The organism is Myxococcus sp. CA056, from assembly GCF_013336715.1.
Lineage (GTDB): Bacteria > Myxococcota > Myxococcia > Myxococcales > Myxococcaceae > Myxococcus > Myxococcus llanfairpwllgwyngyllgogerychwyrndrobwllllantysiliogogogochensis.
On record NZ_JABUMT010000004.1, the window covers coordinates 515,563 to 572,421 of the forward strand.

The window sequence follows — 56,859 nt, forward strand, 5'->3', positions numbered from 1 at the left end:
GATGCGAGCGGTGACGAGCTGCAACAGGCCCGCGCCGGCCCCCGCGGCGAGGGCGCGCGTCACGGTGCGCTCAAAGGCTTCGCGGTGGTGCAACTGCAAAATGGTGGCGTTCATCGACACTCCGGACCCGGAGGAGGCCCAAGGGACTCCCCCTTTCACGTACGGGCGAATTAAAAGGTCTGCCGGATGAAAGCCCCCCCTGTCCCCGTGGTGATGCGCGCGCTGGTCCTCAAGGCCTATGACGGGCGGCCGGAATCCCTCCAGGTGGAGCGCCGCGCCGTTCCCCGACCTTCCGCGAAGCAGGTGCTGGTGCGCATGGCGGCGTCGCCGATCAACCCGGCGGACCTCCAGTTCGTGCGGGGCCAGTACGGGGTGCGCAACGCGCTGCCCACGGTGCCGGGCTTCGAGGGCAGTGGCACGGTGGTGGCCTCGGGAGGCCTGGCGGGGCAGTTGCTCGTGGGGCGTCGCGTCGCGTGTGTCGCGCCCGTGGGCGGAGATGGCCTGTGGGCGGAGTACGCGGCGGTGCCGTTGCAGCAGTGCATCCCCCTGCGCGCGCACATCACCTTCGAGCAGGGCGCCAGCCTCTTCGTGAATCCCTTCACCGCGTGGGTGCTGATGGAGCGCGCGCGCGAGGGCGCGCACGTGGCCCTGGCGCAGACGGGCGCGGCGAGCAGCGTGGGTCGGATGCTGGGCGCGCTGGCGCGGCGGCGAGGTGTGCCCATGGTGCACGTGGTGCGGCGCGCGGAGCAGGTGGAGCTGTTGCGCGGACTGGGCGCGGAGCACGTGCTGAGCAGCGACGAGCCGGAGTTCCAGGAGCGGCTGCGCCTCATGTGTCACCAGCTCAAGGTGTCACTCGCCTTCGACGCGGTGGCGGGGCGACTGACGGGCCAGTTGTTGGGTGCCTTGCCCGAGGGCGGTCGCGTGACGGTGTATGGCGCGCTGTCGGAGCAGGAGTGCCGCTTCGACCCGGGTGATGTCATCTTCGGGCGCAAGACGGTGGACGGCTTCGCGCTCTCGGAGTGGGCGCGCCGGGGCTTCGGCCGCGAGCAGCTCAAGGCGCTGATGGGGGTGCCGTCGCTGGTGGGTCGCGAGTTGGAGACGCCGGTGCGCGCGCGGCTGCCGCTGGAGTCGGCGGGGGATGCGGTGCGCATCGCCTCGGCGGACATGACGTCCGGCAAGGTGCTCTTCATGCCGGAGCAGGGGTCGATGGTGTGAAGGCCGCTCAGGCCTTGTCGCGGGAGATGGGGCCGAGCTTCGCCTTCGTCACCCGCAGGTAGTCAGCCGGCGCCAGCACCAGCTGCGTGCCGCGCACGCCCGCGGACACGGCCACCTCGTCGAACAGCTCCAGCGTCTCATCGACGTAGACGGGATAGTCCTTCTTCCCGCCGATGGCCGTGCAGCCGCCGCGCACATAGCCGGTGAGTGGCTGGAGTTCCTTCAGCGGCACGGTGTCCACCTTGCGGTCTCCGCTCAGTCGGGCCAGCGCCTTGAGGTCCAGCTCCGCGTTGCCGGGCACCACCGCCATCAGCACGCCGGTGCGGTCGCCCCGCGCGACGAGCGTCTTGAAGACCTGCTCCGGTGGCATGCCCACCTTGGCGGCCACCGACTCCGCGGAGAGGTCCTCCGGGTCCACCTCGTAGTCGCGCAGCGAGTACTTCACGCCCAATGAGTCGAGCAGCCGCGCGGCGTTCGTCTTCATGGCCTCAGACTCCGAGCACCGCGGCCGCCGCCTTCACCCGCGCGAGTGCGTCCTCGGGCGTGGTGCCCACCGCGGACAGGTGTCCCATCTTCCGGCCCTTGCGCGCGTCGCGCTTGCCATACAGGTGCAGGCGCACGCCGGGCAGCGCCAGCGCGTCCTCGAACCGGGGGCCGCCTTCGCGCAGCCACAAGTCCCCGAGCAGGTTGACGATGGCCGCGGGACGCACCACCTCCACCGAACCCAGGGGCAGGTTGCACGCCGCGCGCACCGCCTGCTCGAACTGCGAGGTGAGGCAGGCCACCTCCGTCGAGTGGAAGCTGTTGTGCGGACGCGGCGCCAGCTCGTTCACCAGCACGGTGCCGTCGCGCAGCAGGAACAGCTCCAGCACCAGCAGGCCCTCCACCTGGAGCGCCTCGGTGATGTCGCGGGCCAGCTCCGTGGCTCGTTCGGCGACGCCGGCCGGCAGCGGGCCGGGCAACAGCGACCACGCGAGGATGCGCTCCTCGTGGTGGTTGAACGCGGGCGGGTACACCGCCAGCTCGCCCTTCGGACTGCGCGCCACCAGCACGGACAGCTCCGACTGGAGGTCCAGCGCGGCCTCCACCACGACGGAGCGCTCACCCAGCTCGCGCCATGCGGCGGGAGCCTCGGCGGGCGTCTTGACTTCCACCTGACCGCGCCCGTCGTAGCCGCCCTCGCTCGACTTCACGAAGCACCGACCGCCCAGCGCCTGGATGGCCTGGGCCAGCTCGTCGGCCGAGTGCGCCTCACGCCACGGCCCCACGGGAAAGCCTCCCTTCGCGAGCCAGCCCTTCTGTCGGCCTCGGTGCTGGATGACGTGCAGCACGGACGCGCCCGGACGCATGGGCGTGTGGCGGGCCACCGCCTCCAGCGTGGCCAGCGGCACCTTCTCGATTTCGAGCGTCACGGTGTCGCAGCCCTTCGCCAGCTCCTCGGCGGCGGCGATGTCCGCGAAGGAAGCGGTGAGGCAGCGGTCGACGACGGAGCGCGCGGGGCACGTCGCGTCCGGGTCCAACGCCTGCACCTGGAAGCCGAGCGTGCGCGCGGCCAGCGCCATCATCCGCCCGAGCTGCCCCCCACCGAGGATGCCAATCGTCCCGCCGGGGAGCACCACGCGAGGGCTCATGACAGCTCCCGGTGGGCCATGACTTCGTCGGTGCGCGCCTTGCGCCAGGCGGCCAGCCGCTCGCGCACCTCCGGGTACTTCAGCGCGAGGATGGCCGCGGCGTGCAGGGCGGCGTTGGCCGCGCCCGGCTTGCCAATGGCCTGCGTCCCCACGGGCACACCCTTGGGCATCTGGACGATGGAGAGCAGCGCGTCGATGCCGTTGAGCAGCGTGGTGGGCATGGGCACGCCGATGACGGGCAGCAGCGTCTTCGCGGACACCATGCCCGGCAGGTGGGCGGCGCCACCGGCGGCGGCGATGATGAGCGACAGGCCCCGCGACTCGGCCGTGGACGCGTACTCCATCATCCAGTCCGGCGTGCGATGCGCGGAGACCACCCGCACCTCGTGGGGGATGCCCAGCTCCTTCAGCACGTCGATGCCCGGCTGCAGGTACTCGAGGTCACTCTTGCCGCCCATGATGACCCCGACCCAAGGGGTGTTTCCGCTCGCCATTCGGTCCACGCCTCCGTGCCTCCAGCCGAAGGCGGGAGGAACGCGGAGATAGGGCCGGGCGATTCCGACGGTCAACCTGGAAGTCACCCTTCGCGCCCGCGTGCACGGTGGGTGCGCTCGCTCGCTTCGACTCACTCCCCACTCAAGCCACGCATTCCCTGTGTGCTCGTCTGGCGCCTTTCAATCCAGTCATGTCAGATTATTCCGATGAAAATCCCCCTCCATCGTGTCGTCGTTCATCGAGCGTTCGCTCCAGGACTTCTCTGTGTCCTGGTGGGCCTGGGCTGTCAGGCAGGGGGCGACGACACCGCGCCGCCCGTGCGTGGACAGGCCGTGGTGGCTTCGCTGGACTCGCCATCCTCTCTGCCCACGAGCCACCATCAGATTGTCTTCAGCGCGAGCGGCCCCATTGACGGGATGCACTGCGTCGCCATCGACGAGCCCCAGGATTCGAATGGCTGGAGTGACAACTACCTGTGCTCGCCGACGGACCTCGGCTTCGTCTGGGTCCACGCCGACGAGTTGCCCCTGCCCCTCATGCGTTGCACTCCCGTGACGGAGCGCTCGGAGCCCGGGAGTTCGTGGGCCGAGAACTATCTGTGCATCCCTCACGAGTCTCCGCTCACCCTGACCTGGTCCAGCGCGGGGCCGTTGCTTGGCAAGGAGTGCGTCAGCTTCAACGAGCCCCAGGACCCTCACGGGTGGAGTGACAACTACCTCTGCCTGGAGGCGCCGCTGGTGATGCGCTTCAGCGCGTCGGGCCCCATTGAAGGGATGACCTGCACGCTGATGAACGAGCTGGCCGACCTCGCGGGAGGGTGGGGGGACAACCATCTCTGCACCAACAAGGACATCGGCCTGCGCTGGACCATGGACGGCACCTTGCCGGCCGGCGCCCGCTGCAACCCGATTGTCGAGAGCGCGGAGCCGGCGGAGACCACGTGGCACGACAACTTCCTGTGCGTGCCCGAGGAGGCGGAAGCGATGTTCGCCTTTTCGTCAGCGGGGCCGCTCCAGGGCCCGGACTGGCGCTGCACCCGGTTGCTGGAGACGGAGGACCCCCATACCTGGGACGACAACTACCTCTGCTACCGCGAGGTGCCGCTGGGGTTCCAGTTCTCCTCCGCTGGCCCCATCCAGGGCAAGGCGTGCACGGCCATCACGGAGACGACCGACGTGGCGGGCACGTGGAACGACAACTTCCTGTGCGCCGAGCGCGACGTGGGCCTGCGCTGGAGCGAGACCGGGGCGATTTCGGGCATGCGCTGCACGCGCATCCGCATGTCAGGGGAGACGGGGTGGGATGACAACTACCTCTGCGTGCCGCCGACCTCCGCCCTGAACTTCGTGTGGTCTCAGATGGGCCGCTACGCCAACAAGATCTCCGTGCCCTTCGCGGAGCCCGCGGATCCTCACGCCAACTGGATGGACGCGTACCTCTGCTACTAGCCGTCCCCTGAAATGAAACACCCCGCCTCCGCCCGGCGCTGTCGAGCACCGTGCGGGAGCGGGGTGGGGCGGCGGGCCCGAGTGAGGCGCGGGCCTCGAGGTCAGTAGGTGGAGCCCACCTTGCCGAAGCCGCGCAGCGCCTTCACCTTGGACTTCTTCGTGGCGGAGCGGACCTCCTCTTCGCTTCCGGCGCTCTCGTACTCGTCCAGCGTGGCCTGCTGCTCGGCCAGGTCCGAGGCCACCGCCGCCGGGCTCGCCACGGTGCTGGCCTCCTTGAACATCACCTGGTTCTGCTGGATGTAGCCCTTGGCCTCGTCGCGGCGGCCCTCGCGCAGGGCCTCGGCGGCCTTCTGGAGGTTCTGCGCGCTGCGCGCCCGCACCGCGTACACCGTGGCGTCCTTGTCCTGCCTCGCGACAACCTCTTCCTGCCGGTCCGTCACCACCGCGGACAGGGCGGCGCCGTTCTCCACGCCCACGTTGCGGATGAGGTCGGTGTAGTTGAGCGTCAGGTCCGTCACCCGCACCGTCTGGCCCACCGCGTCGCCCGTCGTCGACAGGCGCACGACGACGCGCTCCAACTGGCCGGCGGAGAAGTTCGGCAGCGAGACCATCACCTGGTTGCCGGACTGCCGCGCGTTGTAGCCCAGCACCTCGCCCAGCACCGTGCCCGAGGGCAGCGTGAAGGTCAGCGTCACGTCCCGCGCCACCGTGGTGGAGGCCTGCTGGAGGTCCTTCTGGAAGAGCGCGGCCAACTGGCCGGCGTCCTCCAGGTAGCCGTACGCACCGGCGCCGTACTCGGCGAAGCCCTGCATCAGGTCCTCGTTGAAGTCGGTGCCCACGCCAATGGCGCTCACCGTGATTCCCGTGGCGCGCAGCTCGCGCACCTGCCGCGTCAGGCCCTCGTCGTCGGTGATGCCCTCGGTGGGCTGGCCGTCGCTCAGGAGGATGAGCCGGTTGACGCCGAAGCCCTCCTGCGCGGTGGACAACTGGTAGCGGCCCGCGGACAGGCCCGCGGAGATGTTGGTGCCGCCGTCATCCCAGATGCCATCCACGTACTGGAGCATCCGCTCGCGCTGCGCGGGCGTGGCCGGCGCCGACGGAAGGCTCTTCACGTCCGAGCCGTAGTGGACGATGGCCAGCCGGTCCTCGTCCCGCAGCAGCCCCACCAGGTGCCGCGCGGCCTGCTTCGCCTGCGCCAGCTTGTAGCCGCTCATGGAGCCCGAGCGGTCGATGACCAGCGCCAGATTCACGGGGCGGCGCTTGGCGCCCGGGACCTCCGCGCCCGTCAGGTCCACCGTGGCGAAGACCTCCGAGCTGCCCGCGGGCACATACGGATGCGACAGGCGGCTCGTCATCGTCAGCGAGCCGGGCGTGCCTTGCACGGGGAGGGGAGGCGTCGGAGGCGGCGTCTTCACCTCGACGACGGGATCCGTCCTCGGGCGGGTCACCTGGGGCAGGCCCAGCACCAGGGCGGTGAGGGCCAGGCCACCGGCCAGGGACAGGAAGAGGACCGTTCGATTCATGAGGCAGGGCTCCTTGCGCGGACGACGCGGGCCCTGCCTTTACGAATCAAGCGCGGGAAAAGGTCTACCTCCCGCGCACGAAAGTGTCACCCACCCTGCGCGCTGATGTTCCCGGCGCAGAAGAAGGGCGAGTTGTTCTCGCCGAAGGTCCGTCGGTAGAAGTCCTCATCCGCGGAACGCAGCGCGTCGAGCGTGTCCTCGTCCAGCAGCAGCGAGCGGCAGGTCATCCGGCCCGGCAGGTCCGGATTCACGTCGGAGGTGTCCTTCACCTCGCACGCGTCGGAGCTGGCCCCGTCGATGCACGGCTTGCTGCAGTAACCCATCGCCGGCGCCGTCGGGTTCACCGCGCCATCCTCGGTGCGCGCGCGGGGGTAGTCCTGATCCCGCACACAGATGAGGTCCTCGCACTCGACGGAACCAAAGGAGATGAAGTCCTGGCGGTCCGCCACTTCACTCTCCAGCACCGGCATGGTCTTGGTCGGCGAGTTCTCCTCGGGCAGCGCCTTCCGGACCAGGGTGCACGGCTTGCCAATCTCGCTGCTGACCTTGCATCCCCCGAGCAACAGCGCGGTGGACACGAGGAAGGCGGCTCGCACGGACATCTTCATGAGACCTCGACAAGGGGGAGGGGGCACGGGGGGCCCACGACTAGCGCGCCCAGGGTAGCACAGCACCTCCGGGTGCCAACGCTCACACCCCGCGGTGTCCACTCTGGAATTGTTCAGGAATACCGGAGAGATACAGAGTAGACAGGCATGCGCTGGGCGGTTGCTGCTCGGGAATACGACCGATAGGATGGCGAAGCGAAGAGTCGCGCTGAACCCCCGGTGGAGTCTTTCCCCCCCTCCCCCACGGAGCCCCCGGTTTGAATCGCCACACGTTGCTGCTCGCGCTGTGCCTGGTGCCCGCCCTGGCACCTGCGCAGAGCCAGGAGGGCATGGGACTCGACCTCACGGAAGAGACCCAGCCCAAGTCCGAAGAATCACCCACGCCGCCACCGGCGGAGGAGGCCGCGCCCGCAGCGACCGCCACCCGACCCGTGGAGGAGGAGGCTCCTCCTCCCGAGGCCTTGCCGCCGCTGACCGACATCACCCAGGAAGACCGGGTGAAGAGCGTCCAGCGAAAGGTGTACCGGAAGCAGGGACGCTTCGAGCTGACGCCGCTCATCAGCGTCTCCGTCAATGATCCGTTCTATTCGAAGGTGGGTGTCTCCCTGCGGGGCGCCTACTACCTGGCGGACACCCTGGCCATCTCGGCGCGTGGCTCGCTGATGCAGGTGGTGCCGTCCGACGACGTGCGCACCGCCAAGCGCGCCTTCTACAGCAAGATCTACAACTCGGTGCCCGAGTGGTCCGCCATGGGCGACGTGGAGTGGAGCCCGCTGTACGGCAAGGTGGCCTTCCTCAACTCCATCCTGCACTTCGACGGCTATCTGCTGGCGGGCGCGGGCGTGGTGAAGACGGAGACCTCATCCTTGCCGGGCCGCGGGCTCAACCCCGCCGCGGACCTGGGCCTGGGCATGCGCTTCGTGGCCCAGGACTTCATCGCGGTGAACGTGGCGCTCATCAACACCTCCTATGTGGATCAGCCCCTGGGCAGCGCCAAGGGGGCCATCCAGAACGTCATGACCCTCAACGCCGGCATCTCGCTGTTCCTGCCCTTCCGTTCGACGGGGAGGGACGCGGAATGAAGCCCGTCTTCCGTTGGCTGTTGACCCTCTGTCTCGCCATGCCCGTGCTGGCGAACGCGCAGACCACCTCCGAGGAGGAGGAGGCCGGCGACGTGTCCGAGGTGGACAAGGACCGGCTCGGCCCCCTGCGTGAGCGGGTGCGGCCCGTGTCGGGCCACGTGTTCCTGAAGAAGGGGCGCTTCGAGTTCAGCCCGTCCGCGACGCTGTCGCTGCGCGACGCCTTCTTCACCAAGTACATCTTCGGTGGCGTGCTCACGTATCACCCCATGGAGACGCTCGGCATCAGCCTGCGGGCGGGCTACGCGGTGAACGCGGTCGCGGGCTCGGCGCAGATCTGCACCTTCTCCGACGGCACGGATGGCTCCACGCGCGGCTGTAAGTCGCCCGCGAAGAGTGAACTGGATGGTCAGGCTCCCGGGCAGCTCAAGCTGCTGGGCGGCGCGGACGTCCAGTGGGCGCCCATCTACGGCAAGCTGTCGCTCTTGGCCGAAAGCTTCATCCACTTCGACCTGTACGGCGTCGTGGGTGGCTCGGTCATCCAGTACCGGGGACCGGACCTGGATGACGCCACGGGCCTCTTGGCCAAGGACTACCTCACCCCCGGCGGCAACGTGGGCGTGGGGATGCGCTTCTTCTTCAACCGCTGGGTGACGCTGCGCACGGAGGTGCGCGACCTCATCTATGTGGAGAAGGGCCGCACCGACAACTATCTGCGCAACCAGCTGCTGTTCGAGCTGGGAGTGTCCTTCTTCTTCCCGTCGTCCAACCCTGGGTCATGATGCTGCGCTCCTTCAGGCTCATCCGCCTCGCCGTCCTCGGGCTCGCGCTCGTGTGGACGGCCCCTTCGTTCGCCCAGAACTTCGAGGGACTGGACCTGGGTGGTCAGTCCAAGTCCAAGAAGAAGAAGAAGGGTGCTTCAACCACCCGGTCCTCCAAGGCCTCCAAGTCGAAGAAGAAGCCGACGCGTGGCTCGCGGGGCAAGACGCCTCCCGCGCCCGTGGAAGACGACGCTCCGGCGGAGGCCACCGGTCCCATCGAGGCCACCCCGGCCGCGGTGACCAGCCCCACCGCTCCCTCCGAGGCGACGCCCGCTCCGGCGCCCACGCCCACCCCGCCCGCGGCTCCCGCGAACAGCGGCGGCTTCGGGCTGGACCTGACGCAGGAGACGCCCAAGACGCCCGCGCCCACCATGTCCTTCGACGCGGTGGATGTCTCCGGCAAGACGGCGGACCGCCAGCGGCTGGACATCACCGTCAGCCTCTTCAAGAACGACGAGTACGAGAAGGCCGCCATGTCGGCCCACGAGCTCCTCGCGGACCCGAAGCTCGCGGGCCTGCACACGGAGGCGCGCTACGTGCTGGCCAAGTCGCTCTACCGCATGGGCATGTACCACTCGTCGCTCGGTGAGTTCTCCAAGCTGCTCGCCCTGGGGCCCTCCACCAAGTTCTTCAAGACGAGCCTGGAGTGGCTGTTCTTCATCAGCCGCAAGACGAAGAACGAGACGGTCATCCTCGACGAGATTGCCCGTCACGCGAACCAGGAGTTCCCGGAGAAGTACCGCAACGAGTTCCGCTACCTGCTGGCGCGTTACCACTTCGTGCGCGGCCGCGCGCTGGACCAGGTGGGCCAGAACGCGGACGCGGACAAGAGCTTCGCGGAAGTGCAGCGGCTGACGTTGCTGATTCCCAAGACGGACGCGTTCTACCCGCGCGCGCGGTACCTGGACGGTCTGGCCTCGTTCCGCAACGGCAGCCGTCAGAAGGACGCGGCGGCCAAGCGTGGCAACGGGGAGATGCTGGCCTCGGTGGAGGCGATGAAGGAAGTGGTGCGCCTCACCCGCCCGGTGGCCGGCAAGTCCGCGGACCAGGTCAAGCTGGACAAGTCGCTGCGCGAGCTGGCGTTCATGCAGCTGGCCCGCACGCACTACGGCATGCAGCAGAACCGCTTCGCGCTGTTCTACCTGGGCAAGGTGGAGCGCGGGAACACGCAGTGGCTGGAGTCGCTCTTCGAGGCGAGCTGGGCCAACTACCGCGTGGGTCAGTTCGAGCAGGCGCTGGGCAACCTCATCACGCTCTCGTCGCCCTTCTTCCGCGAGGAGTACTTCCCGGAAGCGCTCATCCTCAAGGCGGTCATCTATTACGAGAACTGCCGCTACCGCGAGTCCAACATCATCCTCCAGGACTTCGAGCGCACGTACCTGCCGGTGCATGACCAGCTCGAGTCCCTGGTGAAGAAGAACATGGAAGCGGGCGAGTACTACTCGGTGCTCGCGGACGTGCAGAAGAAGAACAAGGACGGCCTGGAGAAGAACGAGACGGACGTCATCCTGGAGCGCATCCTCCGCCTGGCCCTCACGGACCAGGACCTGCGCAAGACGAACGACTCCATCCTCGAGCTGGAAGGGGAGATGGACGCGTTCGCCAGCCGGGGTGACACCTTCAAGTACTCCGAGCTCTCCAAGAGCCTGCTGGAGGAGCTGAAGGTCCACCGCACGGGCCTCATCTCCAAGGCGGGCATCATGGCCAAGGGCAAGCTGGAGACGGAGCTCGTCGCGCTCAAGCAGCTGCTCGCCAACGGCCTGCGCATCAAGTTCGAGACGACGACGAAGGAGAAGGAGTTCCTCGAGGACCAGCTCAAGGCGGGGGGCCGTACGTCCATCGTCAAGAAGTACAAGTTCTCGGTGGCCGTCTCCGACGACCAGCTCTACTGGCCGTACGAGGGTGAGTACTGGCGCGACGAGCTGGGCACGTACCAGTACACCCTGACCAAGGGCTGCATCGACCGCGACACGGCGAACCGGAACGTCCAGTCCGCCGAGGCGCTCTAGAAGAGAGCGTCAAATCGTCGCGGGGCGCGGAGTTGCCGCGCCTTTCAGACCGCCGGAGCGCTATCTTCCGCGCTCCGGCGGTTTTTCATTTCCAGCAAGGGAGCTACGGGTGAGCCGGACGGCGTCACTGCGCGTCGTCTTCGGAATCGTGTCGCTGGACCTCATCGGGTTCGGCATCCTGATTCCGCAGCTGGGCGTGTACGGAGTGAAGTTCGGAGCGTCGCCCTTCACGGTGGGGCTGCTCATCTCCGTCTATTCGCTGATGCAGCTGGTGGCGGCCCCCGTGCTCGGCCGGCTGAGTGACAGGTACGGCCGCCGGCCGGTGTTGCTGCTCAGTCAGGTGGGCTCGCTGTTGGGCTACGTGCTGTTCGCCCTGGCGCACTCGCTGCCGCTGCTCTTCCTGGCGCGCGTCATCGACGGCATCTCCGGCGGCAACATCGCCACCGCGCAGGCCGTCGTCGCGGACATCACCCGCCCGGAGGAGCGCGCGCGGGGCATGGGCGTCATCGGCGCGGCCTTCGGCCTGGGTTTCGTGCTGGGGCCCGCGCTGGGCGGTTTTCTGGGCGCATGGGGCGGCAACCTGGCCATTGGCCTGTTCGCGGCGGGGCTGGTGGCCGTCAATCTGGTCTGCACCTGGTTCTTCCTCCCGGAGTCCCGGGTGGAGGGGGGGCCGGAGGGCCATGTGCGCACCCTCAAGGGCGCCGTCCAGGCGCTGCGGTTGCCCGTCGTCGCGCGGTGCCTGGTGCTGATGCTGCTGTTCACCACCGCGTTCTCACAGATGGAGGGGACGTTCTCCGTCTACCTGCTCACGCGCTTTCTCTCCGTGGGGCCGGTGGCGCTGGAGGGGGGGCTGTTCCTCCACCCGGTGATGACGGACACGGCGGTGCTCCGCGAGGCGAGCCTGCGCGCGGGCTGGCTCTTCGCGGTGGTGGGCGTGCTCAGCGCGCTGGTGCAGGGTGGGGTGGTGCGCAGGCTGGTGGGAGGGGAGGGGGGCGGGGGCTCGGGGCGAGAGGCCCAGGTGGCCACGGCGGGCTTCGGGGTGACGGCGCTGGGCCTGGCGCTCCTCCCGGTGGCGCCCACGTACGGGTGGCTGTTTCCCGTCATGGGGCTGTTGGCGGTGGGCTCGGCCTTGACGAACCCCTGCCTGTCCGCGCTGGTATCACTGCATGCGCCCCCGCAACGACTCGGTGCGGCGCTGGGGGGCTTCCAGGCCGCGGGCTCGCTGGGGCGGATTCTGGGGCCGGCGCTGGGCGGGTGGCTCTTCACCCGCTTGGGGCCCGGGGTGCCGTACGGGACGGCGGCGGGAATGCTCGTGGTGGGGGCGTTGGTAGCGGCCAGCCTCGTGACTCAGGCGAGAATGGCAGGCGCGAGGGCCGGACAAAGGTCGTAAGATGGGGGCCATGGTGGTCAAACAGCCGCAGCCCGTGACGATTGCCTTCGACGTGATGGGGACGGACCATGGGCCAGCGGAGGTGGTGCGCGGAGCCGCGCAGCTCTCCCTGGACTCACCCCACATCCATGCGTTGCTGGTGGGGGACCGGACGCTCATCGACAACGCGCTCGCGGAGACGAAGCACAACGGCGAGCGCATCTCCGTCCAGCACGCGGCGGACTTCGTGGGCATGGACGAGAAACCCGGCGAGGCCCTGGCGCGCAAGCCCAACGCGTCGGTGGCGGTGGCCGCCAGGCTCGTCGCGGAGGGCGAGGCCCAGGCGCTGGTGTCCGCGGGCAACACGGGCGCGGGCGTGCTGGCGTGCGCGCGCCACTTCCAGCTCATCCCCGGCGTGCGCCGCGCGGCGCTGGCCACGGTGTATCCGACGCGCTCGGTGCGAGGCGCGAAGGAGGACCCGTTCTCCCTCATCCTCGACGTGGGGGCGACGGTGGAGGCCACGGCCGATGACCTGGTGACGTTCGCCGTCATGGGCTCGCAGTACGCGCGCATCATCTCCCGCAACGAGCGGCCCAAGGTGGCGCTGTTGTCCAACGGCGTCGAGCCGCAGAAGGGCCCGCCCCGGGTGGTGGAGGCGCACGCGCGGCTGTCGGAGATGAAGGACATCAACTTCATCGGCAACGTGGAGGGCATCGACATTCCCAAGGGCACCGCGGATGTCATCGTCACCGACGGCTTCACGGGCAACGTGTGCCTGAAGATGCTGGAGGGCGTGCACGAGACAGTCGTGGAGCTGGCCCAGTACGCCTACAAGGAGAGCCTGCGCTGGCGCGCGGGCCTGGCCATGCTGTCCAGCGGGATTCAGCGCATCAAGGACATCACCGACTGGAACCAGTACGGCGGTGCGCCCATCCTCGGGTTCGACCGCATCTTCATCAAGGCGCACGGGCGCTCGAAGGCGCGCGCCATCGCCAACGCGGGCAAGGTGGCCGCCAAGGTGGTGGCGAACAACCTGGGGAGCTCCATCCGGGAAGGTCTTCAGAAGTGAGTCTGCCGGACCGCATCGACCCGCGACCGCCGCGGCGCATCTACCGCTGGGATCTGGACAAGACGTACCTCCAGACGGACTTCGATTCGCTCAAGGACCTGCTGCGCACGGCCTTCCAGAAGGCGCACGAGAAGGTCGCCATCCCAGGCGCGAGCGCGCTCATCCGCGAGCTGTCGGAGAACGGCGACTCGCGGCTGTGCATCGTCTCCGGCAGCCCCAAGCAGATGCGCGCCGTGCTGGAGGAGAAGCTCAAGCTGGACGGCGTGCGCTGGGACGAGTTCGTCCTCAAGGACAACATCGGCAACCTCTTGCGCGGGCGCTTCCGCGCGCTGCGCGGGCAGGTGGGCTACAAGCTGCCGGCGATTCTGGAGAGCCGGGTGAAGGCGCCCGCGGAGGCCGAGGAGGTCCTCTTCGGTGACGACGCGGAGGCGGATGCGTTCATCTACTCGCTCTTCGCGGACCTGATTGCCGGCCGCGTGGACGAGCGCGTGTTGTCCCAGGTGCTGGAGGCGGGCGGTGTCTATCCGGACGACGCGGAGCGCGTGCGCGCGGCGTGGAAGCAGATTCCGGTGGCGGACCCGGTGCGGCGCATCTTCATCCACCTGGACAAGCTGACGCCGCCCGCGCACTTCACGGCGTACGGGCCTCGCGTCGTCCCCATCTTCAACTACTTCCAGGCCGCGCTGGTGCTGTTGGCGGACGGGCATCTGTCCGCGCCGCAGGTGCTGAAAATCGCGGTGGAGATGGTGCAGACGGCGGGGCACAACATCATCACCCTCTCCAACTCCTTCCAGGACCTGCTGCGCCGGGGCCTGCCGCTGCAGCAGGCGGCGGTGGCGCTGTCCCAGGCGCTGGAGGGGCCCAACAAGCTGCTCGCCGCGATGCGTCCGATGCCGGACATCCTCTCCGCGTTCAGCAAGCGGCTCGCGGCGCTGGGCACGCCGCCGCCCCCTCCGCCCGTGCAGGCGGTGGACTACGTCTCCCTCATCCACCACGCGCTTCCGCGAAACCACAAGGGCCGCACCAAGCCGTCTCCCTGAGCCCGCCAGGACAGGAACCGCGGCGCGCGCGCACCCCATGTGCGAGGGGTGCCCGAACTCAACGGGAGGGTGGCTGCCTGGTGTCCAGACGACCGACCAGGCGGGTGGGACGCGTCCGGGCCCGCCGGGGTGCTGCCCAGGCGGGCTGGTGCACGGTGCTTGGGCCGGTTCCAGAACGTTTCACGCGCTTCCAGTGTTGATACGGAACAGAGTCATCCGGGAGGGCGGGAGCCTGCCGCCGGCTGCCGGCCATGGGGTTGATACTCGTGGCGGACTCTTTTTCACCGCCTGGAGCGAGCCTGGAACAGGATGCCCTTCGACGCCTCCCCGAATGCACGGTCGAGCCCCTTGTTGCTGGAAAAGGGACGGGTGGGGTGGAAGCGCTCCACCTGTCCGGTGGACCCGCAGAAAGGGCGCTACTCCCTCCCAGGGCGGATGCGCTATAGACGGCTGCCCCTGAAGCGCCCCGTTTGGGGTGTCCATGGTGATGACGCGAGTTTTGACTGAAACGCCGCCTGCCGGCGGTCCGCTGCCACCTGCGCCCGATAAGACGCGCGCGAGGTTGCCTCATCCGAGGCGGCAGTGGGCTCCGAGCGCGGCGCTCAAGAGGTTTCCATGTCTTCCAATCTGGAGCTGACGACTGCCCCCTCGGAACAGGCGAGTGCCCCCGAGTCCGTGGCCGCCGAATCGGCCCTCCCCGAAGTTTCTTCCCACTCCGCTGTCTCCGCCGACGAAGCGCCCGAGCCCAGAAGCCAGATGAGCCCGCTCGAGGACGACGCCGACGACGAGTCCGATGACGACGACGAGGTCGACGCGCTCGACGGCGTCTTCGACGAGACGGGTCTGGCCGCCGCGGAGGTGCTCGCCGCCGCCGAGGCGCAGGACGCCGCCGAGGCCGCCGAGGACGAGGTGGAGCAGGTGCCCACCGTGCTCGAGCCGGAGCCCGAGCCGACTCCCTACGAGCGCGCGCTGCACGCCCCTCATGTCCGTTCCACGGGAGAGCCGGCGGAAATCGACCCGGACGAGCTGGACCCGGACGCCCTGAAGGTGGTTCTGCGGCTGCATCAGCACGGCCATCAGGCGTACCTGGTGGGCGGCTGCGTGCGCGATCTGCTGCTCGGCAAGAAGCCCAAGGACTTCGACGTCGCCACCAGTGCCCACCCGGGCGAGGTGCGCGCCATCTTCCGCAACTGCCGGCTCATCGGCCGTCGCTTCCGGCTGGCGCACGTCTACTTCAAGGGTGGGAAGATCATCGAGGTCTCCACCTTCCGGGCGAATCCGACGGAGCTGGAGGCCGCGGCGCCTTCCGCGCCGGAGGACGAGGGCGAGGCCGGGGGCGATGACCTGCTCATCACCCACGACAACGTCTTCGGCACCGCGCAGCAGGACGCGCGCCGCCGCGACTTCACCATCAACGGCCTGTTCTACGACGTGAGCGAGGGACGGGTCATCGACTACGTCCGCGGCCGTCGTGACTTGGACGAGCGGTTCATCCGCACCATCGGCGACCCGGAAGTGCGCATGCGCGAGGACCCGGTGCGAATCCTGCGCGCCGTGCGTTTCGCCGCGAAGCTGGACCTGGACATCGAGTCGCGCACGTACGCGGCCATGGAAGGCGCGGTGGAGGACCTGCCGCGCTGCGCTCCCGCGCGTCTGCTGGAGGAGACCTTCCGGCTCATCCGCGGCGGCGTGTCAGCACCGGCCCTGAAGCTGCTGGACGCGCTGGATGCGATGAAGTTCCTGCTGCCGCCGGTGAATGCGTACCTCAAGCAGCACGGCAAGGAAGGCGAGAAGACCTTCTACTCCTTCGCGCAGGCGCTGGACCGCCGGGTGGCCGCGGGTGAGCCGCTCGACGACGCCATCCTCCTGGCGGCGCTGCTGGTGCCCATCAGCCACTCGGGTCCGCCCGCCGAGCCGCAGGAGGGCGGTCGTCCTTCCGTGTCGCAGGTGGTGGAGGAGCTGCTCGCCGGCTTCGTCCAGTCGGCCCGGCTGCCCCGCCGCATCGCCGAGCGCTGCCGCATGCTGCTGCTCGCGCAGCGCACGCTGTCCGGCGAGCGCCGCCGCAAGAGCGCGGCCTTCCGGCGTCACCCTCTCTTCGGCGAGGCCCTCACCGTGTTCGAGATGACGGTGGAGGCGACCGGAGAGCACCGTGAGCAACTGGACGCGTGGAAGGCCGGTGAGGTGCCGCCTCCTCGCCCCGAGGCCTCCGACAGCGAGGGCTCCGAGCCCGGTGGCCAGCGCAAGCGTCGCCGCCGCCGCCGTCGTCGTCGTGCCGGGGGAGAGGGCTCCGCCTCGGCGGGTTCTTCATCCGGCTCCGGCGCCGGCGAGGCGTGAACCCGGCGCCCCCCGTGGAGGTGGAGGTCCCCCGGACACGTGTCTACGGGGGACTGGTGCTGGGCGTGGTGGCCGTGTCCTGGGCCGCGCCGCTCATCCGCTTCGCGGAGGCGCCTTCCCTGGCCATCTCCGCGTGGCGCCTCACCTTCGCCTCGGTGCCGCTGCTGGCGCTCGCGCTGGTGCGGGGCCGCTCGGAGCTGACGTCCCTGTCGGCGCGGACCTGGGGCTGGCTGGTGTTGTCCGGCCTGGCGCTGGCGCTGCACTTCGCGACCTGGATTGCGTCGCTCCAGTACACCACCGTGGCCAGCTCGGTGGCGCTCGTCACCACGCAGCCGGTGTGGGTGACGCTGTTCGCGTGGCTCGCCCTGGGGGAGCGCGTGGGCCCTCGTGGTATCGCGGCGCTCGTCCTGTGTCTCGCGGGCAGTGTCCTCATCGGCGCGCGGGACTTCGCGGCCGGAGGCACGGCGCTCTGGGGTGACCTGCTCGCGGTGGCCGGTGCCGTCATGGCGGGCGTGTACTTCGTCGTGGGCCGTCGCGTGCGCGAGTCGATGTCGCTGGGCACGTACGTGGGCATCGTCTACTCGGTCGCGGCGGTGGCGCTCATGGTGGCGCACGGCTTCGTCGACTCGCCGCTGACGGGCTTCACGCCGAGCACCTGGATGGTGCTGGTGGGACTGGCCCTGGTGCCGCAGCTCATCGGCCACTCGCTGCTCAACGCCTCCGTGCGTCACCTCTCCGCGCCCTTCGTGGCGGTGGCCTCGCTCGGTGAGCCCGTGCTCTCCACGCTGTGGGCCGTGCCGCTCCTGGGTGAGAAGCCCGACTGGGTGCAGCTCGTCGGTGGAGGACTGGCGCTGGTGGGCGTATTGGTCATGTCCCGGGACGAGGCCGCGCGTCAGCCGCCGCCGCCCGACATGGTTCCCGCCGCGGACTGAGCGCGCTCAGCGCTTGGGTTTGTCCTTGTCCACGGGGCGCTCGGAGCGGTGCTCGTCGCCACCCGGGGCGTCGCTGCCCGCGATGTCCGCGGTGGTGATGGCCTTGCTGCCGAAGCGCTCCGCGATTCTATCCAGCGCCGCGTTCAGCTTGGCCGTCCGGGGTGGCGCGGCGGGGAAGAGGCCGAGCTGGGGCGGCACCTCGTCGAGCTGCACGCTCACCCCGGTGAGGCGGACGGGCTTGCCCTCGTGTGAGCGCTCCAGCAGCTCCAGCGCGGTGCGATAGAGCGTCTGCCCGTCGTCCGTCGCCTCGCGCAGCGTGGTGCGGCGGGTGAGGAGCGTGAAGTCCGAAAGCTTCAGCTTGAGCTGCACCACGCGGCCCTTCACGCCCGCGCGTCGCAGGCGCCGGGCCACGCGCAGCGCCTGGGCATGCACGTGGGGCTTGAGGGTCTCCACGCCCGCGAGGTCCTCCTCGAAGGTGTCTTCGGCGCCCACGCTCTTGGCCGCGCGGTCCGGCACCACCTCGCGCATGTCGATGCCCTGCGACAGCTCCCACAGGTGCCGACCGCTGGTGCCCAGCCGCGCCTCCAGCCACTCCGGGTCCTTCGTCGCCACGTCGCCGATGGTCTTCAGCCCCGAGCGCTGGAGGGCCTCCTCCGTCTTCGGCCCCACGCCCCACAGGCGCGACACCGGCAGGCCCGCGAGGACCGCCACCGTCTCCTCCGCGCGGACCTCCCGCTGGCCGTTGGGCTTGGCCAGGTCCGAGGCGATCTTCGCCACGAACTTCACCGTGGCGATGCCCGCGGACGACGGCAGCTTCAGCTCGTCCGCGATGTCCTTGCGGATGCGCCGCGCGATATCCGCGGGCGAGCCGAACAGGCCCACCGAGGCCGTGACGTCCAGGAAGGCTTCATCCAGGGACAAGGGCTCGATGAGCGGGGTGTAGCGCTCGAAGATGGAGAAGACCTGCTCGCTGGCCTCCGCGTACGCGGGGAAGCGTGGCTTGACGATGATGGCATGGGGCGCGGCCTTCACCGCGCGCGCCATGGGCATGGCGCTGCGCACACCGAAGGGTCTCACTTCATAGGACGCGGCGACGACCACGCCTCGCTGGGCATGCCCGCCAACGATGACAGGTTTGCCCTTCAGGGCTGGGTTGTCCCGCTGCTCCACGGACGCATAGAAAGCGTCCATGTCCACGTGGATGATGGCTCGCATCGCACCAACCACTCTAGCGGCTCTGTCTGACGTTGCAGGGGCTCCAATTGGGCGTGGGCGCTACCGGCGCTCGCTGTCCAGCAAGCGCATCTGCTCGGGCCCATAGCGTCCACCGGAGACGGCCCCGAGCGAGTCGAGCGCGGCGACGTCCTCGCTCGTCAGGGGCCGATTCACGGCCCCCAGCGCGTCGTCGAGCTGCGCCACGTTCTTCACCCCGATGACCGGTACGAACCCGGGCTGTCGTGCGAGCACCCAGGCGATGGCGAGCTGTGCGGGCGACATCCGCCGCTCTTGCGCGAAGCGGTGGAGCGAACCCACCACGTCCTCGTTCTTCTCGCGATGCTCGCTGCTGAAGCGGGGCAGATGGGCGCGGAAGTCACCGGCGCCGGTGGGCTTGCTCCCCGTCAACAGGCCTCGGGAGAGGACGCCGTAGAGCGTCGCGCTGATGCCGAGCTCCCGGAGGGTAGGGAAGATGTTCGACTCGGGGCCCCGGCTCGCGAGGGAGTACTCGATTTGCAGGTCGGCGATGGGGTGGATGCGGTGCGCGCGGCGGAGGGTTTCTGCGCTGACCTCGGAGAGGCCGACATGGCGGACGTACCCCGCCTTCACCAGGTCTGACATCGCGCCGATGGTCTCCTCGATGGGGACGTTCGGGTCCAGCCGCGCGGGGCGGTAGATGTCGATGACGTCGACGCCCAGGCGCCTCAGCGAATACGTGGCGAAGTTCTTCACGGCGGCGGGGCGCAGGTCCATGCCGAGCCAGCTCCCATCCGGGCCCCGGAGCGCGCCGAACTTCACGGAGAGCTGGACCCGCTCGCGGCGCCCGGCGATGGCGCGTCCCACGAGCAGCTCGCTGTGGCCCATGCCATAGAAATCGCCCGTGTCGAGCAGCGTGACGCCGCGCTCAATGGCCGCGTGCACGGTGCGCAGGCTCTCATCGTCGTTGGTGGCGCCGTACATGCCGGACATGCCCATGCATCCCAGGCCGAGTGGGAAGACCTCGGGGCCCGTGGTGCCTGGCTTCACCGTGTGCCGCGTCTGCCTGGCTTCGTGCGTGCTCATCGCGTCTCCCTTTGTCGTGCCGACGCCACAAGAATTCGCGAATCGCCATCCTGGAATCCAATCAATAGGATGCATCCCGAACATGAACGCCATCTATGAGAAGTCGCTGGACCTCAACCTGCTGCGCGTCTTCGTCGTCGTGGCCGAGCTGGGCAGTGTCACCGCTGCTGCGGCGCGCCTCTATCTCACGCAGCCCGCGGTGAGCGCGGCGCTGAGGCGCCTGACGTCAGCGGTGGGCTCACCGCTGTTCGTCCGGGATGGGCGCGGACTCGTTTTGAGCGCGCGGGGGCGGCGACTGCTGGCCTCCGCGAGGCCACACCTGGAGGCCCTGGTGGAGGCCGCGCTGGCTCCCGCCGCGTTCGACCCACGGACGAGCGAGCGAACGGTGCGCCTTGGCCTCTCCGACGCGAGTGAGTCCTGGCTCCTGCCGCGCCTGCTCCACGTGCTCGCGAGTGAGGCCCCTCACCTGAAGCTCGTCGTGCTTCCGGTGCAGTTCCGCACCGTGGGAGGGTTGCTGAGCGCGTCGGCGGTGGACCTGGCGGTGACGGTGGCGGATGAGCTGCCTTCGGGCATGCGGCGACTGGAGCTGTTCACCGAGCACTTCACGTGTCTGCACGACGCGCGTCGGCTTCGCCTCGGGAAGACGCTCACACTGGAGCGCTACCTGGCGCAGGAGCACGTCATTGTCTCGTACAACGGAGACCTGCGCGGCGTGGTGGAAGATGTGCTCGGCCACCAGCGGCGGGTGAGGGTGTCGATTCCCACGTTCCATGGCCTGGGCGCCCTCCTGGAGAACAGCACGCTCGTCGCGACCGTGCCGGGGATGGTCGCTCGGGACGTGGTGGCGCTGCGCCCGTTCCTTCGTCCGTTGAAGCCGCCCTTCACGTTGAGAGGCGCTCCCATGGAGTTGCTCTGGCGGAGCGCGTCCGAGGACGACGAGGCCATCCGCTTCGTCCGCGAGCAGGTTGTCAGCGTGGTGCGGAGCCTGCGGCGCGCGTCGTGAGGGGTTTCTGGTATGACTCCGCGGCGCCTCATGTCTCCCTATCGCCTGGTCATCTTCGACTTCGACGGCACCTTGGCGGACTCCCTGCCGTGGTTCCGCTCCGTCTTCAACGACATGGCCGACCGCTTCGGCTTCTCACGGCTGACGCCGACGGAGTTCGAGGCGATGCGAGGCATGTCCGGACGCGAAATCATGGCGCACACGAAGGTGCCCATGTGGCGGCTGCCCGCCATCGTCAGCTACATGCGCAAGCAGAAGCTGTCCGCCGCCTCCTCCACTCCCTTGTTCCCGGGCGTGCCGGAGCTGCTCGCGGAGCTGAAGCACGCCGGCGTGACGGTGGCCATCATCAGCTCGGACAGCGAGGTGTCGGTGCGCTCGGTGCTGGGCCCCGTCGTCGAATCGGTGACGCACTTCGACTGTGGCGCCGCCATCTTCGGAAAGGCCGCGAAGTTCCGACGCATGCTCAAGCGCGCCGGGGTGACGACGGCCGAGGCCCTGTCGGTGGGCGACGAGATTCGCGATATCGAGGCGGCGCGAGAGGCTCGCATCCCCGCCGCCGCCGTGGGATGGGGCTACACGCTGGCGGACGCACTGGCGCGCCATGCTCCCGCGCACCTGTTCCACTCCGTGGCGGAGCTGAAGGCGGCGCTGCTGCCCTGAGCACCCAGGCGCCTCGGTGTGACGCGCCTGGGCGTCCGTCGACCGGGGCCTCGGGCGCGAATGGGAGGCCCTGGAGCCCGACCCATTCGCGGTGATTCCGAGTGCCCGTCGTGTCAGCTGCGCTGCGCGTAGTACTCGACGATGAACGGCTCGTTCACGTCGACGGGAATCTCTTCCCGCTCCGGGGTGCGCACGAAGCGCAGGCCCTCTCCGTCACCGAGCACCTGCACGTACGGCGGCACGGAGCGCCCCTTCATCCGCTCGAAGGACTCGCGGACGATGAGCAGCTTCAGGTGGGCGGGGAGGTAGCGAATCTCGCTGCCCGGCTTGACGCGGAAGCTGGGGATGTCCGTCGCGGCGCCATTCACCTGGAAGTACCCGTGGCGGACGAACTGGCGCGCCTGGCGGATGCTCGTGGCCAGCCCCGCGCGCAACACCAGCGCGTCCAGGCGGCTCTCCAGCAACTGCAACAACACCGTGCCCGTGTTGCCCGGCGAGCGACGCGCTTCCATGAACGCGCGGCGGCACTGCTTCTCCAGCAGGCCGTAGTACAGCTTCAGCTTCTGCTTCTCCCTTAGCCGCCGGGAGAAGTCGCTGTTGCCCATGCGCGCCGTGGCGCCGTGCTGGCCGGGCGGATAGGGACGCCGCAGCACCGGGTCCTTGTCCGGGTCCTTCGCGGTGATTCGCGAGAGCGGAATCCCCAGTCGCCGGCACATCTTGCCCCTCGGTCCCAGATCACGTGCCACGTCTCGTCCCTCCGTATCCGGCTCGATGCTGTTGAGCTCAGTTGATTTTGATAATCAGTATCAATATCAAGATCAGTACCGTGAATACGGGCCTCGGGTCAAGCCCCACCGTGCGAGTTGGGGGTGAGGGGCGCTCACGGACGGTGTCGTCCGGGCATCGCGGGTGAGGGGGACCCCGGGGTCCGCGAGGCCCGGAAGCAGGTCCACGCGTGCGCGGGTGGAGGACGCGACGAGGCGCGACTTCGGGCGTCGGCGCGGGCTGTCGCGGGGCATCAGGTGATGGCTTGCGAGATGCCAGCCGGGTGCAAACCCAGCCATGGTGCGTCAACCGACCAGGGGCATGTGAGTTGCTGGGGCGTGGGGTCCGAGCTGACAGCTTTCAGCCGACTCGAAGGACGCGCGGGCTCCCGGTTCTTTCCCTTGCACGAAGTGAGTGGTCAAATGAGACACCCGCGGCTTCTCGGAGCCTGGGAGATGAGAGGCGACGCTGGCAAATTATGACGCCGGTGCGTTGCATTCTGCGCCGACGGTCTTGTGCTGTGAGTCGTTGAGGGAGGGCAGTAGAGTCCTCGTTCTCCTTTCATCGGAGTCTCCCCCTCTATGACTGTCTTCAAGAATATTGCCTTTGCGTGTGCCGCCGTGTCTCTCGCCGCCTGTGGTGGTGGTGTTCCCGAGGGCACCGCTCCGCAGGAGACCTTGGACGAGCAGCAGGCCGCGCTGACGACCAGCTCCTTCGGGGGGTGTTCGTTCACCATCTCCTCGGCCGTGATTCCCGTGGAGCTTCCTCCTCGCTATGCCATCACCCTGACGCGCAATGCCTCGGGGACGTGTCCGTATCCCGCGGGCAGCGTGGAGTTGGGTCGCTCCTACAGCACGCCGCACATCGCCGTGCTGGGGACGGGCGTGGGGCTGGCGACGGCCTTCTCGACGAAGCATTCCCCGAGCGGTAGCGCCAACACGCAGTGCAGGGTCAGCCACATCGATCCGGCCACGCTCGCGAAGGTGCGGGACGATACCATCGTGGTGAACTTCGGCGCGGGCAATGTCCCTGTCTGCAACCTGGACAAGACCGATGCTGGCGCCACGCTGGTCGCCTACGGCACGAAGACGGGCCCGCTCCCGGGCGAGACGGGGAGCGGCAGCAACTACGTGGCCACGTATTACAACTACTTCACCAGCACCACGCCGCCTGTCTATTACGCCTACTGAGATGGCGCGCGGCCCGCGGAGTTACTCCTCCGCGGGCCGTCGGTTTCCTCTCAGCGGTCCGGTGTCCCGAGCACTCCGGCTCAGGGGCAGGTGCCGCTCTTGTCGAACACGGCCGTGAAGGAAGCGCCGTTGTTGTAGACCTGCGGCTTCTTCATCCGGTAGCCCTGCGCCGACTCTTTCCCGTGGAGCGTCGGGTACTGTGACATGGCGCCGTCCACGTAGACATGGGGCACGCAGCCGCTGGCGTTGTTGGCGGTGAACGCGAAGCGCGGTGGATTGTGTGTCGGGTCCGCGACGAGGTTCTCCACGTGCAGCCCCTGGCCCGGTAGGGCAGCCACTTCCGCCACCGCCCGCGCTTCCAACAGTCCATGCCGCATGCTCTGGCTGAAGTGGTAGGCTTCACGCGCCGTATCGACCTCAAGCCAGGAGATTGTCGATGAAGCCGAGCTTCATTGTCGGAGGACTGTGGGCCCTGTGCGTGCTGGTGGGCTGTGGTGGCGCGGAACAGGAGCCTTCCGAGCAGACGGTGTCGGAGCAGGCCGTGACGTGCCAGCAGGCCTGTCAGTCCGAGTACCTTGCCTGCATGCGGGAGAACGCCGGAAGCGGCCCGGGCAAGGCGCTGTGTGCCCAATCCCTTACGTGGTGTCGCGCGGCTTGTCCCCCGGCGCTTGGGGCCGAGGCGACGGTGTCCGAGAAGCCCGCTCACCTGCTGCCGCCATGCGCGTCGTATGAAAGCTTTATGTGCTCGGGGGCCTCCAGCGAGGTCGTCTGCTACCACGACAACGGGCAGTTGGGTGGCTGTACCTGCTCAGAAGAACTCATCTGGAGTTGCTACTGAGGGGCTCGCCTCTCTTCAGCCCGTGGGGCGGAGCACGCCACTGTCGTTGGCGTCCTCCTCCTCATGGAACCCGATGAAGCAGTTCGCGATGACCTGAAGCAGCTCGCGGTCCGCGAGAGGATGACAACGGGCGGCGAGCCAGCCGTCTTTCGTCCGGGCCACCCGGGCAAGAATCGGCTCGGGCGGGATGCGCCCGTGTCTCAAGCGCGTCATCGCGAAGGTGATGGGCGAGTAGCGCCGGGCCGGAGAGAAGCGGCGGGTCCTCTCGATGACAGTTCCCACGAGATGCGAGGCCCGGTGGGCGCGGCGCGCTCCGACTTTCTGTTTGGATTCGACTCCCACCCCTGGGAGTTCCCATGCGAACGTGTCGTGCAGCCGAGTCTGCCGTCGCCGGAGTCTTGCTCGTCGTCTCCACCTTGTTCCTGGGCTGCACGGGAGGGGAGGCTGACGAGCCTCCCGAGCCGCTCGACGGCGTCGTCCTGGCGCGACAGGGACAGGGGTTGGTGGACGGCAGCAACATCACCGAGTACGCCGCATCGTGTCGCGCGGAGTTGGGGCGGCTGACGGACGCCACGTTCAACTGCCGGGACGGGACGCTGCTGCACACCACCAACACGCCCGACGGCATGACCTGTGACAAGCCGGTGTGGCTGGACCTTGGCGGCAAGTACTGCGTCGACAATGCACGCCTCTTGAAGCTCAAGACGAGCAACCCGAACACGGAGGCGCGAGTCATCTGCCGCCGCTACAAGGCGGGGCTGGACACGTCGGAGAGCTTTCAGGATGTCGCCATCGTCGTCGCCAACAAGACGTCGGGGGCGACATGCTACTTCCAGGCCTTGAGCGGCAGCGGCGCGGACCTCAATGGCAAGAATGTGCCCAATCCGATGGCGGACCCCGCTTCCGCGGATGCGGCGGAGCGCGCCGCCGCCACGGCTGCCAGGGCGTTCTACATCAGCCCTCAACGGCTCCGGGACAACTCCAGCCTGCACTGCTCCAAGTGCCATGACAGTGACCCCTGGATGCACTCGCCCTACATCGACCAGGTGGCGGCGACCGCGGATGGGTTGCCCGCGGGATTCAAGAAGGGGAAGTACAAGCTCGTCGAGGAGGCCTATCTCACGAACGCAGGGCGTGGGTGGCCCAAGCCGGAGACGGTCACCACCGCTCAAGTGAAGGACGGTGATGGGAATGTCGGCAATCAGGAGTGCACCACCTGTCACCGCATCGGCACCAAGAACACGTGCGCGGACTGGTTCCCCAGGTCCGTCGACAAGGCCGCCATCCCTGGACGCAACGCGGCGAACGGCGTGTGGCCGAAGAGCCACTGGATGCCGGAAGTGCTTCCCGCCACGAAGGCCGAGTTCCATACGCTCTATGACAACCACATCAAGGCGATCGAGTGCTGCTGCACCACGCCGTGGAAGCTGGGCTGCACCACCTTCACCGACCTGACGGACCTGACCAAGAAGCGTCAAGGAACAGGCGCGGTGGATTTCAAGCCCGGTGCGCAGAAGTGTGTGGATGGCACGACGGGGGTGGTGGCGCTCGGCGTCAGCATCGCTCCCATTGTTGTCGCGGCGCGAGGCTCCGGAGAGAACTCCTGCAGCTCACCCCTCACGGCGCCGCTCTGTGCGAGCTTCACCATCGAGCGCACCGATTTGGAAGGCACCACCACCACGCTCACCGAAGGGCCCAACGGCGCCCCGTTGATGGCCTGCGCCAGTCATCCCCAGTCGCCCTATCCAGGGCCTCACGAGTCATTCCTCCCTCTGGAGCCAGGCGACCTGGTGACGCTCTCCACGCCGCAGCGGTATGCCTTCGCGGACAACCATGACCTGCTCGAGTTCGTGGGGTGGCAGGTTTCGGAAAACTGCCCCTGTGCGAATGGTGGCAGCACGACGTGTCAGTTCCGCACTCGCGGCAGCCGCCACTGGTACGGAACGGATCCCGAATTGCCAGAGGTGACGTACGAGGGCGACCCGGAGGGCTTTCATTGCCAGGCGCTCTACCAGCGCACGGAGGTCTGTCGAACTCCCGACGCGGGCGTGGATGCCGGCACGGACGCGGGCGTGGATGCCGGATACGACGGGGGCCCAGGTGACGCGGGTTGGGATGGCGGCGTGCTCGACGCGGGAATCGCTGACGCGAGTGTCGACGCGGGAGTGGCCGACGCGGGAATCACTGACGCGGGGGTGAAGCGCTGTGATGGCGGAGTGAGCGTCCGTGTTCCTGTCGGCGAGGGCGGCCCCACTCCCGTCGAGGACTGCGAGGTGACCGAGCAACCCGAGGAGCCCGAGGAGCCTTGAGCCAGGGCCTGTCTGAATGAGCCCACGGGCCGGTGCGCACGCCGCATGGCACCGGTCCGATGGTCCTTGGGGGGCCTCGTTGGACCTCGTCTGGAGTCCCCTACCGAGGGGACTGCGCCAGTCGCCCTGAACCGCGACGCCCTCCAGCGTCCCGTGATGCCTCACGGGGGCTGGAGGGTGTCACGTCCCATCAGTGCTGCCACTCCTTGCCCATGGGCAGCTCTCCGGCGCGCACGCCGGTCCTGCTCTGCGTGCTCGTGGTCTGCGTGCTCGAGAAGGTGACGGTGTAGAACCCGCCCGTCTCGGGCGTGCCCGCTCGAGGCGTGTAGACGGCGATGTCCGTCTTCCCATCGCCGTCGTAGTCGCCCGTGACGGGAACGTCGCTGACTCCTCCGAGGAACTTCACGTGGGACGTCCCGGTGGAGCTATGCAAGATGGTGAAGTAGCCGCCGCCGTCATTCGCGGGCCAGCGGGGCGTATAGAGCGCCCGGTCACTGGCGCCATCGCCGTCGTAGTCGCCAATGACAGGAATGTCTCCCACCTGTCCCATCGTGTCCCAATCCCAGAACCCTCCCGTTCCCTGTAGCACCCAGACAGAGAACCAGCCGCCCCAACCCGTACTGCTCTTGTACTTGTACAGGGCGAAGTCATCCCTGCCGTCTTCATCGAAGTCTCCGACGACGGGCACGTCGTCGGGTTCGCCAGCCTTGAAGAGGATGGGTTCGGGGTCTCCAGTCTGGCTCGAGATCCACTTGAACTGTCCATAGACGAGATTGGGAGGGGTCCCCTCGGGAGTCGGGAAGCGTTGGTACACGGCGATGTCAGTGATCCCATCGCCGTCGTAGTCCGCGGCAAGGGGGATGTCGCCAGGCCCGCCCAGGCCGAACCAGCTCCAGTGTTGTCCCTGGCTCCGCCACACCGAGAAGAACCCAGGCGTAGTGGCGCTCCAGGCAGGGGTGTAGACGGCGAAGTCCGTGAGGCCATCGCCATCATAGTCACCCGTGAGCGAGATGTCCCCGGGGAGCCCACCCGCGAGGCCCATCGGTCTTGGCAGGGAGCTGGTCTTCACCGTGAGCAGTCCCGTCTGGGGCATCGCGGGTGATTTCCAATACCAGGTGAAGTCCGACTTACCATCCCCATCGAAATCATCCTTCCGCTGATACATGGGCGTATCCGTGTAGACGTGTACTTCCCATGGACCAAAGGTGTCCTCCCATCCCCCTAGACTGGAGCTGTATGGAATGGGGCTGCGCTGCTCGAAGAGGCTGCGAGCGGGCAGCGTGCCATTCCATGTCTGCGGGTGAATGGTGGCGGTGATGGGGCTGGGCGTGGGATTGGCGACGATGACGACATGGTGTTGACCGATTTTGCGGTGCGTGCCTTCGAGTCCAGGAGTCAGCATCAAACCCCAAGCGCCGTCCGCGACCAGCGCGGGTTCCAGGATGCGAAGCTGAGAGGCGACCTTCTTGATGTCCCACCAGAGCTGGGAGTCCTGCTCGATGGCATCCGTCCCCCACCAGAAGATGCCACGCGCCCCATGGATGATGGAGGAGTAGGCCATGAAGCGAGTCTCGATGTAGTTGGGACGCCGTCCTGTCAGCGGGTTCTGCCAAGTGGAGCAGCACTCCCCTCCGCCCTGTCCCTGGAGCACCATCAGGATGGGGCCCTTGGCGACATAGGGCGACGCGGAGTCCTGATCATAGAGCACCTGCATGGCATCGAGGGTTTCTGCTGGACCCATGAGCGGGGCTTCCGGGAATGGCGGAGAGTAGCCTTCGAGCGTCACGTAGATGGGATACCTGTCGTGTCCCCACGCGTTCGCCCCGTCACTCCATTGCTCGTATGCGGCGGGGGAAAGGCCTGGCAGCAGGGGCCCCCCGGACGGAAAGCCACCCGCGTTGGGGGCGGCCACCTCCGTGTAATAGACCAGATGCGAGGGGTCCCTGGAATTGACGAACGCGCGGAAGCTCGTGGCCTCCGTCACGCTGGGAATGCGAGCACGCTGGCTCGTTGTCAGAACCAGGTTGACCCCTCCATCGGCAAACTGCGCGACCTGCCCTGAACCGACCTTGTTCCAGCCCATCTCGTCCTGGCTTTCGTAGCCGAGGAATGCAGGCTTGCCCTTCAGTGCCTGGATCTTGAGGTCCAGGTCGCTGCCGATATGGTGCTGGGCGTCCTTCTCTCGCACCCAGTGCAGTTCACTGAGTGCCCCTCCCCGATCGCTCCAATTCCAGGCGCTGCCCAGGGCATGGACCCCGTGCGACTCCATCTTGTCCAGGTCGGCGGGAGTCAGGTCATGGATGTCCACGATGACGGCATTGAATCCCGCGCGACCCAGTTCTCCGAGCCCGAGGTCAGTCTTGTCAAGGCTTGGGAGAAGATCCGCCAGACCCGCGTCCGCGTAATCTCGTTTGGGGTAGTCGTAGGTGCCAATCACAAAGAAGCGCTGGCCGTTTTGAATCCAGAAGGGCACTGGTGGTGGAGGCTCTGTCTCCGTGGGGTTGCAGATGGGCCGCGTGTCGCCGGGGAGGCAATTGGGGTCCGCGAAGGAGAGTTGGGGTACGACGAGGCCCAGGCCAGCGACACAGGCCGCCAGCACCAGTCTTCGTCGTCTTGAGGTTTCTCGAGGAGTGGGGGTCATGCGGCGTGTATACAATAGGACGATTGCCGGCAGGGCTTTCATTGTCAGGCGCTACCAGCGCACGGATGTCTGTCGAACCCCCGTCGAGGACCGCGCGGCGACCGAACAACCCGAGGAGCCCGAGGCACCTTGACCCGGGGTGGGTCTGAAGGCCCATACGGCTGGTGCGTTCGCTGCATGGCGCCCGTCCGATTGTCCTTGGGCCTCCATGGACTCCCAGCCCAAGGGGTTGCTCTGGGCTGATGCGATTCGTGGGGCTACATTGCACGCCTCATGGATTCCGCCCCCTCCAAGCCCTTTGGTCGCTATTCGTTGGTGTCAAGGCTTGGCAAGGGCGGCATGGCGGAGGCGTGGCGCGCGCGGCTGGTGGGGGAGGCGGGCGTGACGAAGCCCGTGCTCATCAAGAAGGTGCTGCCGGAGTACGCGCAGGATGAGCGCTTCATCCAGATGTTCATCAGCGAGGCTCGCATCTCCGCGTCGCTGTCCCACGGCAACATCGCCCAGGTCTTCGACTTCGGACGGACGGAGGGCGAGCACTTCCTGGCGATGGAACTGGTGGACGGGCCGCCGCTCCATCGCATCATCAAGCGCGCGCTCCAGCATGGCCTGAGTGCCGTGCCGGTGGCCCAGGCTGTCTTCATCGCGCTGGAGGTCTGTCGAGGGCTGCATTACGCGCACACGCGCGCGGACAGCCGGGGTGTCCCCCTGGGCATCGTCCATCGGGACGTCTCTCCGGAGAATGTCCTGGTCAGCTACGAGGGGCAGGTCAAGATCGTCGACTTCGGCATCGCCAAGGCGCGCGAACTGCGAGGGTTCAAGACCGAGCCCGGTGTGGTGAAGGGCAAGTACCTCTTCTTCTCGCCGGAGCAGGCGCGAGGCGAGGACGTCGACGCACGCACGGATGTGTGGGCGGCCGGTGTGGTGCTCTACCAGATGCTGTGCGGGCGTCTGCCGTTGCAGGGCCCCGAGTACGTGGTGATGCACCAGTTGCAGGAGGGGCGGTTCCCGTCACCGCGGACGCTGCGCCCGGAGCTGCCCGTGGAGCTGGATGCCATCGTCCAGAAGGCGCTGGCCGTGAAGAAGGAGGAGCGCTTCGAGTCCGCGCACGCCTTCGCCGAAGCGCTCTCCGGGTTTCTCTATGCGACGACGCCTCGGTTCTCGCCCATGTCGGTGGCGTGGCTCGTCCAGACGCTGTTCACCATGGAGTTGCGTGAAGAGGGACGCGAGCCCCAGGTGCCCACGCCCTTTCGGGAGGAGCTGGCTCGCGCCGCGGAGACTCGCACTGTCGCCACGATGAACGAGGTTCCCGTGGTGACGCAGGTCTCCACCCACCGGTGGACCTCGTATCGACAAGGCCTGGGCGCGGGGCTTGGAGCCGCGCTCCTGTTCTCGGCGGCGCTGGGTGTGGTGACGTGGACGCTGAGCGGGAAGTCGAGCCCCGAGGTGTCGGCCCCCGCCCCGAAAGCGGAGCAGGCTTCCACGACCCCATTGTCGCCCACGACAGGGGCCCCGGTGCCTTCAGACGAGCCGGCGGAGGTCCAGGTTCCGGCAGTCCCGTTGTCTCCCGAGAAGACCCCCGAGGTCGCAAGTCCGACGTCTCTGCCCGAGAGGGACGCGGGCACAGCGGCCGTCGCACCCGCTCGCGAAGACAAGTCCCCGACTGTCGCATTCGCCATCCCCGTTGATGCTCCGAAGTCAGGGAGCGTGACATCCGCTCCGCGTCCTCCTCCTGTCGTGTCCGCCGCGGGCGTCAAGGCGCTGTCGCCCGAAGACGAGTTCGCCGCGCTGATGAAGGCAGGGCGGTCCGCGGAGCAGGCAGGTCGTACCAAGGCCGCGATGGTCAGCTATCGCAAAGCCCTCGTGCTCAAGGCCGGCTCGCATGAAGCCCGGAAGGAGCTGGGGCTCCTGCTGGTGAGCGGCTTCGAGTCGGAGAAGTCCTTGCGAGAGGGCGTGGTCCTGCTCCAGCACGTCGTTCGCGCGGATGGGGGCGATGCTCGCGCCTGGTTGTCGCTGGGGATGGCCTACCAGTCCCTGGGAGACAGCAACCAGGCCGCGGAGGCCTTCAAGAAGTACCTCCTGCTGGTGCCCACGGGCGGCGCATCCAATGCGGCTCGGGCGATGCTCAAGTCCCTGGGGAAGTGAGCAGCCCCTTCAGCTCGCCGGACTCTCGTCCTCGCGCTCGCCGCGAGGCAGGGGCAAGCCCAGCCGCTCCAGCTCCGCGCGCAGCTCCGGGGGCAGGGGACTCGTTACATGCATCGGCTTCTTCGTCTCCGGATGCGCCAACCCGAGCGCCCGTGCATGCAGGAAGAAGCGCCCCAGCCCTGGCGCCTCGCGCCCGCCGTAGAGCGTGTCGCCGACGATGGGCGCGCCAATGCCCGCCATGTGCGCGCGCACCTGATGCAACACGCCCGTGAGGATGCGCACCTCCACCAGGCTGTACTCGCCCACGCGCGCCAGCACGCGGAAGCGCGACACCGCCTCGCGCGCGTCCTCGGCACCGTGTGGCGCGGGCTCCACCCGGTCCGGGTGACGCGGGTGATGGCGCAGCGGCAGCTCGATGTCGCCCTCGTCCACCAGGGGCCCCGTCACCAGCGCGAGGTAGCGCTTGTCCACCGCGCGCTCACCGAAGGCCGCGCGGACGGCATCCCACGCGGTGCGCGAGCGCGCGGCCACCACCACGCCCGACGTCTCCACGTCCAACCGGTGGCACAGCCCGCCTTCGCGCGGGTCCACCGACGCCTGCGCGCACTCGGGGTAGCGCGCCACCAGCGCGTTGGCCACCGTGCCCGTCTCTCCCGACTGGAGCGGATGCGAGGGCCGGCCCGCGGGCTTGTCCACGAACACCAGCGCGGCGTCCTCGTGCAGCACGACGAGGGGGAACTCCTCGTCGGGCACCGCCTCGCGCGTCTCCTCCTCCACCACCACGGAGATCTGCTGCCCGGCCGTGAGCGTGAGGCCCTTCTTCGCCGCCCGGTGGTTCACCTTCACCGCGCCCGCATCGAAGAGTCGCTTGAGGCGCGCGCGCGACAGGCCCAGCGCCTCGCCCACGAAGAGGTCCACCCGCTGGCCCGCCTTATCGGCGTCCACGGTGAAGGTGTGCAGCTTGGAGGGATTCACTCGGAAAGAGCCTCGTAGACTTCCTCGGCCGTCTGGAACCGGTCGTCCGGCTCCTTGCGGATGAGGCGGTGGGCCACGCGTGCGAACTGCGGGTCCCCATGAAGGTTCAGCGCCAGCACCGGCGGAGGCTCCGTCTCCAGCACCTGCCGCCACAGCTCGTGCGGCGTCTTCGCATCGAAGGGAGGCCGCCCGCTGAGCAGCTCATAGAGGATGACGCCCAGACTGTACAGGTCCGAGCGTCCATCCAACGGCTCCCCGAGAATCTGCTCGGGCGCCATGTAGCGGTACGTGCCCACCAGCTTGCCCGCCTCGGTAATCGCCACGTCGTCCGCGAGGAACTTGGCCAGCCCGAAGTCCATCAGCCGCACCTGCCGGTCCTCGTCCACCATGACGTTGGACGGCTTCAAGTCCCGGTGCACCAGCCCGTGCCCGTGGATGTAGGCCAGCGCCTCGCACAGCTGGAGCATGGTGTCCTTCAGCCGCCCCATGCGCTCGGGACGGTTGAGGTCCTCCTCGCGCGGCGCCCGGCCGTCGTCCACCGGCTTGCGAGCCGCGGGCGGAGGCATGTCGAAGCCCTCCATCGAGTCGTCCGAGCCCGAGCCGGAGCCCAGCTCGTCCTCGCCTTCCGCCGCGCCGTAGGCGTCCAGGTCCTCGCTGGGAGGCTCCTCGTTGAAGGCGTCCATGCTGAACAGCCCCTCCGCCGCGGGGCGGGCGTCACCCGCCGCGTCCGCGTTGGAGATGCTGTCGCTGCCAGGGCCGAAGTCCTCGTCCGCGGTGCGCCGCACCGTCAACAGGCCGCGCGGCGTGGTGCCGCTGATGGGCGACAGCAGGTCGTCCCCTCGGATGTCCAGGTAGTGGCGCAGCGTGAGCCCCTCGATGAGCTCCATGGCCAGGTAGGGCCAGCCCTGATGGACCCCCGCCTCGAAGACCTTCACCACGTTGGGATGGGACAGGTCCGCCAGCGTCTCGAATTCACGCGCGAGTCGTCGCGCCGCCCGTTCGTCCAGCGCGGGGCCGGCCGACAGCAGCTTGAGCGCGACTTCGTCGTTGCTGCGGCGGTCCAGGGCCCGGTACACGGTGCCGGCCCCGCCGCTGCCGAGCGTCTCCAGGACGCGGTAGGGACCGATGACCTTCGGGGGCATGCGTGCGCGGATCCTACGGACGGCGTCGCGTCACGGTCAAACTTGATGATGCCTGGTTGCACGGTCCTGGGCAGAACACTCGGGCAGGCATTTCACTTTTCCAGGGAAACCTGGGAGAACCCTTCATCAAATGCAAGTCGGGAAGTATCAACTCGTCCGGAAGCTTGCCTCGGGGGGCATGGCGGAGGTCTTCCTCGCCAAGGCCGCGGGCCCCATGGGCTTCGAGAAGACGCTCGTCCTGAAGCGGATCCTCCCGCACCTGGCGGAGGACCCGGCGTTCGTGGAGATGTTCCTGGGAGAGGCGCGGCTGGCCGCGCAGTTGGAGCACCCGAACATCGTCCAGATTTTCGACTTCGGCGAGGCGGACGGCAGCTACTTCCTGGCGATGGAGTTCATCGACGGGCCCACGCTGCGGCGGCTGGTGAAGCGCGCGGCGGAGCAGCCCCTGCCGCCGATGATGTGCGCGAAGCTGGTGTCGCTCGCGGCGGAGGGCCTGTCCTTCGCGCACGACTTCTGTGATCCGGCGACTGGAGAGCCCCTGGGGCTCATCCACCGCGACGTGAGTCCGGACAACATCCTGGTGTCGCGGCAGGGCGCGGTGAAGGTGGTGGACTTCGGCGTGGCGAAGGTGGCGGGGCAGGGGCACCGCACGCAGACGGGCGTGGTGAAGGGGAAGGTGGCGTACATGCCACCGGAGCAGCTCCGGACGAAGCCGCTGGACCGGCGGGTGGACGTGTACGCGCTGGGGGTGGTGCTGTACGAGCTCCTGACGGGCAAGCGTCCCTTCGACGCGACGACCGAGGCGAGCACGATGCAGGCCATCCTGTTCGAGCCGTTCATCCCCGTGGTGGAGCGCCGGCCGGATGTGCCGGTGGCGCTGCAGAAGATTCTGGACCTGGCGCTCGCGAAGGAGCGGGACACCCGCTACGCGGACTGCCGTGCGCTCCAGGCGGACCTGGAGCGCTACCTGCTGTCGTCGGGCGAGTCCGTGGGGGCGTACCAGCTCGCGCAGTTCGTGGCGAAGCTGGTGGCGGAGGGAATGTCGGGGCCGGTGGTGGCCTCGCCCGCGGCGATGGGAGGTGCGACGCCCGCGAAGCCCGGGAGCACGCCGAAGTCCATGGCGGCGCCTCCAGAGGCGAAGGGGCCTCCGCCTCCGCCCGTGGACTCGACGTCGCCCACGACGCCCATGCCGCTGTCGGTGCGGGGGATGATTGCGGAGGGACGTCCGCAGCCCGTCTCGAATGAGGGCGGCAAGGGCTCGGACGCTCCGGAACGCGCGGCGAAGGCGGCGGGGGCTCGACGCAAGCCGGCCTCCCGTCCGATGCTGCCGGCGCAGGGTGGGGTGGCCTCCGAGGCTCGAAGCGCGGGTGAGGGATGGAACGCTTCGGGCATCGCCGCGGTGACAGCGCCCGCGGGGCCGTCGGGGGAGTCCGAGCGGGATGCGGAGGAGCGCGTCCCGACGAATGGCGGCGGGGCGGACGAGGACGCCATCTCCACGGGCGCGCAGGTGCGTGCCCCCAAGGCGAGCAAGGCCTCGACGGGACTCCTCGCCGTGCTCGTGGGTGGAGCGGTGCTCGTGCTCGGCGGCGTGGCGGTGGTGGCCACTCGGGGCGAGCAACCCATTGTCGTGGTGCCTCCTCCGCTTCCCTTGGGGAAGAGGCCGGAGGCGAAGCGTCCGTCGACGGTGGAGTCGCCCAAGCCTTCCACCGCGCAGGAGCGGGTCGCGGGCGGGGATGCCCCGGCGGCGGGACGGGAGCCGCAAGTGGCGGTGATGAAGGCGGAGCCTCCGCCCACCGCGCCGGTACCGTCACCGAAGGGGGTGACCGCGACGCCCGTGGAGAAAGCGCCGCCGGCTGTCGTGTCCGCTGCTGGCGGCACTTCCGCCGCGCCAGTACCCGTGTTGCCCGAGGTGAAACCTGTCGCGAAGGCCGCGCCGCCACCGCGCCCGCGCGCGAAGGTGGTGGCCACGGGCATGTTGGAGTTCCGCATCCGCCCCTATGCGAAGGTGGTGCTGAATGGGAAGGACCTGGGGCAGACGCCGATAGACCCCATCGCGGCGCCCGAAGGCAAGAACACCATCAAGCTCATCAATCATGAACTGGGCAAGGAAGTGACGCAGACGTTCGTGGTGAAGGCGGGGCAGAACAACACCTTCAAGTACAACTTCCACGCGGACTAGACGCATCTTGACCGTGAGGTGGGCGGGGCCTGACGCACCGCTCTTCCCGTGTCCCCGCCTGTGCCGGCGATGTCACCCGGCGGGGGTGGGGGCCCTGGAAAGTGGCCTGGGGCGGATGCGCATTGTCGGAATGAAATTGTAGGCTTTGCGCCCATGCACCTTGCAGAGAAATGGCTTTACGGGCTGGTTGGCGGCAGCGGGGCTTTGCTGCTCGTGTTCTTCATCCGCGCGATTGAGCTTGAAAGTCGCGGCGTCAGTGGCGGCCCGGATTTGGAGCTGTTGGCCTTCCCCGCCGCCTCGATGATTCCCGCCTCCGGGCTGCTCTGGCTGTTCTTCGGGCACAAGCTGGAGAATCACAAGCTGTGGATCATCGTGTCCACGCCGCTCCTGTTCGTGCTCACGGTGGTGGCCGCGGGCGTTCTCGTGCCTGTCTCCTACTGACCAGGCCGAGCCGAGCGCCCGGGCTCATTCACAACCCGGGGCGCACTCAAGGCCATGCGGGCCAGTGGAGGATGCGGCCACTGGTGCCCACGACCCAGAGGTCGTCAGGGCCGGTGCCCGTGATGTCATTGAGGCGGATGCCTCCCGTGGAATGGACCTGCTGCCAGGTCTGCCCATTGTAACGGTAGACGTGTCCGCTCTTGCAGGTCGCATAGGCGGACCCCGCGCCAAAGGCGATGACCGAGGTCAGGTCGTGCGTGGTGGGAAAGGACAGCCGGGTCCACTGACCCAGGTGCCACCGCAGGACGGTGCCTGTGTCTCCCACCGCGAAGGCCAGCCTGGCGTTCGCCACCCAGACACCCCGGAGCGTGTCGAGGTCGGGTGCGACGTCCTCGACGGCCTCGGTATCCCACTCGCCGGAACTTCGGTTGTAGCGATAGATACGCGCGTCCGTCGCGGGGCCTCCCACGATGAAGACGGTGTCCGCCGTCGCTCCATGCACGTCGTAGACATAGTGAAAGTTGTTGTTGATGGGGTTGTAGGTCGGTGTTCCGGTGCCGTTCCAGGTGAAGGCCGCGCCCTCGTCCGAGGCCAGGCTGTCGGTCGCTCCATAGAGCGTGAGCACGTTGTTGTTCCGCACTCCCACCATGCCGTGGACCCACAGGTTGTCGTTCTGGACCTGGACGCAATTCGACGCCGAGGAGTCCTGGCGGGCCTTCCTCCCGTCGACGGAGCCGAGCCACGCGCGACCGGTGGTCGGGTCCGCCCAGACGCTGGTCCACGCGGCGTCCGTCATGCCGCAGCCAAAGTCCGAGAGGACCGTGAACGTCACCTGCCCGGGGGTCAGCCTTGCTCGAAAGTTCTCGTCGCCGCCCACCCAGACCCCGCCGCGAGTCCAGGAGGAGGCGGAGATCCATGTCTGGCTGGTGGAGGCCACCGTCTGCCCGGCCCAGGTGGGAGTGAGTCCTCCCGGGCACTGGGTCGGGCCTTCCTTCTGACCGTCGCAGTCGTTGTCCAGGTCGTCACACAGCTCCGGCGCGCCAGGATGGGTGAGGGGGTTCCCATCGTCGCAGTCGCCGGTGTTGCTGACGTAGTCGCCCGCGGGGTGCACGCAGGAGCGGATGGCTCCGGAGGTCTGGCCAGAGCCGTCGCCATCCTCGTCCAGGTACCAGGCCGGGACGGACTGCGTGGCCCCGCAGACGAGAGTGGTGCCACTTGTGTCGCATTGGAGTTGTCCCGTGCACTGCGTCGCAGAATCCGTGCACGTCGAGCCGAGCCCGGGGAAACCCTCGTCGAGGATTGCATCGCAGTCGTTGTCGACTCCGTCGCAGCGCTCCAGCGCGCCCGGATAGATGCTGGCGTTCGTGTCATCACAGTCATCCGGGGGGGCGGTGACGTAGCCGGCTGGCACCACGTCACAGAAGGTCGTCGGGGTGACTCCCTTCTGTCCATGTCCATCTCGGTCCTGGTCCAGGTAGGCCAACCGCGCGGAGGGACTGTCGCAGTAGAGGCGTTGGTCCGTCACGTCGCAGCGGTAGACACCCTGGCACCCCGCGCTGAGCGTGCACTGACCTCCCAGGTTGAAGTGCGCCTCATCGTTGATTCCGTCGCAGTTGTCGTCCTGCGCGTTGCACCGCTCCTCCGCGCCGGGGTTGATGTCACTCTGGTCATCCTGGCAATCCGTTCCGCCGTTGACGCGACTGACATAGCCATCCCGATCCGCGTCCTGGGCCTCGATGCGGAGCGTGGCGGGGACCCCCCTGTTGTTGGCCACCGTGACGCTCGCGAGGTTGATCCCCACCGCGACTCCCTCGCAGCTCTGCTCGAAGGCTCTTGCCTCCACTTCCACGGTGGGTCCCCAACCTTTGGGTGGAGAGACGACGACTCGAAGATTGAAGCCGGGCCCCGCGCCGATCAGGACGTCCCGGAAGGTTTGTGAGACTTCCTTCCCGCTGCCCGCGTCCCGGGCACGGACGAGCACGCAGCGAGGGCTGAATTCCACGAGGGCTACCGTGAGGTGGATGCTTCGACATGCGGTGCCACCGCCGAGCACCGCATTGGCCGGTTGACCGTCGAAAGCGGTCTCGAGGTCAAGATGGCCGTCGCAGTCCGGATACAGCTCATCCAGGTCTGGCACTGTGCAGGCCGTGGCGAACAGCAGGCACAAGAGGGCAGGGCGCATCATGGATGCACCTCCTCGTTCTCGGACTCGGAGCCGGTGAAGTAGGTGATGACCGCCCCCGCGACCGAGGTGACCGCGACGCCGAACAGGACATTCGCGGCGAGTGCCTGTCCCCGGGCCGAGTCCAGATGCCCTCGCTGTGCGTCGACCTGCGTGGCCTCGCGGGCATTCTGGATGTTCCCCCGGGAGCGAAGTCCGAAGTAGCTCCCGACTCCGCCCGCCGCGAGCCCGGCCCCCGCGAGGACCATCGAGATGGGGCGGAGCCTGGACAGCGCTCCGTTCGGAGGCGCCATTCGCAACTCCGCGGCCTCCTCCTCCGGGTGGACTGGAACCAGTGCGACCTCGGGGACTTCCTGGATGGGACGCTCCAGGTTGTCCGAGTGGGGGACCTTCGGCTCCGGCATGGCGGTGGCACCGGTGCTGCCCGCGTTCGTGGGCGCATTCCGCGCAAGGTCCCGCGACACCTCCCGGCGCACGTTCTCGAAGTCCCGTTGCACCTTGGGGGACACCTTCACGGGAAGCGACGCCAGGGGACGCAGCGTCAATCCCTGCCGGAAGGCGACGAGGGACTTCTGTCGCTGGCCGAGGTCCGCCAGCACCAGGCCTTCGTAGAGCAACGCATCGGCTCGCTCATCCTCGGTCCTCGCCAGGGCCTTGGCATCCGAGAGCGCGAGCAATGCCTGTTCGTACTCCAGTTCCTCGTACAGTCGTGCCGCGTCACGCAGGCGCTCCTGAAAGGCATCAGGCGCTGTCGCAATCCGCGTCGCCCGCGAGACGACCGGCTGCGCCGAGGCCGCTCCCGCGAGGGCCAGGGTGAGGCTCATCAATGGTGGGAGGACCCTGATGAATCTCTGGAATGCGGACTTATCCATGCATGGCCACGCTAGCATGACTTCCGGCGAGAGGGCCGGGTCGACGCAAGGCCTTACGAAGGCCGCGGGCGGGGTATTGCATTCGCGTCTGTCGATGTGCGCGGGTGCGCCGCGAGAAGCCCTGTCGCCAGGGCAATCATTCGGGTTCGCAGTGACGCGGGCTCCACCACCTCGAAGCCACCGCCCACCTAAGCCACTCGAAGGACGCATCGCCCTGGTCGCGGGAGCCACGCGGGGCGCGGGCAGGGGCATCGCGACCCGGCTCGGCGAGGCCGGCGCCACCGTGTACTGCACGGGCCGCGGCGTACGCGGCCGTCCCGCCTCTGGCTCCAAGCGCCCGGAGGTCCTCGAGGAGACCGCGGAGCAGGTCACCGCGCTGGGGGGCCACGGTATCGCCGTCCGGTGCGACCACACCGTCACGGAGGAGGTCGCCGCCCTCTGCGCGCGCATCCAGAAGGAGCAGGGGCGGCTCGACATCCTGGTGAATGACATCTGGGGCTGCGACGCCATCTCCGAGCTCGGCGTGCCCTTCTGGAAGCAGTCTCCCGAGCACGCGCGCACCGTGTTGGAGCGCGCCGTGCTCACCCACATCCTCACCAGCCGCCACGCCGTTCCGCTCATGCTTGGGCAGGAGCGGGGCCTCGTCGTCGAAATCACCGACGGAGACCATTTCGGCTACCGCGGCAGCGTCATCTACGACGTCGCGAAGATGAGCGTCATCCGGCTCGCGTTCGCCATGTCGCGAGACTTGCGTCGCACCCGCGTCACCGCGCTCGCCGTGACGCCCGGCTTCCTGCGCTCCGAGGAGATGCTGGAGGGCTTCGGCGTCACCGAGGCGAACTGGCGCGACGGCGCGAAAGTGGAGCCGGACTTCATCGCCTCCGAGTCACCGTCCTACGTCGGCCGCGCCGTCGCCGCGCTCACCCAGGATGCCGAGCACGCCCTGGGGTCGGAAGCCGACCAGTCCCAGGATGTTCATGAAGATCCGCGGTCCCACCGCGCAGTCTCCTGTCGCGGTGCCCTGGCTCGCCAGTATCCCGTTGGTGGAGCCGAACCAGGCGACCATTGCAGGTTGCGCTCTGGCTCGCGACAGGCTCCGTCTCTCAGGGCCTGAACGTGGCGTGCTGCTTCAGCCACTGGGAGGCCCGCTCTGCGTCCGCCTTTCGGTCCACGCCGTTCCAGTAGTCGCGGGCCTGGGTGGCCAGCTCGATGGCGCGCGCCCTGTCTCCGTGGGAGTCCCAGAGCGCGCGTGCCAGCGGGAATTGAACCCGCGCCCTCTCGTTGATCAAGGTCAGCTTCAGGGCGCCCTCGAGGAACGGCACGGCCTCGGCGGGCTTGCCCTCGGCCAGAGAGAGCCGGCCCATCCCCAGCAGGGGCCACAGGCGCCCCAGATCGTCCGGCGCCAGTACCTTGTCCTGAAAGGCCATGGCGCGCGTGAACTTCTCCCGCGCCTCCGCGTGGCGACCCAGCTCCACCAGCGCCTCGCCTTGGTCAGTGAGCGCCCAGGCGACGAGCGGGCTCTCGGGGCCCAGCAGCTTCAGGTTCAGCTCCAGCGCGCGCGCGTAGGCCTCGAGCGCCTCCTCGGCCCTCCCCATGTCGCGGAGCACGTGGCCTCGCGCGCCGATCGAGTCGGCCACGGACGGATGCTCGGAGCCCAGCACCTTCTGCTTCAGCGCCAGGGCGCGCGCCTGGGCCTCGAGCGCCTCCTCGAACCGGCCCATCTCCTGGAGCGTGGTGCCGAGGTCTCTGAGGGACTCGGCCACCCGTGGGTGCTCCGGGCCCAACACCTTCTTCCGCAGCTCCAGCGAGAGGGTATGGGCCTCGAGCGCCTCGTCCACCCGGCCCATGCTCTGGAACAGCAGGCCCAGGTTGTGGAGCGTGGAGGCCACCTCCCAGTGCTCGGGGCCCCACACCTTCTTCCTCAGCGCCAGGGCGTGCTCGAACGCCTGCCGTGCCTGCTCGTGCTTGCCAACGGCCATGAGGATGGTGCCCTCGCTGTTGGAGGCAAAGGCGCGGATGCGGTCATCGTCCGCCAGCTCCACCATGCTCTGCGCCATGGGCACCATCTGCAGCGCGTCGTGCGGCCGCCTCAGGCGGTTGCCCGTCACCCAGACCAGGGAGTTCGAGGCCTGGGCCAGCGTGTAGCTGTCCCTGCCACGGGCCGCCACCTCCATGGACTCGCGCAGGCCCTCCACGGTGGCTCGGTAGTCGCCTGCCCCTTCTCTCATCCATGCCACGAGGTAGAGGGTCTGAGCCTCCAGCGGAGCGTGGCCTGCCGCCTTCACCTGGGGGAGCAGGGAGTCCGCCAGCGCGAGCCCCTCCTGGACGCGGTGGGTATCCAGCAGCACCCGCAAGGAGTCGACCTGCTGCTGGAGCGCCTCCACCTTCCCGCGCACCACCGGGTCCTCGGGCGGCGGCACCGCGGCGGTGAGCGCCTTGGCGTCCTCGCAGTACTCCAGCGGCGGCAGGGCCTGCACCGCCTCCACCGCCTTGCTCACCAGGGGGGTGTCTGGACTCTGGGACAACAGCTCGGTGAGCGCGCGCAGTTGGCCGCGCCTGCGCTCCAGGCAGGACTCCTCCAGCACCAGCAGCCCCGAGTTCTTCGGGCGCCCCTCCTGGCTCGCGCTCAGGCACAGCGCGGTGCGCTGCCTCACCCAGGCTCCCGCATAGGCCTCCAGCCCCTGCACCACCCGCTCGGCGGTGGCCCGAGCGTAGGGTGCCCCCGTGGCGACCAGCCCCTGCTCCAGCCGGGCCCTGACCGCCGCATCCCAGACTCCGCTCAGCCGCAACTCCATGCGACCGCACACCTGCTCCTGCGGGCGAGCCCACACCCACAAGGCCAGCCCCGCCGCCGCCACCGCGCCGACCAGGGCCCAGCGCGAGGGCCTCGCCCGCCGCTTCTTCTCCGGGTCGTCCGCCAGCGCGTGCAGCAGCGCCTTCATGGAGGAGGGACGCTTCGCCGGATCGGTGCTCAGCCCCTGGAGGAGCGTGCGCGCCACCCACGCGGGGACCTGGGAGTCCTCCGGCGGCTCCACCCTGCCCGCGCGCTGAGCCGCGCGCAGTTCCGCCACGGTGTTGCCCTGGAAGGGGAGCTGGCCGTACAGCCCCTCATAGAGGGACACGCAGAAGGCATACAGGTCGCTGCGCGCGTCTCCCCGTTGGCCTCGGAACTGCTCGTCCGCCATGTAGCTCGGCGTCCCCATCCACTGGCTCGAGCGCGTGGTCAGCGGCGCGAGCGCCACGGCCGGCGGCGCGGGGAGGCGTTGCGCGGGGACCTCGCGCGGCTCGTCCACCGAGGCGGACTCGAGCCAGGCCAGGCCGAAGTCCGTCACCCGTGCCCGCCCGTCCTGGCCCACCAGCACATTGTCCGGCTTGAAGTCATGGTGGATGAGGCCCGCTTCGTGGGCGGCGGCCAGCCCCTGTCCTGCTGCCAGGTACTGCGCCAGCACCTCGGCCCACGGGCGCCCCTGCTGCCAACGGCGCAGCGTCTGCCCCTCCACATACTCCATGGCGATGAAGAGCGCGCCGTCCTCCAGGGTGCCCGCGTCGTACACCGCCACCACCTGGGGGTGGCTCAGGCGGGCCATCGCCTGCGCCTCGCGCACGAACCGGGCCTGCTCCTCGTCGCGGCGGCTCTCTCCCGCGCTCCAGGGGCGCAGCAGCTTGAGCGCCACGCGCCGATCCAACCGCGCATCATACACGCTCAGGACCACCCCCATGCTGCCCTGGCCCAGCGTGCCCAGCACCGTATAGCGACCCAGCAGCGTGAAGCCGGGCTCGAGGGGGGGAGCCTTCGTGGGCTCCCCTTCATAGGGCCAGGTGGTGGGCCCCCCGTCTTCGAGCCTGGGCAGCGACTCCCCGTCGCGGGAAGGGACCTCCTCGGCATGCCCGCCGCGAGAGGCCTTCTCCCAATGCTCGTTCCTCATGGCCGCCTCTCCCCGTACATGCTGCACTCTCCAGCCCCGTCGGCGGCGTGGCGCGGATACTACTGTATCCAGGCGCAGGGACCGATGACGCGCGCGGCTGCTCGGGTGGTACCCGTTGTTACCAGGGCGCGACTTTGACACGCGGGAGACCGGTGCCTGGAGCCCGCTTCGCGGGGGCTTACCCACGCGTCCGCCGCGCTCAGGGCCGCTGGAGTGTCGAGGCGCTGGAAACGGGTGTGATCACGCTGAGGGCCCTCCCTGGGCACACGCGTTATCAGTGACAACAATCGTTACCAGGGCTCAGGAAGAAGCCAACCCCAGGATATCAAAGGGCTCTGCGGAGATAGAGCCGTCCCAGCGAGGGTGGCGCGCTGCGTGCACAAGGGCCGCGCGCCGTAACCGTTCACTGGAGAGGCTCACCATGATGAGTGCAGTATCCAAGGCCCTGGCGCTCCTGGCGCTCACTGCGTCCACCTTCGCGTCCGCGCAGGATTACCAAGACACCACGCCGTATGTCGTCGACTCGGCGAAGTACCCGTACACCCTCTATCCGTCCAACACCCAGCTGGACGACAAGACTCCGTGGGAGACGCCGATCCTCCCGTTCAACCCGAGCAGCACCTACACGCCGCCCGAGCAGGACGCCGTCGTCCAGGGCGAGTCGGAGCTGCTCAACGCGCCCGTCTATCTCGACATGAATGACGGCATGAGGCACCTGCAGTACGGCCAGAAAACCATTCCGGAGGCCACCACGCAGAACGTGCCGCTGCCGACGGAGACGGTGCCGACGCAGGACCTGGCCGGGCTGAGCTCCGCGGGGCTGGGGGCGGCGCTCACCGGGCCCATCACCAAGAGCTACCAGCGCACCGAGCTGTTCGGTAACAACATCTTCGGCGCTGGCTACAACGTCAGCGCGGCCATCACCGCGACGCCCGCCACCAGCACCACGGCGAAGAAGCAGGAGGCGCTCACCGAGGGCCGGGTCCACGGCACCGCCTTCAACATCCAGAAGGAGCTGGTGCGCGGTCGCGCCACCGTTTGCGGGCAGCAGGGCGGCTGCAACAGCGGCAGCGCGGCGCTGTACGCCATGAGCGCGATGATCTGGAGCACCAGCCTCTCCGGCAACTTCGCGACGACCCCGATCAACTGGAGCCGGTCCTTCTTCTCCGTGTCCAAGACGTTCATGGTCGGCCCTGTCCCGCTCACCGTGAAGGCCTCGCTGACGGGCGGCGTGACGATGCGCGTGAATGGCCAGGTGAACCCCCTGCTCGCCGCGATCACCGGCACCGTGGGCGGCTTCGCCAACGTGGTGGCCTCCGCGGCGGTGAACGTCGCCATCGCCAGCTTTGGCGTGACCGGCTCCCTGCAGCTGATCAACGCCACGGTGGCGCCCCTGGCCAGCCTCGACTGGGGCCTCTGCATGGCTTCATGGCAGCTCAAGGCGCCCCTCAACCTGAACGCGCTCTCGGGCACGCTGACGGGGTTCGTGAAGATCAAGCTCCTGTTCTTCAAGAAGACCTGGAACGTCACCATCGCGAACTGGTCCGGCATCGTGAGGAACGTCGTCCTGTACAACGCCTCCGGCTCCATCTCGGCCTCGGGCTGCTAGCCAGGCTGACCCTGCCACCGCGCGGCCGCGTCCCGGAGGCGCTGGCCGCGCGCGGGGCGGGATGACCGGGCGCTGGCTCCTCGACTGAGAAATCGGCCGAGGAGACCGGGCCCACCCCTCCAACCAGAACTGAAGCGGCCAAGGCCGCTGACTCGGGAGTTTCCCATGCGGAAGTCGGTGAACGTGGGCGGCAAGCCCTTCAGCAAGGTCCTCGGGGTGGGGCTCCCCCTCCTCCTCGTGAGCCTGCTGGGGCTCTGGGGGTGGGCATCCCGGTCCGTCGCGGTGGCCCCCTCGGAGACGTCGCGGTCCCCCCAGGCCGCTCCCGCGGTGGCGGGCCTGTCGACGCAGCCCCAGGGCGTGTCTCACAGGCCCTTGGCGGGGACGCGGGCGTGGATCCCCGGGGCGCTCTACCGCTACGCCCTGAACGCCGCGCAGAAGATCTCCTTCCGCCCCACCCAGCCTGGCGCGCAGGTGCTGCCCGGCATGAGGTTCATCCTCCGGGGCGAGTGGACCGTGGGGGTCGTCTCCGCGGAGGCCGAGCGCGTCGACGCGCGGGTGAGCCTGCAGCTCTCCTCGCTGACGGTGGAGGTCGGCGACAATGGCCCTGTCGCCCCCGACGTCCAGCAAAACCTCGCCACGGCGTTGCAGCTCCCCTTCTTCCTCACGCACGACACGAGCGGTCGGGTGACGCTCACGCACTTCGAGCAGGCGGCCGACCCGCTCGTGCGAGGCATCCTCCGGTCCATCGTGGCGAGCTCCCAGTTCGTCGTGGTCGGAGCGCCGGGCGCCACCTGGAGGGCGGAGGAGTTCGACACCACGGGGCGGTACAGCGCCGGGTACCAACGCCTGGAGCCGGACCGCTTCGAAAAGCGCAAGCTGTCCTACTCCCACGTGGCTTTCCCGCAGGGGCTCGAGCCGCTGGGCGAGCAGGTCCGCATCGACGTGAGCGCCCGAAGCACCTTCGCGCTGGAGCAGGACCTCTGGACGAGCTCGCTCGATGCCCAGGAGCGGGTGGAGGTGGAGGCGGGCCAGACCATGTCCCCCACCACCTATGAGTCCTCTCTGAGCCTGAGCCTGCTGGAGCGCCGCGTGGACCCGACGTTGATTGGCGCATTCGTGGCGCGCCGGGCCTCGCTGAGCTCCGCCGCCATGTCCGCCTTCCAGGGCATGGAGCAGGACCCGATGGACCAGTACCGCCAGGTGCTGGGCGGCAAGGACTTCGACACGCTGATCAAGGAACTGCGTGCGCTCCCGGAGGAGCCCACGGCTCGTGACGAGGTGCGCTCCATTGCCCTGGAGCGGCTGCGCGCGCTCTTCATGCTCCACCCCTCCGAGGCCGCGAAGGTCCCCGTCATCATCCGCGCGGGCATGGCTCCGCTCGCGGCCAGCCCCATGCTCGGCGCGCTCTCCGCGGCCAGCACCCGCGAGGCCATTCAGGCCCTGGCGGAGGTCACGGGTGATCGCTCCATCCCCCATGACATCCGCATGGACTCGGTGGCCGCGCTGGGCGTGGCGAAGGATCCCACGGCTGAGGGCCTCGAGGCCCTTCGCGGCGTGGCGGGCGAAGAGGACGGGATGCTGCGCGACACGGCCAGCCTGGCGCTCGGCAACGCCGCGGCCCAGCTGACCGACACCGACCCCAAGGGCGCGGAGGACCTGGTCGGCGAGCTCACCCGTGGCTATCGCTCCGCCTCCACCGCGGAGGCGCGGGTGGGGGCGCTCAACAGCCTGGGCAACACCCGCTCGCCGAGCGCGCTCGCCACGCTGGAGGACGCGCTCCAATCGCAGGATCCCCGGGTGCGCCAGGCCGCGCTCAATGCGCTGCGCATCATCGAGGACCCTCGCGCCGACCAGCTCCTCGCCATGCATCTTCTCAAGGATCCGGCCCCGGAGGTCCGCCAGGCCGCCGTCTTCGCCAGCAACTTCCGGCCCCTGGCGCCCCTGCTGCCCGCCCTGGCGCAGGCGCTGCGCATGGATCCCGCGGACGGGGTGAGGAGCGAGGTGATCCACCTGCTGGGTGACCAGCGTGCCCTGGTGCCTGAGGCCCTGCCCTTGTTGGCCTGGGCCAGCCAACACGACGCGAACCCGGACCTCCGGCAGGCGGCCGCGGTCTTCGTCAACACGCCCACGACGCGCAGCTCCTCTCCGTAACGAACACTCACCGGCTTTCCGCGCCGCATGGCGCGGCATGAACAAGCAAGGACATTCCGATGTCGCGAAAGATCTGCGGGGCCATGGCCCTGGTGGTGGTGACGATGGTGTTGCCAGCACAGGTGCGGGCGCAACCTCTGCTGCTGGGCCGATGCACCGTCGACAACCTGTCGACGAGTGACATGGCGAAGCTGCGAGTCGAGTGGGCTCGCAAGTGCGCGCTGAACCAGAACGTCGGGCATCCGGGGGCCGCGTTCAACACGGGCCTGAGCTCCGCGAGTGGTGGGACGCTGAAGGACTATCTGGAGTCGGACCTGGAGCGGAACTCGATGGGAGAGGGCTCGTTCGCGGGCTCGAACTTCCAGGTGAATAACGCGGCCATGTTCGCGCTCTATAACTCGGGCCCCACCTACCAGGCGTTGGACACCGACGGTTACCAGCAGTGGTCACGCGACTCGTGGCGGAGGAAGGGACGCCCGCTCTACCCCACCTTCGGCACGACGCCCGACATCGCCGATGGGGACAACCTCCAGCTCTTCCCTCACAAGGAGCTGGCGAACTGCAGGCTCTACTTCGACAAGGAGAGCACCCAGCCGGCCTTCACCGCTTTCTATGTGAACGGCTACTGCGAGTCGGCCTGCTACACCGCCGAGCAGAAGATCCTCTTCGCCGACGGCGACCTCCCCATCCGTGAGGCGATGGAGGCGCTGCGTGAGGATTTGATCACGCTGACGCCGGACTCCACGTTCGATGATCTCCGGCTCCAGCCGAACCTCACCTACAGCTACACGCGAGAGCTCCGGGACGCGGAGCACACGCTCTCTGTCATCACCGCCCGGTCTGGCGGTCAGCTCCGCCTCACCCTCGAGCACCCGGTCATCACCGGCGAGGGCCGCATTGTGCAGGCGCAGACCCTCAAGGTGGGCGACGCGCTGGTGAAGGCCGATGGCACCCTGGATCCCATCGCGGACATCCAGAAGGCCACCTTCTTCGGCAAGGTCTACAACCTCGCGCCGGTGACGACAGATCGGGTGTCCAACATCCTCGTGGCCCAGGGCTACCTGGTGGGCTCCGTGCGGTTCCAGAACGACGAGGTGGGCTACCTCAACCGCATCATCCTCTACCGGAGCATTCCCGCCGACGTGCTCCCCCAGGTGGAGAGCCCATGAAGCGCCCTCTCTACCTGCTCGTCATCGCAGGGCTCGCGGGGCTGGTGCTCATCGCCTCGGCGCTCGACGGCGCGGAGGACGCTGCCCCCGTGACGGCGGCTTTGGCGCAGGTCTCTCCCGCACCGACCTCGCTGGCTCATGACACGGCGCCGGAGCCCACCCCCGCGCCTCGCCCGTCCCCCATGTCCGCGGCACCGGCGGCAGCCTCGGGGGGCGACGGGGAGCCCGGCGAGTTCACCACCACCACCGACCGGGTCAAGGCGGAGATCTTCAAGATGGAGCCGGAGCTGGCTCGGTTCGACTCCTTCCGTGAGCATGTCCTCCTCGATTCCAACGGCCGCGAGGACTACGAGGCGCTGCTCGCCGACACGCGGATGCATGAGCAGCTGCGCCGGGCGCTGAGCACCTCGACGGAGGCCGAGGAGACGCTGGAGTCCAGCTTCAAGCGCCTGATGCGGATCGACTACCTGCGCGAGGCGCTGGCCTGGAGGCAGAACCCGGCGCGCGCGCAGCTGGTGTCCACGGTCGAGCGCATCATCCTGAAGGACTCGTTCACCGCGGAGCTGTCGCCGGACGCCAGGCGCTCGATGGCCGCGACCCGGATGGAGCTCTTCGAAATCTTCGCGGACCAAGAGCCCGCGAGAGCGGGTGCCCTGGTCGAGGCCGCGAAGGGGACGCCGCTCGAGAAGCTGGTGCAGCACTTCGCCGCGCGCAACCAGCGTCGTCGGGTGAAGGAGCGGGAGCTGAGCGTCCAAGCACAGGCGCGCCGTGGCGCGACGCCCTGATGGGCCGCGCCACCCACTCATCGGTTGAAAGGGAGAGCAGATGCGAAGCGTGAAGAGCTTGAGCAGGTTTATCACCCTGGGCCTCGTCCTGGCCTCGGTGGGGGTGCTCGCCGCGCCGCCCCGGAAGTCAGGGCCGGGCCGGTTGATGCGGGCCGACAACCCCGTGACGGGCGAGTACCTGGTGGTGCTGAAGGAGAAGCCCGGGCGCGGTCTGTCGAGCATGGCGGCGAAGGCGGGCGCGCTGGCCAGGCAGTACGGTGCGCGCGTCCTCACCACCCACGAGACCGCCTTTCGTGGCTTCCTCGTCTCCGCCAGCGAGGAGCAGGCCCAGGCGCTCGCCGAGGCTCCTCAGGTGGACTACGTCCTGGAGAATGGCATCGTCCAGCCCTCGGGCGTCCAGAGCCCCGCGGACTGGAACCTGGATCGGATCGACCAGGAAACCCTCCCGCTGGACAACAGCTACCTGGCCGAGGACGCGACGGGCGTCAACGTCTACATCATCGACTCGGGCATCCGGGCGTCACACCTGGAGTTCGAGGGGCGCGCCCAGGTCGAGTTCAACGCTGTCCCCGACCAGACCGGGGATGACGTCACCGGGCATGGCACCGCCGTCGCGGGGATCATCGGCGGCAAGACACATGGCGTCGCCAAGAAGGTCAACCTTCTCGCGGTGAAGGCGTTCAACGAGTTCGGGACGACCGTGGATCGCCTGGTGACGGCGCTGGAGTGGGTGGCGAACAACGCCGACACGCCGGCCATCGTCAACCTGAGCTTCACCGCCGCGAGCGAGATTCCGGCCATCGATGCCGCCGTGGATGTCGTCGCGATGAACCCCGGGCTCGTCGTGGTGATCGCGGCGGGCAACGCGAACATCGACGCCTGCGGCTGTTCGCCGGCCCGCCTCCAGCCGGATGCGGTCCACCCCTTCCGGACGCGCATCATCACGGTGGGCGCGATCGACGAGAGCCAGACGCGCTGGGTGGGCGTCACCAACGCGTCCAACAAGGGAGGGTGTCTGGACCTCTGGGCTCCGGGCGCGAACCTCCGCTCCGTGAGCTCGACCAGTGACACAGACTCGACCTTCTTCCCGCTCGAGGGGACCTCCTTCGCCGCGCCACACGTGAGCGGCGCGGCGGCCATCCTGCTGGCCAACGGCGTCGCTCCCGCCGACATCCCCGCGCGACTCATCAACGACGCGAGCGTGGGGCAGGTGGAGCTGGACTTCGGTGACACGAGTTCACCCAACCTGCTGTTGTACAAGCGCCCTCACGCCACGCCCCTTGTCAACGGCGCGGGCGTGAGCGTGTCCGACGTCACGGGCGGCCGGCAGAACTTCAAGCTGGACGTCCCCGCGGGCCGGCCCTCGGTGACGTTCTCCATCTCCGGGGGCACCGGGGACGCGGACCTCTACATCCGCCACGGCAGGTTCCCGGAGCTGCACGCCTACCAGTGCCGTCCGCTGCGCAAGGGCAACAACGAGACCTGCGTGGTGAACAACCCCGCGGCGGGCACCTGGCTCATCCAACTGGGAGCCTTCTCCACCTACACCACCACCTTGAAGGGCCAATACTGATGAGGACACAAGCGATGAAGCGCTGGAACGTGTTGTGGACGTCGACCCTTGCGCTCGTGGCGGCGTGTGGTGTGCCCGCCGGCGAGGACGTGAGCGCGTCGGATGTGACGCTGGCCACCCAGGAGTCGGCGCTGTGCGTGGGAGTGAGCTTCGACTCGCTCGAGGTGGAGGGGGTGAGTTCCTTCGCGGGAGAGCTGGCGGGCGCAGGCTCCTGGGTGGTGGGCAACGGCGCCAACGCGGTGTACCTGGAGTACTCCGTGGACGGCGCGGACCACGGCTTCGATGAGCGCGTAGGAGAGCAGGGGGAGTGGTTCTTCAGCGAGGCCGCGGCCGGACTCGGCTGTGGGGTGCATTCCTTCGTGGTGAAGGCCTCCCCCATGATCATCGACAGCAATGGCAACCGCGCCAAATGCGGCATCTCTCGGGAGGTGCTCCGCAACTTCGTCCAGTTCTGCCCGAGCGTGAACCCGGGCGGCTACCACACGCTGGAGGTGAAGTCGGGCGGCAACGTGTGGGCCTGGGGCTACAACTCCTATGGCCAGCTGGGCAATGGGCAGAGGACCCAGCGTCACGCGCCGACGCGGGTGAGGGGCCTGCGCCATGTCGTCTCCACTTCGGCCGGAGCCGAGCACTCGGTGGCGGTGAAAGAGGACGGGAGCGTGTGGACGTGGGGCTCCAACGCCTACGGCCAGCTCGGAGACGGCACCACCACGATGCGCACGGTGCCTGTGCAGGTGCCGGAGCTGACCGACGTCGTCGCGGTGGCGGCCGCTGGCTCGCGGACGGTGGCGCTGAAGGCGGATGGGACCGTGTGGACCTGGGGAATCAACTCATCAGGAGAGCTCGGGAATGGGACCACCACCAACAGCTTGCTCCCCATCCAGGTGCCCAACCTCAGTGGTGTCACCAGCATCGCCGCGGGCTTGTGGCACACGTTGGCGGTGAAGAAGGACGGAAGCGCCTGGAGCTGGGGGAGCAACGCCTACGGACAGCTCGGGGACGGGACCACCCTCAACAGGTCGAGGCCCGTGCTGGTGGCGAGCCTCACCGGCGTCCGCGCGCTCTCCGGAGGCATCGTCCACACGGTCGCCCTGAAGTGGGACGGCACGGCGTGGGGCTGGGGCTACAACAGCGCGGGTCAGCTGGGCAACGGGACGACCACCAACAGCTCCATCCCGGTGCAGGTGGCGGTGCTCACCCAAGCCGTCGAGATCGACGCGGGCGGTTATCACACCCTGGCCAAGCGGCAGGATGGCACCTTGTATGCCTGGGGCGACAACTTCTACGGCGCGCTGGGCACCGGGAACACCCTCAGCAGCTCCGTGCCAGTGCAGGTCCCGCTCGTGGGGGTGCGCTCGTTCGGCGCGGGCTATTACTCCTCCGTGGCCGAGCGGAAGAAGGTGAACATGTCCCAGGTGCACACCCTGTTTGCCTGGGGCTACAACACCAACGGCGAACTCGGTGATGGGACCACCACCCAGCGCTCCTCCCCCGCGGCCGTCGTGGTCAGCGGAATCGTGAAGACCGCTGGCGGCAATGCTCACTCGGTGGCCCTGGGGGCCGGTGGGACGGTATGGAGCTGGGGCTACAATGCCTATGGCCAGCTGGGCAACGGGACGACCACCCAGGTCGTCACGCCCACGCAGCTCCCGGGCCTGAGCGGCGTCATCGACGTGGAGGCGGGGGTCAACCACACGGTGGCGCTGAGCGAGGACGGCACCGTGGCCACATGGGGTTACAACTCCTATGGCCAGCTCGGCAACGGGACGAACGCCAACCAGCTCACACCGCAGTCCGTGCCGGAGCTGGACGGCGTCACCGCCATCGCCGCGGGCTCCACGCACACGGTGGCGCTGAAGGCGGACGGCACCGTGTGGGCCTGGGGCTCCAACCTCTACGGCCAGCTCGGAGACGGGACCTTCACCCATCGCTCCTCGCCGGTGCAGGTGCCGTCCCTCGAGAATGTCGTCTCCATCGCCGCGGGCTACTTCCACACGGTGGCGGTGAAGGCGGATGGCACCCTTTGGGTCTGGGGCTACGGCCCCCTAGGGCAGTTGGGCCTCGGGACGACCACCAACCATTCCGTGCCGGTGCAAGTCCCCGGACTCGGTCATGCCATCGCCATCGCCGCGGGCGGCTACCACACGGTGGCGCTGCTGACGAGCGGCCAGGTGTGGACCTGGGGTTACAACGCCTCCGGCCAGCTCGGCGATGCGACGACCACCCAGCGCTACTCGCCGGTGCAGGTCCCCGGCCTCACCAATGTCATCGCGCTCACCGCGGGGGGGTACTTCACGGCGGTGTTGAAGCGGGACGGCACGGTGTGGGCCTTTGGCTACAACCCCAACGGCCAGCTCGGAGATGGGTCGACGACCTCGCGCAGCACCCCCACCGTGACGCTCCTGAACTCCGTCGTGGACCTCTCCTCGGGCGACAACCACATGATGGGGCTGCGCAAGGACGCCTTCGTCCGGGCCTGCGGCTACAACAGCGCCGGCCAGCTCGGCGACGGGACGACCACCCAGCGCCCGACGCCGGTGCAGGTGACGAACCTCCCAGGTGATGGGAGCATCACCTTCCCCGGGGGAGGTGGCGTCGGCATGGGCATTCGCTGAGGCTCCGACGGAGGCGCTCCTGGCTTGCCGCGCCGTCGAGCGAGCCAGGAGACGACCCTCGTAAAACTGGGATTTCAGCTTGGAGGATGTTTTCTTGGGTCGGCTCCGGGTGGTAGCGTCCCTTACTACCAGTGGTTCCGGCCCCGCATGACAAGAGCCCGTCGTCGATGATGAGCACGACCCCCGATCCGGAGGTCCTGCTGCCCATGCTTCGACGGAAGCTCGTCATCCTGTCGGGGAGCGACGCGGGCCGCAGCTTCTCGCTCCAGGTCCGGAGCTACCGGCTGGGGACGGAACCGGCGTGTGACATCGTCCTGAACGACCGGACCGTCTCCCGGCAGCACTTGTCTCTGGAGGTGAGAGAGGATCGGGTGCTGGCGCGGGACCTGGGGTCTCGCAACGGCTCGTTCTGCGAGCGCATGCGCTTCCGGGAGCTGGAGCTGCGCATGGGCGCCATCGTCAGGCTGGGCGCCACCGAGCTGAAGGTCGTCCCCGAGGAGGTGCGCGAGCACATCATCCCGCTCTCGTCGAACACCCGGTTCGGGGGGCTGGTGGGGGGCAGCCGGAGGATGCGCGAGGTCTTCACGCTGCTGCAGCGGCTGGCGGCGGGGGACGCGGACGTCCTCATCCAGGGCGAGACGGGGACGGGCAAGGAGCTGTGCGCGGCGGGCATCCACGCGGCCAGCCCGCGCAGCCGGGGGCCGTTCAGCATCGTGGATGTCGCGGGCATCACCCCGTCGCTGGTGGAGTCCGAGCTCTTCGGCCACGTGAAGGGAGCGTTCACCGGAGCCCACTCGGATCGGCCTGGGGCCTTCGAGCAGGCGGATGGAGGCACCGTCTTCCTGGACGAGGTGGGGGAGCTGCCGCTGGAGTTCCAGCCGCGCCTGCTGCGAGTGCTGGAGGGGCGCCAGGTGAAGCGGGTGGGCGCCAACGAGTACCGCACCTTGAACGTGCGGGTGGTGGCGGCGACGCACAGGAATCTGGAGGCGGACGTCAAGGAGGGCCGGTTCCGCGAGGATCTGTTCCACCGGCTCGCGGTGCTGCGGGTGACGCTGCCGCCGCTGCGCGAGCACCCCGAGGACATCCCGCTGCTGGTGGACACGATGCTGGAGCGGCTGGGCCGGCCGCCCAGCGCGCTGTCCGAGCAGACGCGGGCCTTGCTGGAGCAGTACCCGTGGCCCGGCAACGTGCGCGAGCTGCGCAACGTGGTCCAGCGCGTGGTGAACCTGGGAGAGCACGCGCTGCCGGAGATGTCTGCCTCGGAGCGGGCGCGCTTCACCAGCGCCGAGCTGGAGATGCCCTTCAAGGAGGCCAAGGAGCGCCTCATCGATGGCTTCGAGCGCGACTACCTCAAGAATCTGCTGGAGCGCTGCGGGGGCAACATCTCACGGGCCTCACGTGAAGCGGGCCTCGCGCGGCTCTATGTGCGCAAGCTGCTCAAGAAGTACGGGCTGCACGCGAGCAAGGATTCGGCGTGACGCAGGGAGCGCTGCGCGTCTGTTGGGCTTGATCCCGCGCCGAGTCCAGATGCTCGCGCTGTGCGTCGACCACGGAGGCCGCGCGGGCATCCTGGATGTTTCCCTGGGAGCGAAGTCCGAAGTAGCTCCCGAGCCCTCCCTCCGCGAGTCCCGCCCCCCGCGAGGACCATCGAGATGGGGCGGAGCCGAGACCTCGGTCCGGTCGCGGGCTCCACGCGCAACCCCGCTGCCTCATCAGCGGCATGGTCTGGCACCAGGGCCAGCTCGGTCCTCGTAGAGCCGGGCCGCGTCGCGCAGTCGCCCCTGAAAGGCATCGGACGCGGTGGCAATCCGCGTCGCCCGCGAACCGACGGGCTGCGCCAGGGCTTCCCCCGCGAGGGTCAGTGTGAGGCTCATCCGTGGGATGACCCTGATGAGTCTCGGGATTGCGGACTGATTCATGCCTGGCTGCGTTGGCATGGCTTCCAGTGAGAGGACCGGGTCGACGCAAGGCCTTACGTGGGCCGCGGACGAGGTATCGCATTCGCGTCTGTCGATGTGCGCGGGTGCGCCGCGAGAATCCCCGTTGCCAGGGCAATCATTCGGGTTCGCAGCGGCACGGGCTCCACCACCTCGAAGCCACTGCCCACCTCACAGAGCTGGCCCAGCGCGATGGTCTCCCGCTCGAAGTCCACGATGACAGTCTTTCGCCCGTCCTCCATCTGCCCCGCATCGAACCGTGGCGCCTCCGCGGGCGGACGAATCCGCCGCAAGGTCGCCTCCGCGTCCGTCGTCAGCCGCAGCGTCACCTCGTACCGCGCACCTTTTTCCGCGAAGCGCGCGCACCATTCGCGCCAGAACGCGGGCAAGTCGAAGCGCGCGGGCCGCTCGAAGGACTCCCCGCGCTGTCGGACACCTTCGATTCGCGAGCCCCGGTACACACGCGGGCCCTTCTCCGTCCCGGCGACCAGGTACCAGCGGTCCGCCTTGAGCACGAGCGCATACGGGTCCACCGCGCGCCGGCTCTGCTTCCCATCGAAGTCCCGGTACGTCAGCGACACCTTCCGGTTCTGCCACGCCGCCTCGCGCAGCACCTCCAGGTGGGGCACCGACTCGCGCTCCTTGAACCAGCCGGAGGCATCCACGTGCAGCCGTTGCCGTGCGTACTCCATCGCGGGCTGCTGCAACACGGGCAGCGCCGCCGCCAGCTTCACCAACCCGCTGCTCAGCGGCGCGGACAGGCCCAGGTCGCTCAGTCCCCCTGGCGTGGCGCTCATCGCCGCCAGCGCCTGCAGCTCCGTGCGCGTCAGCCCCGTGAGCTGCGTCTTCCACCCATCGAGCAGCGCGACGCCTCCCGCGGACCCGCGCGTCGCGTACACCGGCACGCCCGAAGCAGACAGCGCGTCGAGGTCCCGGTGGATGGTGCGCTCGGAGACCTGGAGTTCGCGCGCGAGCTCTCCCGCCGTCCGCTTCGGACGGGTCTGCAACAACATCATCAGGCTGACGAGTCGGTCGGCACGCATGTCGGAAATCCCACCGCGCACTGTACGCGGGCCATCATGACAGGGGATGTCATGATTGCCTCCGTAAGGTGTTCCCATCACCGGCCATCCGCACCCCACCTCCGCCGGTCCGAGGAGAGACACCATGAAGAAGCCACTCGAAGGACGCATCGCCCTGGTCGCGGGAGCCACGCGGGGCGCGGGCAGGGGCATCGCGACCCGGCTCGGCGAGGCCGGCGCCACCGTGTACTGCACGGGCCGCAGCGTGCGCGGCCGTCCCGCCTCTGGCTCGAAGCGCCCGGAGGTCCTCGAGGAGACCGCGGAGCAGGTCACCGCGCTGGGGGGCCACGGCATCGCCGTGCGGTGCGACCACACCGTCACGGAGGAGGTCGCCGCCCTCTGCGCGCGCATCCAGAAGGAGCAGGGGCGGCTCGACATCCTGGTGAATGACATCTGGGGCTGCGACGCCATCTCCGAGCTCGGCGTGCCCTTCTGGAAGCAGTCTCCCGAGCACGCGCGCACCGTGTTGGAGCGCGCCGTGCTCACCCACATCCTCACCAGCCGCCACGCCGTTCCGCTCATGCTTGGGCAGGAGCGGGGCCTCGTCGTCGAAATCACCGACGGAGACCATTTCGGCTACCGCGGCAGCGTCATCTACGACGTCGCGAAGATGAGCGTCATCCGGCTCGCGTTCGCCATGTCGCGAGACTTGCGTCGCACCCGCGTCACCGCGCTCGCCGTGACGCCCGGCTTCCTGCGCTCCGAGGAGATGCTGGAGGGCTTCGGCGTCACCGAGGCGAACTGGCGCGACGGCGCGAAAGTGGAGCCGGACTTCATCGCCTCCGAGTCACCGTCCTACGTCGGCCGCGCCGTCGCCGCGCTC

The 56,859-nt window shown here is 68.6% G+C and carries 45 protein-coding genes (1 of these 45 only partly in view); 27 read left to right on the top strand and 18 right to left on the bottom strand.

From position 1 onward, the window contains the following. A protein-coding gene (locus HUA76_RS20485; protein ID WP_174461834.1) for a hypothetical protein crosses the window boundary here: on the bottom strand, positions 1 to 114 show its start. The gene continues 1,125 nt to the left of window position 1, outside the view; only the first 114 of its 1,239 coding nucleotides appear in the window; it begins with the start codon at positions 112 to 114; its stop codon lies off the left edge, out of view. 72 nt (positions 115 to 186) lie between these two features. Here HUA76_RS20485 and HUA76_RS20490 point away from each other — a divergent pair, with 72 nt between their 5' ends. After that, complete coding sequence (locus HUA76_RS20490; RefSeq protein WP_174461835.1) at positions 187 to 1,215, top strand: zinc-binding dehydrogenase; 1,029 nt, start codon at positions 187 to 189, stop codon at positions 1,213 to 1,215. 7 nt (positions 1,216 to 1,222) lie between these two features. Here HUA76_RS20490 and ybaK read toward each other — a convergent pair whose 3' ends face one another. From ybaK to purE, 3 genes are read right to left on the bottom strand one after another with little or no spacing between them, the layout of a single operon-like run. Further along, positions 1,223 to 1,699 (bottom strand): Cys-tRNA(Pro) deacylase, encoded by a 477-nt coding sequence (gene ybaK, locus HUA76_RS20495; protein WP_141647976.1) that lies wholly within the window; start codon positions 1,697 to 1,699, stop codon positions 1,223 to 1,225. A 4-nt stretch (positions 1,700 to 1,703) separates the two neighbouring features. Then, positions 1,704 to 2,846 carry a 5-(carboxyamino)imidazole ribonucleotide synthase gene (purK, locus tag HUA76_RS20500; protein ID WP_141647977.1) on the bottom strand — a complete coding sequence of 381 codons (1,143 nt, stop codon included), beginning with the start codon at positions 2,844 to 2,846 and terminating at the stop codon, positions 1,704 to 1,706. Beyond that, positions 2,843 to 3,340 carry a 5-(carboxyamino)imidazole ribonucleotide mutase gene (gene purE, locus HUA76_RS20505; protein ID WP_141647982.1) on the bottom strand — a complete coding sequence of 166 codons (498 nt, stop codon included), beginning with the start codon at positions 3,338 to 3,340 and terminating at the stop codon, positions 2,843 to 2,845. The genes purK and purE overlap by 4 nt, the downstream gene beginning before the upstream one ends. A gap of 207 nt (positions 3,341 to 3,547) precedes the next feature. Between purE and HUA76_RS20510 the strand changes: the two genes are divergently transcribed. After that, positions 3,548 to 4,789: a hypothetical protein gene (locus tag HUA76_RS20510; RefSeq protein ID WP_174461836.1), complete on the top strand. Its 1,242-nt coding sequence runs from the start codon at positions 3,548 to 3,550 to the stop codon at positions 4,787 to 4,789. 101 nt (positions 4,790 to 4,890) lie between these two features. Here HUA76_RS20510 and HUA76_RS20515 read toward each other — a convergent pair whose 3' ends face one another. Both HUA76_RS20515 and cglC read right to left on the bottom strand, forming a co-directional pair. Further along, a complete protein-coding gene (locus HUA76_RS20515; protein ID WP_174461837.1) occupies positions 4,891 to 6,312 on the bottom strand; it encodes a VWA domain-containing protein in 1,422 nt (473 codons plus the stop codon). An 86-nt stretch (positions 6,313 to 6,398) separates the two neighbouring features. Then, positions 6,399 to 6,920: an adventurous gliding motility lipoprotein CglC gene (gene cglC / locus HUA76_RS20520; protein ID WP_174457139.1), complete on the bottom strand. Its 522-nt coding sequence runs from the start codon at positions 6,918 to 6,920 to the stop codon at positions 6,399 to 6,401. 257 nt (positions 6,921 to 7,177) lie between these two features. Between cglC and HUA76_RS20525 the strand changes: the two genes are divergently transcribed. From HUA76_RS20525 to HUA76_RS20560, 8 genes are all read left to right on the top strand, one after another. Continuing rightward, entirely contained in the window at positions 7,178 to 8,002 is an 825-nt protein-coding gene (locus HUA76_RS20525) for an outer membrane beta-barrel domain-containing protein (protein WP_141649328.1), read from the top strand. Then, positions 7,999 to 8,781, top strand: coding sequence for an outer membrane beta-barrel domain-containing protein (locus HUA76_RS20530; protein WP_174457138.1), 783 nt, complete (start codon positions 7,999 to 8,001; stop codon positions 8,779 to 8,781). Before HUA76_RS20525 ends, HUA76_RS20530 begins: the two co-directional genes overlap by 4 nt. Next, positions 8,781 to 10,829 carry an adventurous gliding motility protein GltC gene (gene gltC / locus HUA76_RS20535; protein WP_174462008.1) on the top strand — a complete coding sequence of 683 codons (2,049 nt, stop codon included), beginning with the start codon at positions 8,781 to 8,783 and terminating at the stop codon, positions 10,827 to 10,829. The genes HUA76_RS20530 and gltC overlap by 1 nt, the downstream gene beginning before the upstream one ends. A gap of 109 nt (positions 10,830 to 10,938) precedes the next feature. Continuing rightward, on the top strand, positions 10,939 to 12,219 hold the full coding sequence (locus HUA76_RS20540) for an MFS transporter (RefSeq protein ID WP_174457137.1): 1,281 nt from the start codon (positions 10,939 to 10,941) through the stop codon (positions 12,217 to 12,219). Between the two features lies 1 nt (position 12,220). Next, a complete protein-coding gene (gene plsX, locus HUA76_RS20545) occupies positions 12,221 to 13,267 on the top strand; it encodes a phosphate acyltransferase PlsX (protein ID WP_371745607.1) in 1,047 nt (348 codons plus the stop codon). Next, positions 13,264 to 14,307 (top strand): phosphatase domain-containing protein, encoded by a 1,044-nt coding sequence (locus HUA76_RS20550; RefSeq protein WP_141644869.1) that lies wholly within the window; start codon positions 13,264 to 13,266, stop codon positions 14,305 to 14,307. The genes plsX and HUA76_RS20550 overlap by 4 nt, the downstream gene beginning before the upstream one ends. 615 nt (positions 14,308 to 14,922) lie before the next feature. Then, positions 14,923 to 16,641 (top strand): polynucleotide adenylyltransferase PcnB, encoded by a 1,719-nt coding sequence (pcnB, locus tag HUA76_RS20555; RefSeq protein WP_174457136.1) that lies wholly within the window; start codon positions 14,923 to 14,925, stop codon positions 16,639 to 16,641. Then, positions 16,638 to 17,573: a DMT family transporter gene (locus HUA76_RS20560; RefSeq protein WP_174461838.1), complete on the top strand. Its 936-nt coding sequence runs from the start codon at positions 16,638 to 16,640 to the stop codon at positions 17,571 to 17,573. The genes pcnB and HUA76_RS20560 overlap by 4 nt, the downstream gene beginning before the upstream one ends. 6 nt (positions 17,574 to 17,579) lie before the next feature. Here HUA76_RS20560 and HUA76_RS20565 read toward each other — a convergent pair whose 3' ends face one another. Next, entirely contained in the window at positions 17,580 to 18,788 is a 1,209-nt protein-coding gene (locus tag HUA76_RS20565) for a DNA polymerase IV (RefSeq protein ID WP_174461839.1), read from the bottom strand. Between the two features lie 60 nt (positions 18,789 to 18,848). After that, a complete protein-coding gene (locus HUA76_RS20570; protein WP_174461840.1) occupies positions 18,849 to 19,850 on the bottom strand; it encodes an aldo/keto reductase in 1,002 nt (333 codons plus the stop codon). A gap of 82 nt (positions 19,851 to 19,932) precedes the next feature. On the opposite strand from HUA76_RS20570, the gene HUA76_RS20575 reads away from it, so the two are divergent. Together HUA76_RS20575 and HUA76_RS20580 are read left to right on the top strand one after the other, a co-directional pair. After that, positions 19,933 to 20,853, top strand: a complete 921-nt coding sequence (locus tag HUA76_RS20575) for a LysR family transcriptional regulator (protein WP_174457132.1) — start codon at positions 19,933 to 19,935, stop codon at positions 20,851 to 20,853. A gap of 30 nt (positions 20,854 to 20,883) precedes the next feature. After that, entirely contained in the window at positions 20,884 to 21,513 is a 630-nt protein-coding gene (locus tag HUA76_RS20580) for an HAD-IA family hydrolase (protein ID WP_174461841.1), read from the top strand. Positions 21,514 to 21,626: 113 nt separating this feature from the next. Here HUA76_RS20580 and rpsD read toward each other — a convergent pair whose 3' ends face one another. After that, positions 21,627 to 22,259, bottom strand: coding sequence for a 30S ribosomal protein S4 (gene rpsD, locus HUA76_RS20585; protein ID WP_141644875.1), 633 nt, complete (start codon positions 22,257 to 22,259; stop codon positions 21,627 to 21,629). A 600-nt stretch (positions 22,260 to 22,859) separates the two neighbouring features. Here rpsD and HUA76_RS20590 point away from each other — a divergent pair. After that, entirely contained in the window at positions 22,860 to 23,468 is a 609-nt protein-coding gene (locus HUA76_RS20590) for a hypothetical protein (protein ID WP_174461842.1), read from the top strand. A gap of 80 nt (positions 23,469 to 23,548) precedes the next feature. On the opposite strand, the gene HUA76_RS20595 is transcribed toward HUA76_RS20590, so the two are convergent. Next, a complete protein-coding gene (locus HUA76_RS20595) occupies positions 23,549 to 23,845 on the bottom strand; it encodes a hypothetical protein (protein WP_174461843.1) in 297 nt (98 codons plus the stop codon). 59 nt (positions 23,846 to 23,904) lie between these two features. Here HUA76_RS20595 and HUA76_RS20600 point away from each other — a divergent pair, with 59 nt between their 5' ends. Then, complete coding sequence (locus HUA76_RS20600; protein ID WP_174461844.1) at positions 23,905 to 24,306, top strand: hypothetical protein; 402 nt, start codon at positions 23,905 to 23,907, stop codon at positions 24,304 to 24,306. 15 nt (positions 24,307 to 24,321) lie between these two features. Here the strand turns inward: HUA76_RS20600 and HUA76_RS20605 are convergent, their stop codons facing one another. After that, a complete protein-coding gene (locus HUA76_RS20605) occupies positions 24,322 to 24,588 on the bottom strand; it encodes a hypothetical protein (RefSeq protein WP_174461845.1) in 267 nt (88 codons plus the stop codon). A gap of 74 nt (positions 24,589 to 24,662) precedes the next feature. Between HUA76_RS20605 and HUA76_RS20610 the strand changes: the two genes are divergently transcribed. Beyond that, positions 24,663 to 26,615: a hypothetical protein gene (locus tag HUA76_RS20610; RefSeq protein ID WP_174461846.1), complete on the top strand. Its 1,953-nt coding sequence runs from the start codon at positions 24,663 to 24,665 to the stop codon at positions 26,613 to 26,615. Positions 26,616 to 26,805: 190 nt separating this feature from the next. Here HUA76_RS20610 and HUA76_RS20615 read toward each other — a convergent pair whose 3' ends face one another. Continuing rightward, a complete protein-coding gene (locus tag HUA76_RS20615; protein WP_174461847.1) occupies positions 26,806 to 29,256 on the bottom strand; it encodes a VCBS repeat-containing protein in 2,451 nt (816 codons plus the stop codon). A 273-nt stretch (positions 29,257 to 29,529) separates the two neighbouring features. Between HUA76_RS20615 and HUA76_RS20620 the strand changes: the two genes are divergently transcribed. Next, on the top strand, positions 29,530 to 31,398 hold the full coding sequence (locus HUA76_RS20620; RefSeq protein ID WP_174461848.1) for a serine/threonine-protein kinase: 1,869 nt from the start codon (positions 29,530 to 29,532) through the stop codon (positions 31,396 to 31,398). A gap of 9 nt (positions 31,399 to 31,407) precedes the next feature. On the opposite strand, the gene HUA76_RS20625 is transcribed toward HUA76_RS20620, so the two are convergent. Next, positions 31,408 to 32,373: an RluA family pseudouridine synthase gene (locus HUA76_RS20625; protein ID WP_174457125.1), complete on the bottom strand. Its 966-nt coding sequence runs from the start codon at positions 32,371 to 32,373 to the stop codon at positions 31,408 to 31,410. Continuing rightward, the gene (locus HUA76_RS20630; RefSeq protein WP_174461849.1) at positions 32,370 to 33,515 is read right to left on the bottom strand and encodes a serine/threonine-protein kinase; all 1,146 of its coding nucleotides are present in this window, start codon (positions 33,513 to 33,515) and stop codon (positions 32,370 to 32,372) included. The genes HUA76_RS20625 and HUA76_RS20630 overlap by 4 nt, the downstream gene beginning before the upstream one ends. A 130-nt stretch (positions 33,516 to 33,645) precedes the next feature. On the opposite strand from HUA76_RS20630, the gene HUA76_RS20635 reads away from it, so the two are divergent. Together HUA76_RS20635 and HUA76_RS20640 are read left to right on the top strand one after the other, a co-directional pair. Next, the gene (locus tag HUA76_RS20635) at positions 33,646 to 35,694 is read left to right on the top strand and encodes a serine/threonine-protein kinase (protein ID WP_174461850.1); all 2,049 of its coding nucleotides are present in this window, start codon (positions 33,646 to 33,648) and stop codon (positions 35,692 to 35,694) included. A 153-nt stretch (positions 35,695 to 35,847) separates the two neighbouring features. After that, a complete protein-coding gene (locus tag HUA76_RS20640) occupies positions 35,848 to 36,135 on the top strand; it encodes a hypothetical protein (protein ID WP_174457122.1) in 288 nt (95 codons plus the stop codon). A 46-nt stretch (positions 36,136 to 36,181) separates the two neighbouring features. On the opposite strand, the gene HUA76_RS20645 is transcribed toward HUA76_RS20640, so the two are convergent. Together HUA76_RS20645 and HUA76_RS20650 are read right to left on the bottom strand one after the other, a co-directional pair. After that, a complete protein-coding gene (locus tag HUA76_RS20645; protein ID WP_174461851.1) occupies positions 36,182 to 38,320 on the bottom strand; it encodes a putative metal-binding motif-containing protein in 2,139 nt (712 codons plus the stop codon). Then, a complete protein-coding gene (locus HUA76_RS20650; RefSeq protein ID WP_254614351.1) occupies positions 38,317 to 39,141 on the bottom strand; it encodes a tetratricopeptide repeat protein in 825 nt (274 codons plus the stop codon). Before HUA76_RS20650 ends, HUA76_RS20645 begins: the two co-directional genes overlap by 4 nt. A gap of 199 nt (positions 39,142 to 39,340) precedes the next feature. Here HUA76_RS20650 and HUA76_RS20655 point away from each other — a divergent pair, with 199 nt between their 5' ends. Further along, positions 39,341 to 40,303 carry an SDR family oxidoreductase gene (locus HUA76_RS20655; protein ID WP_371823503.1) on the top strand — a complete coding sequence of 321 codons (963 nt, stop codon included), beginning with the start codon at positions 39,341 to 39,343 and terminating at the stop codon, positions 40,301 to 40,303. Here the strand turns inward: HUA76_RS20655 and HUA76_RS20660 are convergent. Then, complete coding sequence (locus tag HUA76_RS20660; protein ID WP_174461853.1) at positions 40,293 to 43,115, bottom strand: serine/threonine-protein kinase; 2,823 nt, start codon at positions 43,113 to 43,115, stop codon at positions 40,293 to 40,295. The genes HUA76_RS20655 and HUA76_RS20660 overlap by 11 nt on opposite strands. Before the next feature lie 421 nt (positions 43,116 to 43,536). Here HUA76_RS20660 and HUA76_RS20665 point away from each other — a divergent pair, with 421 nt between their 5' ends. The 7 genes from HUA76_RS20665 to HUA76_RS20695 all read left to right on the top strand — a co-directional run bounded on the left by HUA76_RS20665 (position 43,537) and on the right by HUA76_RS20695 (position 54,495). Then, positions 43,537 to 44,724, top strand: a complete 1,188-nt coding sequence (locus tag HUA76_RS20665; protein WP_174461854.1) for a hypothetical protein — start codon at positions 43,537 to 43,539, stop codon at positions 44,722 to 44,724. Between the two features lie 165 nt (positions 44,725 to 44,889). Continuing rightward, positions 44,890 to 46,875 carry a HEAT repeat domain-containing protein gene (locus HUA76_RS20670; protein WP_174461855.1) on the top strand — a complete coding sequence of 662 codons (1,986 nt, stop codon included), beginning with the start codon at positions 44,890 to 44,892 and terminating at the stop codon, positions 46,873 to 46,875. 59 nt (positions 46,876 to 46,934) lie between these two features. Next, a complete protein-coding gene (locus HUA76_RS20675; RefSeq protein ID WP_174461856.1) occupies positions 46,935 to 48,044 on the top strand; it encodes a Hint domain-containing protein in 1,110 nt (369 codons plus the stop codon). Then, complete coding sequence (locus tag HUA76_RS20680; protein ID WP_174461857.1) at positions 48,041 to 48,829, top strand: hypothetical protein; 789 nt, start codon at positions 48,041 to 48,043, stop codon at positions 48,827 to 48,829. Before HUA76_RS20675 ends, HUA76_RS20680 begins: the two co-directional genes overlap by 4 nt. Before the next feature lie 40 nt (positions 48,830 to 48,869). Further along, entirely contained in the window at positions 48,870 to 50,402 is a 1,533-nt protein-coding gene (locus HUA76_RS20685; protein WP_174461858.1) for a S8 family serine peptidase, read from the top strand. A gap of 14 nt (positions 50,403 to 50,416) precedes the next feature. Beyond that, positions 50,417 to 53,017: an RCC1 domain-containing protein gene (locus HUA76_RS20690; RefSeq protein WP_174461859.1), complete on the top strand. Its 2,601-nt coding sequence runs from the start codon at positions 50,417 to 50,419 to the stop codon at positions 53,015 to 53,017. 170 nt (positions 53,018 to 53,187) lie between these two features. Next, complete coding sequence (locus HUA76_RS20695; protein WP_174462010.1) at positions 53,188 to 54,495, top strand: sigma 54-interacting transcriptional regulator; 1,308 nt, start codon at positions 53,188 to 53,190, stop codon at positions 54,493 to 54,495. Between the two features lie 494 nt (positions 54,496 to 54,989). Here the strand turns inward: HUA76_RS20695 and HUA76_RS20700 are convergent, their stop codons facing one another. Then, positions 54,990 to 55,997 (bottom strand): YafY family protein, encoded by a 1,008-nt coding sequence (locus HUA76_RS20700; protein ID WP_174461860.1) that lies wholly within the window; start codon positions 55,995 to 55,997, stop codon positions 54,990 to 54,992. 124 nt (positions 55,998 to 56,121) lie between these two features. Between HUA76_RS20700 and HUA76_RS20705 the strand changes: the two genes are divergently transcribed. After that, a partial coding sequence (locus HUA76_RS20705; RefSeq protein WP_174461861.1) for an SDR family oxidoreductase occupies positions 56,122 to 56,859 on the top strand: 738 nt, incomplete at its 3' end.

Excerpts from the sequence above, each read along its gene's own strand:
- HUA76_RS20490 (WP_174461835.1), top strand. The coding sequence starts at position 187 with ATGAAAGCCCCCCCTGTCCCCGTGGTGATGCGCGCGCTGGTCCTCAAG.
- ybaK (WP_141647976.1), bottom strand. The coding sequence starts at position 1,699 with ATGAAGACGAACGCCGCGCGGCTGCTCGACTCATTGGGCGTGAAGTAC.
- purK (WP_141647977.1), bottom strand. The coding sequence starts at position 2,846 with ATGAGCCCTCGCGTGGTGCTCCCCGGCGGGACGATTGGCATCCTCGGT.
- purE (WP_141647982.1), bottom strand. The coding sequence starts at position 3,340 with ATGGCGAGCGGAAACACCCCTTGGGTCGGGGTCATCATGGGCGGCAAG.
- HUA76_RS20510 (WP_174461836.1), top strand. The coding sequence starts at position 3,548 with ATGAAAATCCCCCTCCATCGTGTCGTCGTTCATCGAGCGTTCGCTCCA.
- HUA76_RS20515 (WP_174461837.1), bottom strand. The coding sequence starts at position 6,312 with ATGAATCGAACGGTCCTCTTCCTGTCCCTGGCCGGTGGCCTGGCCCTC.
- cglC (WP_174457139.1), bottom strand. The coding sequence starts at position 6,920 with ATGAAGATGTCCGTGCGAGCCGCCTTCCTCGTGTCCACCGCGCTGTTG.
- HUA76_RS20530 (WP_174457138.1), top strand. The coding sequence starts at position 7,999 with ATGAAGCCCGTCTTCCGTTGGCTGTTGACCCTCTGTCTCGCCATGCCC.
- gltC (WP_174462008.1), top strand. The coding sequence starts at position 8,781 with ATGCTGCGCTCCTTCAGGCTCATCCGCCTCGCCGTCCTCGGGCTCGCG.
- plsX (WP_371745607.1), top strand. The coding sequence starts at position 12,221 with ATGGGGGCCATGGTGGTCAAACAGCCGCAGCCCGTGACGATTGCCTTC.
- pcnB (WP_174457136.1), top strand. The coding sequence starts at position 14,923 with ATGTCTTCCAATCTGGAGCTGACGACTGCCCCCTCGGAACAGGCGAGT.
- HUA76_RS20565 (WP_174461839.1), bottom strand. The coding sequence starts at position 18,788 with ATGCGAGCCATCATCCACGTGGACATGGACGCTTTCTATGCGTCCGTG.
- HUA76_RS20570 (WP_174461840.1), bottom strand. The coding sequence starts at position 19,850 with ATGAGCACGCACGAAGCCAGGCAGACGCGGCACACGGTGAAGCCAGGC.
- HUA76_RS20575 (WP_174457132.1), top strand. The coding sequence starts at position 19,933 with ATGAACGCCATCTATGAGAAGTCGCTGGACCTCAACCTGCTGCGCGTC.
- HUA76_RS20580 (WP_174461841.1), top strand. The coding sequence starts at position 20,884 with ATGTCTCCCTATCGCCTGGTCATCTTCGACTTCGACGGCACCTTGGCG.
- HUA76_RS20590 (WP_174461842.1), top strand. The coding sequence starts at position 22,860 with ATGACTGTCTTCAAGAATATTGCCTTTGCGTGTGCCGCCGTGTCTCTC.
- HUA76_RS20595 (WP_174461843.1), bottom strand. The coding sequence starts at position 23,845 with ATGCGGCATGGACTGTTGGAAGCGCGGGCGGTGGCGGAAGTGGCTGCC.
- HUA76_RS20600 (WP_174461844.1), top strand. The coding sequence starts at position 23,905 with ATGAAGCCGAGCTTCATTGTCGGAGGACTGTGGGCCCTGTGCGTGCTG.
- HUA76_RS20610 (WP_174461846.1), top strand. The coding sequence starts at position 24,663 with ATGCGAACGTGTCGTGCAGCCGAGTCTGCCGTCGCCGGAGTCTTGCTC.
- HUA76_RS20615 (WP_174461847.1), bottom strand. The coding sequence starts at position 29,256 with ATGACCCCCACTCCTCGAGAAACCTCAAGACGACGAAGACTGGTGCTG.
- HUA76_RS20620 (WP_174461848.1), top strand. The coding sequence starts at position 29,530 with ATGGATTCCGCCCCCTCCAAGCCCTTTGGTCGCTATTCGTTGGTGTCA.
- HUA76_RS20630 (WP_174461849.1), bottom strand. The coding sequence starts at position 33,515 with ATGCCCCCGAAGGTCATCGGTCCCTACCGCGTCCTGGAGACGCTCGGC.
- HUA76_RS20635 (WP_174461850.1), top strand. The coding sequence starts at position 33,646 with ATGCAAGTCGGGAAGTATCAACTCGTCCGGAAGCTTGCCTCGGGGGGC.
- HUA76_RS20640 (WP_174457122.1), top strand. The coding sequence starts at position 35,848 with ATGCACCTTGCAGAGAAATGGCTTTACGGGCTGGTTGGCGGCAGCGGG.
- HUA76_RS20645 (WP_174461851.1), bottom strand. The coding sequence starts at position 38,320 with ATGATGCGCCCTGCCCTCTTGTGCCTGCTGTTCGCCACGGCCTGCACA.
- HUA76_RS20650 (WP_254614351.1), bottom strand. The coding sequence starts at position 39,141 with ATGAGCCTCACCCTGGCCCTCGCGGGAGCGGCCTCGGCGCAGCCGGTC.
- HUA76_RS20660 (WP_174461853.1), bottom strand. The coding sequence starts at position 43,115 with ATGAGGAACGAGCATTGGGAGAAGGCCTCTCGCGGCGGGCATGCCGAG.
- HUA76_RS20665 (WP_174461854.1), top strand. The coding sequence starts at position 43,537 with ATGATGAGTGCAGTATCCAAGGCCCTGGCGCTCCTGGCGCTCACTGCG.
- HUA76_RS20670 (WP_174461855.1), top strand. The coding sequence starts at position 44,890 with ATGCGGAAGTCGGTGAACGTGGGCGGCAAGCCCTTCAGCAAGGTCCTC.
- HUA76_RS20675 (WP_174461856.1), top strand. The coding sequence starts at position 46,935 with ATGTCGCGAAAGATCTGCGGGGCCATGGCCCTGGTGGTGGTGACGATG.
- HUA76_RS20680 (WP_174461857.1), top strand. The coding sequence starts at position 48,041 with ATGAAGCGCCCTCTCTACCTGCTCGTCATCGCAGGGCTCGCGGGGCTG.
- HUA76_RS20685 (WP_174461858.1), top strand. The coding sequence starts at position 48,870 with ATGCGAAGCGTGAAGAGCTTGAGCAGGTTTATCACCCTGGGCCTCGTC.
- HUA76_RS20690 (WP_174461859.1), top strand. The coding sequence starts at position 50,417 with ATGAAGCGCTGGAACGTGTTGTGGACGTCGACCCTTGCGCTCGTGGCG.
- HUA76_RS20695 (WP_174462010.1), top strand. The coding sequence starts at position 53,188 with ATGAGCACGACCCCCGATCCGGAGGTCCTGCTGCCCATGCTTCGACGG.
- HUA76_RS20700 (WP_174461860.1), bottom strand. The coding sequence starts at position 55,997 with ATGCGTGCCGACCGACTCGTCAGCCTGATGATGTTGTTGCAGACCCGT.